This is a genomic window from Kribbella steppae, from assembly GCF_004342025.1.
Classification (GTDB): Bacteria; Actinomycetota; Actinomycetes; order Propionibacteriales; family Kribbellaceae; genus Kribbella; species Kribbella steppae.
In genome coordinates, this window is sequence record NZ_SLWN01000010.1 from 112,950 (window position 1) to 169,426 (window position 56,477).

Consider the following 56,477-nt stretch of genomic DNA (forward strand, 5'->3'; position numbering starts at 1 on the left):
TGAACTTGCCGCCCTCTTCCTTCCAGACGTTCGGGATCGCGAGCATCTGCCGGATCGTCGACAGCGGCACCCGGGTCCAGGCCCACTTGTTCTGCTTGGCCGCGGTCATCTCCTTGGCCAGGTCGAAGAACTCCTGGAAGTTCTTCGGCGCAGGGTCCTTGATGCCCTTCGCGGCGAGCAGGTCCGCGCGGTAGAGCGGCAGGGACGTCCGGGACATCCCGCGTGGCACCGGTACGCCGTAGATCGCGCCGTTGAAGACGCAGCCCTTCCAGTACTCGGTCGGGATGTTCGCCAGGAACGGGTACTTCTTGACCGCGTCGCCGGACAGCTGCTCGGTCAGGTCCATGCACTTGGCCTTCACCAGACCGGGGATCTGCACGGTGTCGACCGGGATGTTCAGGATGTCGGGCAGGTCGCCGCCGGCGATCCGGGTGGCGAACTTGTCCTTGTACTCGTCGTTCGACGCCATGCTGATCTGCAGCTCGGAACCGAGCCGCTCGTTCACGGCCTGCCAGAACTGGTTCTTGTCCACCGCCGGCGGGATCGCACCGGGGATGTTCGTCATGAACGTGATCGGCTTGCCGTCACCCGGCACCTCGGTGATCGCCCGGGTCGGATTCGCCGGGTACTTCAGGAAGCCGTCCAGGACGACGTCCGTGCCGGGCAGGTCGGGCTTGATGTCGCCGTACTTGGTATAGGTCGGTAGTTTCACGGCCAGGTTGGCGGCGGCCGAGTTCTTCTTGTCCGAAGCACACCCCGCCAGCAGCGGCGTACCGGTGACCGCGACAGCGGCGGCGGCCAGACCACCGCCGAGGAATGTTCTTCTGCTGACTGGCATGAGTCCTCACTTCCATCGGAGGGCCACACCATGACATAGTACGTCCTATGTCTTCAAGAGTCGGCGCGGTGGAAATCGCCGGAGCTGTGTTCGATCCGGCCGGCAGCGGCTATCACACGTTCCGGATCCCGTCCGTCCTGGCGCGGGGCGAGCTGGTGCTCGCCTTCTGCGAGGGACGGCTGCACGGATCTGGCGACGCGGGCGAGATCGAGGTCGTGCTGCGCCGCTCACTCGACGGCGGACGGACCTGGCTGCCGCTGCAGGTCGTGTCCGCGGTTCCCGGCAAGACGTGCGGCAATCCGGTGCCGATGATCGACCCAGCGAGTGGCGACATCGTGCTGGTCACGGTGCAGAACGGCGCTCACGCGGTGGAGATGTCGCTGGCCCGCGGGACCGATCCAGAGTCCGGTCGCCGGGTGTTCGTCCAGCGCTCGGCAGATGACGGCGCGACCTGGAGCCCGACCGAGGAGATCACCGCGCAGGTCAAGCCGGCCGACTGGGGTTGGTACGCGACCGGGCCGTGCCACGGCATCGCGCTGACGACCGGTCGTCTCGTCGTACCGGCGAATCACTCCTTCGTGCCGGATGCACCTGTCGACGATCTGATCCGGTTGAACGGCGGCCACTGCATCGTGAGCGACGACGGTGGTGTCACGTGGTCGGTCGGCTTCGTCGATCGCAACGACGGTCCGGAGATCAACGCGAACGAGACGGCTGTCGCCGAGCTGCCGGACGGGCGGTTGTACTTCAATGCCCGCAACCACCAGGGGACCGGGCCGGCGCGTGTGCACGCTTGGTCTTCGGACGGCGGTACGACGCTCGACGCGCCGTACACCGGGATTCCGGAGATCACCGCGCCGGGCATCCAGGGGAGTGTGCTCGCGCTGCCTGACGGCCGGCTGCTGTTGTCGACGCCGGTCAACCCGTCGAGCCGCCGGGAGCTGACCGTCTTCGTCAGTGCGGACTCCGGGCAGTCGTGGCGGCCCGGTCTGGTCGTGCACCCGGGCATGGCCGGCTACTCCGATCTGGTGCTGCTGGCCGACGGCCGGGTTGGGATCTTCTACGAGGCCGGTGAGACCTCGTCGTTCGCAACCCTGCGCTTCGCCTTCTTCGATTCCGCCTTATGACGTTGGGAGACCCCTTGACCGACCCCGCCCACGACCCCGCCCAGGACGCAGCCCGGTTGACCGGCGTCGTACCGCCGCTCGTCACCCCGCTCACGCCCGAGCTCGACGTCGACACCGCATCGCTGGCCCGGTTGATCGATCATCAGTTGACCGGCGGTGTGGACGGGGTGTTCGTGCTCGGCACCTCCGGTGAAGGCACGTTCCTGACCGACGAACAGCGGCAGGTCGTGCTGGAGACCACCGTGGCGGAGGTGGCAGGTCAGGTGCCGGTGCTGGCCGGTGTCATCGACACGTCGACCGCCCGGTCCGGTGCGCATCTGTCGGCCGCGTTGAAGGCCGGCGTGGACGGTCTGGTCGCGACCGCGCCGTTCTACGCCGCCACGCATCCGGCCGAGATCGAGAGGCACTTCGTGCGGCTGGCCTCGCTGGCCGGAGACACGCCGCTGTACGCGTACGACATCCCGCCGCGGGCCGGTGTGAAGCTGCCGGCATCGCTGATGATCGAGCTGGGTCAGCGCCGTGTCATCGCGGGGGTGAAGGACTCCAGCGGGCAGGAGGCGAGTCTGCGTCGGTTGGTGCTGGATCGGCGGGACGCCGGGCTGTCCGGGTTCGCGATCATGACTGGGTCCGAGGTGACGGTCGATTCCTCGCTGGCCTTCGGCGTCGACGGCGTCGTACCAGGGTTGGGGAACGTGGATCCGGCCGGGTACGTGCGGTTGTACGACGCGGTGGCCGCCGGGGACCTGGGTGCGGCGCGGGCCGAGCAGGACCGGCTGATCCGGCTGTTCGAGATCATCGACGTGGCGGATCGGAACCGGATGGGGGCGAGTTCGGCCGCGTTGGGTGCGTTCAAGGCCGGGCTGTACCTGCTCGGTGTGATCGCGTGCCCGGTGACGGCGTACCCGTCGATTCCGCTCGACGAGGCCGAGATCGCCGCCGTCCGCCCCTTGCTGGACCGCGCCGGATTACACTGAGCGGTCTTAGGTCGTGTCTGGTGATCCCACGCCTACTGCGCGGCACTCGGCACGGCACCTCGCCGCACTGGCGCAAAGGCCACGATGCTCCGCTTCGAGACCTTCGCTCCAGCACGCCGATGCACCGCACCGAGCACCTGCTCGCTACGGCGCGGGATCACCAGACACGACCTGGACGAGGAGGCCGGCAGTGACAACGGGTGGGCTCAGCCGGGCACGGGGTGCGGCGGGGAATCAGTCCTTCATCCGCGACCAGATGAAGTCGTACATCCTGGAGCGCGGGCTGAAGGCGGGTGACCCGCTGCCCAACGAGCAGGAGCTGATGGCTCAGCTCGGGGTCGGACGGCACCCGTTGCGCGAGGCGATGAAGGCGCTGCAGGCGGTCGGCATCATCGAGATCCGGCACGGCTACGGCACGTACGTCGGCGAGGTATCACTGCAGTCGCTGGAGGATGGGCTCGCCTTCCGGATGTCGCAGTCGATGGCCGGCGACCTCCGCGACGTCCAGAACGTCCTCGAGGTCCGCCAGGCCATCGAGGTCGGCCTGGCCGACGACGTGGTCGCCCACTTCACCTCCCACGGGTACGACTCGTTGGAGCCGATCGTCGAGCGGATGGAAGCCAAGGCCGAGTCCGGTGAGTACTTCCCGGACGAGGACTGGGCCTTCCACCAGGCGCTGTACGAGCCGCTGGGCAACGCGTTGGTGATCGACCTGCTCAGCGTCTTCTGGCGCACGTTCGCGCAGGTCGACGTACGCCTGCCAGGCGCCCGCTACTCACCCGCGGACGCTGCCACCTGGCACCGCGACCTCCTGAACACCCTGCAAACCGGCGACTCGGACGCCTTCGCCCACTCGATGAAGAAGCACTTCCACGGCATCCACAGCCGCCTCGACGACTGACACCGTGCAGTCCGACAGGACGTATACCTCCACTACTGGGTGATGGCCGAGCGGGTGAGCGTTGACCTCCGGCTCAGACGTGGACACCTCCTGTCGAGCTGCCCGTTGTGGATAGCCGCTCCTGGTCACACCGGAGAAGCCACATGTCACCGTTCCGCCCAAGCGCCGGCCACGTCCGGGACCCCCGGCTGTGCTGCATTGGGCCGACACTTGTCCCGACGAGCGCCGGGATCGGATCACGTCACTACTGCGGACCGTCCTCGACTGTTCCCGGCTCCTCCCGTTCTCGGAGGCACTCGCCGTGGCGGACGCGGCCGTCGCCTCCGGACGGATCAACCAGGACGAGCTGCTTGCCGCCACCGTGGCGATGCGGGGTCCGGGCTGCCCGAACGGTCGCCGAGTGGCCGCAGCCGCGATCGGGGACTCCGGCAGCTTCCTCGAGTCGATGCTCCGGGCTCTCCTGATCACCGAGGGCATCGACGGCTTCGAACCACAGGTCCTGGTTTCCAACGGCCGGTTCCGGGCCCGGGTCGACCTGGGTCATCGCCGGGCACGGCTGGCGTTGGAGGCGGACGGCTTCGAGTTCCACGGCTCCCGCCGGGACTTCGCCGCCGACTGCCGGCGGTACGACGAACTGGTGGCGGCGGGTTGGCTGGTGCTCCGGCTCACCTATGAACAGATCATCGGCGACCCGGCGTGGGTGGTCGCCACCGTCCGTGCCGCCCTGGCTCAGCGTCTCACCGACTGATTGCGTCCAAACTGACAGGAGGTGTACTCGCCATGGTCAGCCAGGTTTCCGCCGCCGAGCGTGTCGACGACGGGTCGACCTCGACACCTCCTGTCGAGCTGCACATCAGGCGAAGAGGTTTTCGGCGTCCACGATCGTGTACGCATAGCCTTGTTCGGCCAGGAAGCGCTGGCGGTGGGCGGCGAATTCGGCGTCGACTGTGTCGCGGGCGACGATGGAGTAGAACCTCGCGGTCCGTCCGTCGCCCTTGGGGCGGAGGACGCGGCCCAGGCGCTGAGCCTCTTCCTGGCGGGAGCCGAAGGTGCCGGAGACCTGGATGGCGACGGACGCCTCGGGCAGGTCGATGGAGAAGTTGGCGACCTTGCTGACCACCAGGCGGTTGACCTCGCCCTTGCGGAACGCCTCGAACAGCCGCTGGCGTTCGCGGACCGTCGTCTCGCCCTTGATCACCGGGCACTCCAGCCGTTCGCCGAGCTCGTCCAGCTGGTCGATGTACTGACCGATCACGAGCAGCGGCTCACCCGCGTGGTGCTCGGCGATCTGCCGTACCAGCCTCGACTTCGCCGGGGTCGATGCGGCCAGCCGGTAGCGGTCCTCCGGTTCCGCGGTCGCATACACGAACCGCTCGGTCTGCTCCAGGTCGACCCGCACCTCGATGCAGTCGGCCGGTGCGATCCAGCCCTGCGCCTCGATGTCCTTCCACGGCGCGTCGTACCGCTTCGGGCCGATCAGCGAGAACACGTCACCCTCGCGTCCGTCCTCCCGGACCAGGGTCGCGGTCAGGCCGATCCGCCGCCGGGTCTGCAGGTCGGCGGTCATCCGGAAGATCGGCGCCGGCAGCAGATGCACCTCGTCGTACACGATCAGGCCCCAGTCGCGCGCGTCGAACAGCTCCAGGTGCGAGTACACGCCCTTCCGGCGCGTGGTCATCACCTGGTACGTCGCGATGGTCACCGGGCGGATCTCCTTGCGGGCACCGGAGTACTCGCCGATCTCGTCCTCGGTCAGGCTCGTGCGCTTCAGCAGCTCGTCTTTCCACTGCCGAGCGGACACCGTGTTCGTGACCAGGATCAGCGTGGTCGCCGACGCCTGGGCCATCGCGGCTGCGCCGACGATCGTCTTCCCGGCACCACACGGCAGTACGACGACACCAGAGCCGCCATGCCAGAACGAGTCCACTGCTTGCTGCTGGTACGGGCGCATGTCCCAGCCGTCCCGGACGAGCTCGATCTGGTGCGTCTCGCCGTCGACGTACCCAGCCAGGTCCTCAGCCGGCCAGCCGAGCTTCAGCAGGGTCTGCTTGAGGTGACCGCGCTCTGACGGGTGCACCAGCACGCTGTCGTCATCGATCCGCGCACCGAGCATCGGCTTGACCTTGGCGCTGCGCAGTACCTCCTCCAGCACCGGCCGGTCGGTGGTGATCAGCACCAGACCGTGCTGCGGGTGCTTCTCGAGCCGCAGCCGTCCGTAGCGGTCCAGGGTCTCCGCGATGTCGACCAGGAGCGAGTGGGGGACGGGGTAGCGGCTGTAGCGCAGCAGAACATCAATCACTTGCTCGGCGTCGTGGCCGGCCGCCCGTGCGTTCCACAGCCCGAGTGGTGTCAGCCGGTAGGTGTGCACGTGCTCCGGGGCTCGCTCCAGCTCGGCGAAGGGGGCAATCGCCTTCCGGCAGTCAGTTGCGTCCGGATGTGCAGTCTCGAGCAGAAGCGTCTTGTCCGACTGCACGATCAGAGGACCGTCTGTCACTGCATCTCCCATTCACCGATGTCCGACCTTCCATTGTGCCTCAGCGGTCAACTGACCGGCCTGGCAGTGGAGATCCGGTGCAGGGCATAGGTCCTGGGTTGGTCGGCTCCCTCGTCGTACGCGGTGAGCCAGCCGTCGGCTACTCGGACGGGCTCGACGATGCGTTCGGAGGCGGTGCCATTGTGGTCGACGTACGAGATCCAGGTGCGGGTGTGCGCCTCGGCTGCGTTGGCCAGTACGCCGATTGTCTCCGCCGGGGCGGTGGACTCGACCAGACCCTGGTCGGCCGGGCGTTCGGCGGCGACGCGGTCGCCGGCCCGGACCTTCTCGATCACGGCCTTCACCTGGTCGTCGGTGAGATCCAGCGCGCTGTCGGCGAAGTCCCGGCTGCTACGACGACGTGGAGCGTCACCACGACGTGTCCCCGTGCTCGTCACGTGCACAACCCCGTCGAACGTCTCCGCGAGCGGTGCAAGACCTGCCTCACGCAGCCGGCTCAGCACCATGTCCGGCGGCGACGGCGACACCACCACGGTCGGAGCCAGCCGACGGAACCGGATGCCCGGCAGGTTCGAGTTGAGCAGGTGGGTGAGCACGTCCTCGTCATCACAGCGCAGGTACGTCGACGCCGTACCTAGCCGTAGTACGCCGTGACGCCGGGCAACGTCGTCGATGAGATACGTGAGCGGCTGGGGGACCGGTGTCCGTGAGTGCTCGGCCAGCCACTTGTGCAGTTGGTCCGCGGTCCGGCCAAGGTCGAAGGCACGACGTACCGAGCTCTCGCTGAACCTGTAGACCGCTGCACCGCCGTGCGACTCCACGTCGGCCATGGCAGACAACTCGTCCTGCACTGTGCGGACCAGTGGGCCAGGGGCGACTGCGGTGAGGTCGGCCTGGAGGAGCACCTCCGACACCGGCTCCGGGACCAGCGGGCGGATCGCCTCGGCCAGGTCGTCAGATGTGGGCTCTGCCTCCAGCAGCGGTCGCCCGTGCTGCGCCAGAACACCCAGGCCAGTCAGGCCGAGTAGTGCAGCCTCTGTGACAGTCCACTCGACCAGGTCGTCGCGGAACTGCCCACCACGTCGCGGCCGGTGCCAGGCGACCCAGGTGACCACTGACTCGGTGGCAGGCGCCGTACTGGTTCCTGCTTCGGCCAAGGCTTGTAGAGCGAGCACACGGACCTCTGGGGCCAGCAGGCGTTCCAGGTCGGGTGCCAGCGCGTTGATGAGTCGCTCGCGAGCTGCGGCCGTCGCACCGCCGCTGTCACGTCTGCCGATCAGTCCGATCGCTCTGAGCCCGGTGAACCAGGCCATGACGAGCTGCGCCCATCGATGTGCGAGGTCCAGCTCCAGCCAGTCGTCGTACGCGCTCGTCGGCAGCCAGAACTCGTTGGTGCCTACCTCCACGGCTGCAACGAGTCCGGCGGCATACGCGATCTCCAGCACGGCGGCAGCTGTGTGCTCCTCCGCGCCGATCTTGCCGGCCAGGTTGCGCAGTTCACGGACGCCGATGCCGCCCGTGCGCAGTACTGGAGGTGGCTCGGTGCCGAGCTGCTCCAGAGCACGGTCAACCTGCCGCACGAGGTCGAGCGCCGCACCCGCTGCTGCACGGTCCGCGATCGCTGCCGACACCTTCTTGCCGTCCAGCGGAGGTGGCGCGGGTCGTGTAGACGCGAGCACTCGTCCACCGCGCAGGTGCAGCCCGATCTGCCGCGGCAGCACGACAGTGTTGGCATCCTTCGGTACGACGAGACCGCGTGCGAGCAACCGCTCGACCGGCGTACGGGCCGACGCGATCGTCACCGGACGCTCGGCCTTCTCCACCGAACCGGTCGGCGGACCCCAGGTCAGCTTGTCCAGCACCTCACGGGCGTCCGGACCGGCCTCGTCGATCAGCTTGTCCAGATCACCGAAGTGCCTGGTGGTGACCGGACCCAGACCGGCCGGTGTCGGACCGAGTAGTTCGTGCACCGCGCGGATGGGCCGGAGGTCGTCCTCGGTACCCCACACCAACGCCAGATCGAGCAACTCGGCGACTCGCGGTCGCACAACCTCAGCAGGTTGAGCCACTCCAGCCGCCAAAGCCGCCAGATCCACCGGCTCCGGCAGGGCCGACAGCGACTCCAACAGATCGACCCCGAACTCGTCGAGCCGGTTGATCGCCCGCGCCGCCGACGCATTCGTCGTCGCCCGAGCCGCCAGCTGACTGGTGTCCGCCGGGATCGGCATCGCCAGATCCGGACGCCGCTGCAGCAACAGACCGAGCGCAGCGTCGTCCCAGGCACGTAACGCCTCAGCGAGGGTACGTGGGCGGTTCCGCTCGGTTGTGCTCATCCCTACAACGGTACGGCCCCAACCCCATCCACCACTAACCGTTCCCGGTTTACTCGGCGGCGCCGGCGAATCCGATGCGGTGGAAGCCCACGCGTTCGTAGACGGCGGCGACCGCGTCGCTCTCCGCCGAGAGGAGGACGAGGTCGACGCCGTTGGCGAAGGCGTGCTCGACCAAGGTGGACGTGACGGCTGCGGCCAGACCCCTGCGACGCATGGCGGGCAGGGTCGCGACTCCGACGATCTCGGTGGTCGAGCCGACCGGCTGGTGTTGCCCGCTGGAGACCAGGCCGTCGTCGGTGAACGCGGCCGCCGATACGGTCACGCCGTCCCGAGCCCGGCCCAGCAATCCCTTGATCATGTCGTCCGGTATCTCGGCCGCCTTCGCGTCGCGTTCCGCGGGTCCGGCCGCTCCGACCGCCGTACCGGCGTCACCGAAGGCGAGTCCTGCGACGGCCCGGCCTTGTCGCAGGAGAGCCTCCTCCGCAGGCAGGATCTCGCAGCGCGCATCCGCGGTCGCCGGGCGGAAATCGTCGCGCTCGAGCACGAGCAGCGGGTGTTCGACCACGGTCAGCCCGGCCGCGGCGGCTGCTGGGCCCAGCGACGGGCAGGTCTCGACGACCCATTCGAAGCTCAGCGGGATGCCGAGCTCCTCGCACCGGGATCGCACTGCCTCGACGTCCGAAGGCTCGATGGTTCGACCGGAACCCGGAACCGGGCGGGCGTAGTACGGCCAGACCGTCGTACTGCGGAAGAGCGTGAACGGCCCGACCTGCTCGGCGACCGAGCCGGACAGCGGGACCGCATGAAGGTAATTGTCGACTCTGGTGATCATCGCGACGCAGTGAATCACCCCCGGCGGGACGGGCGCCAGGGATTATGTCGAAGTTGGCGCACCGGCTCCGACGTTCCCTCGTCAGCGACGACACGAGGAGGACGGACATGCAGAAGGTGACATCCGCGGACGGTACGACGATCGCGTACGAGCGCCAGGGCAGCGGCCCACGGCTGATTCTGGTCGCCGGCGCGCTGTGCGATCGAGGTGCGCTGCGCCCACTGGCCGACGAACTGGCCAAGGACTTCGACGTGGTGACCTACGACCGCCGCGGCCGCGGTGACAGCGGCGACAGTACGCCGTACGCCGTCCAGCGCGAGGTGGATGACATCGGCGCGCTGCTCACCGCTCTCGGCGGTACGGCGGCTATCTACGGCCACTCGTCGGGCGCCGCGCTCGCCGCCGTGGCTGCGGGCGCGGGGCTGCCGTTCACACAGGTGGTGCTGCACGAGCCGCCGTATGGGCCGGAGGATGTCGACACAGAGGACGAGGGCGCACAGGTGATCGAGTTGCTCGCCGCCGACCGGCGTCGCGAGGCCATCGAGCTGTTCCTGATGCTCGCGGGGATGCCGAAGGAGGCCGCGCTGGAGACCGCGGCCGCGCCCGGTCTGACGGACCTCGCGCCGACCCTCGCGTACGACTTCGCCGTGATGGACCACGCCTCACCCGGTGGGCGGGTGCCGTTCGAGTTGCTCGGCCGGATCACGCAGTCGACCCTCGTCGTGGCCGGGACCGCGTCGCCGCCGTTCATGGTCGACGCGGCGCACCGGATCGTGAAGGAACTGCCGGCCGCGTCACTGTCCGAACTGGCCGACCAGGATCACGTCGTACCGCCGGAGATCCTCGCGCCGGTCCTACGTGCCCATCTCCTCGAGTAGCTGGTTTTAGTCGGCGATGATCTCGATCGACATCCTGTCGGGGTAGAAGGCCAGGTACTCGCGGATGTCGGCGACCGCGTCGTACGGCTGCTCGTAGGTCCACACCGCGTTCACCCCGGCCGCGCCGGCGGGCAGGACGCTGTAGTACGACGCGTCGCCCTTGTACGGGCAGTAGGTCTGGTGGTCGGTGCGCTCGAGCAGCGTCAGGTCGACGTCTTCGCGCGGGATGTACTGGACGGCGGGGTAGCTCGCCTCCTGCAGCGACAACGCGTCCCGGGTGTCCGCGATCACCTGATCACCGGCCTTCACCACCACCCGATCCGGGTTCTTCCCCACCGTGATCGGGTGGTCCGGACCAGGACTCTTCTTCTCCGCCATCAACGTCTCCCAAGGGGCGTGGTTCACCGTCAACATTTCAACAACCCGGGAGGGGGCGGTGGCATTCCCGCTAGAGCTGTTCGAGTTCGACCACGAGGCAGGGGCCGCCGTCGAAGGCGCCGCCGTCGATGCCGAGGACCAGGCCGTCGGCGTACAGGAGGGGCTCGGTGAGGTACGCCGGGTCGATGCCGAGCTGGTCGGCGACGATGCTGTGGCCGTGCACGATGCGGTGGCCGCCGAGGTGTTCCATCATGATGGAGGCCACCTGGCCTCCGCTCGGGCCGCGGAAGGCGTACCGCGACGTCATCCGCCGCCAGATCTCCCACCAGACCACGATGTCGTCACTGTGCAGCTCGGCGCTTGCCGCGGCGTTGATCTGGTCGATCGTGTCACCCCACTCGACGTACTCCGCGGTGTCGGAGTGCATCAGCAGGTGACCCGCGTCCAGCCCGAGCATCGGCTGGTCGAGCAGCCAGGCGACCTCGTCGTCGGTGAGCAGCTCCTGGTCGCGGTCCTGGCCGCCGTTCAGTACCCAGGACCGTTCGAAGCTGCGGGTGGTGATCCCGTCGTGCGGGACGAACGTGTCGCCGAACTTGTGCATCCCGAGCGCGAGGATCTCGTGGTTGCCGAGCAGCACCCGGATGTCCCCGGCCGGCGCCTGCCCGATCAGCTTGCGGACGAACCGCAGTACGCCGATCCCGTCCGGACCGCGGTCGAAGAAGTCGCCGAGGAACCACAGCCGGGCGTCCTTCCCGGACCAGTTGCCGTCGGCATCGGTCAGCCCGGCCGCCTGGAGCGAGGCCTCGAGCTTCTCCGGGTGACCGTGGATGTCACTCACCGCATAGACAGCAGTCATACCGGCGTCATCCTCTGAACGTCAGCACGATCAGGACGACGTTGAGCACCGAGATGGCAGTCGCTACCAGGCATGCGGTGAGAGTAGTCGTCCACCGGTTGACAAAGTCACCCATGACGCGCCGGGACGCGGTCAATTTGACCAGCGGCCAGAGCGCACACGGGATGCCGAAGCTCAGCACCACCTGCGAGACCACCAGGGCCCGGCTGGGGTCGATGCCGATCGCAAGGATCAGGAGCGCGGGCAGCAGCGTGACCAGCCGCCGGACCGCGAGCGGGACGTGGCGTCGCCAGAATCCCTCCAGGATCACCGAACCGGCGTACGTGCCGACCGATGACGACGCGAACCCGCTGGCCAGCAGGGCGAGCGCGAACAACAGCGCCGGCACCTCACCGAGCCGGACGCTGATTGCACTGTAGGCGGCGTCGAGTGAATCGGCTCCGGTACCGTCCAGGGCGGCCGCGGCGACGACCACCATCGAGAGGTTCACCGCACCGGCCAGCGCCATCGCGACGGCCACATCCGCCCGGGTGGCTCGCAGTACGCGCGTCTTGCCTGCGGGCGAGCCCAGGGTCTTCCAGTGCCGGTCGGTGACGAGTGCGCCGTGCAACCAGATCGCGTGCGGCATCACGGTCGCGCCGAGCATGCCGGCCGCCAGCACCAGCGACTCGGTCCCATCCAGCCGCGGCACCATTCCGCCGACCACACCGGCCGCGGACGGCTCTGACTGCACCGTGGACACCACGAACCCGACCAGTACGACGGCGAGCAGCCCGATGATCACCGCCTCGAACGGCCGCTGCCCACGCTTCGACTGATAGATCAGCAAGCCGAACGACACCGCGCCGGTGATCACACCGCCGAGCAGCAGCGGGATGTCGAACAGCAGATTCAGCGCGATCGCACCGCCGACCACCTCGGCCAGGTCGGTCGCGATCGCCACCAGCTCGGCCTGCCCCCAGAGGGCGGTCGACGTGGATCGCTTGAAGTGGTCGCGGCACAACTGGGGGAGGGTCTGCCCGGTCGCGATACTCGCCTTGGCGGCCAGATACTGCACCAGGACGGCCATCAGGTTCGCCCCGACCACCACCCAGCAGAGCAGATAGCCGTACGTCGCCCCGGCCGCGATGTTGGTCGCGAAGTTGCCCGGATCCACATACGCGACGGCCGCAACGAAGGCCGGTCCGAGCAGCAAGAGCCCGGACCGGCTGAGTTGCCGCTTCAACGGCCCCGGCGCATACATGAGAGAAGTCTCTACGACGGCGCCAGCAGCGCAACCCCAGGCGGGCGTCAGGTGCCGGTGGAGGTACCGAGCACCTTGCTCGCCTTGGCCACCGCATCAACCACCGGCTCCTCGATGTCCGACCTGTCGAAGTCCATGGTCAGCAGTACGTCGCCGAGCCCGGTAAAGGCGAAGACCACCTCGAGACCCTCCAGCGGGCCGCTCGCCGCGGCGAACCGGACCGCCACCGGAGTGGTGCCGGCCTTGGGTGCGGCCACCTCAGTGACCGTGACTGTCGAGCTACCGGCGCCTTCGATGGTCAGCTTGGCCTTCGGGCAGGCCTTCACCGCGGCCTTGACCGTGGCGAGATAGGCAGTGGTCGCCGCGGCCGACGGCATCGCCTCGAGGGTCTCGCCGACGAACGGACCGTTCTGACCGCCGGAGAATCCTCGGTGCACCCCGAGCTTCGACCCGGGTGTCGCTTCGGCGTTGAACAGCTGGACCAGCTTGGCGCACTTCGAACCCGTGGCCGACAACTCGGTCCCGTCATCGCCTCCGGTCTCCGGATCGACCGCGAACCCGGCCGGCAGATCCCCCAACGCCAGCAGCGCCTTCGTCAGCGTCGCCTTGGTCCGCGGCGCCGGCGCGGGCGGAGTTGTCGGGACGACGGACGGCGTACTGCTGCTCGCGGTCGGCGTCGGCGTAGGCGTCGCCGACGGTGTGCCGCTCGGCGACGAGGCGCTCTCGGGTGTGGAGTCGCCGCCGCAGGCGACCAGGGTCAGTGCGAGGCCCGCCGTGAGTACGGCGGAGACAAAGGGTCGTTGCAACGACATGAGATCCCTCCCCAGGAATGTTGCAGGGAGTCTAGACCGGTATGCGGGCCATCAGGCCCAGGAGAAATGCACTTCGAGTGAGAGTTCGATGGTCTGGGCGCCGGGAGAGATGTTGAGGGGCGCGTCGAAACCCTTTCCCAACATTTGCGACTGCTCCTGGAAGGGGGCGTGGCTGTAGCTCTCGGAGATCGAGGTGACCGAGCCGAGCGAGTAGCCGGCCAGTCCGGCGAGCTCCTGGGCCTTGGTGCGAGCCTGACGGAAGGCGAGCTCACGCGCCTGGGTGAGCAGCGGGGTCTTCTCCTCGATGTCGAACTGGAGGAAGTCCAGGCCGAGACTGTTGCCTGCGGCATCCACAGCGGCGTTCAGCAGCCGGCCGAACCCGGTCAGATCCTTCGTTCTGACCGTCAGCGTGTGTGCGGCGTGGTAGCCGCCCGGCGACCCCATCTCCTTGTATTGCGGGTGCACGTTGACCGAGCTGGTCGCGATGTCGGCGGCCTCGACGCCCTGCTGCCGGAGCGCCGCCAGTACCGCGTCAGTCCGGTCCGCCACCTGAGCAACTGCAGTCGCCACATCGGCAGCGTCGTGGCCGACGCTCAGTGCCATCCGCAGTACGTCCGCCGGCGCGCTGACCTGTCCCGACCCGACAACACTCACCCCAGTGTCCATAGAGGCAGTCTGACACGTGAACGAGCGCAGCGAGTTCGCCATCCAACGCTTCCCTCGGTCAACCGAGTCTGATCACCTGGTGTCGGCCTGGCTGTCATCCGGCCGCCACAGACTGCACCATCACTTCCACGCCCAAGGAGACGCTGATGCGCGCAAGGTTCCTCATCCCGACCGTCCTCGCTGGTGTACTGCTGACCGGCCTCACCACCGCCGACGCGTCCCCGAAGGACTCCGGGGTCGCCCGGGCGTTCGAGGCGACCACGCGGAGTACGGCGTGGACTCAGGTGGCGCGGATTCCCCTGCGCTTCCCGACGTACCACCCGCAGGGTTTTGCGCTGGTGGGTGATCTCATCTTCCTGTCCAGCGTGGAGGTGATCGAGGCGCCGGTGAAGTATCCGCAGCCGGTGGACGGGTACGACCGCAGTCCGGGCAAGGGTGTCGGGCACCTGTTCGTGCTGGACCGGCAGGGCAAGCTGCTGAAGGACATCCGGATCGACGAAGGTACGGCGTACCACCCGGGCGGCATCGACTACGACGGCCGGAACGTGTGGATCCCGGTCGCGGAGTACCGGCCGAACTCGCGCGCGATCGTCTACACCGTCGACCCGAAGACCTACCGCGTCACCGAGCGCTTCCGGGTGACGGACCACGTCGGCGGAGTCGTCCGCGACCGCACCACCGGCCAGGTCCACGGCGTCAGCTGGGGCTCCCGCACCCTCTACAAGTGGACAACCACCGGCCGCCAACTGCAGTCCACGCCCAACGAAAGCCACCTCCTCGACTACCAGGACTGCGACTACGTCTCCCGCGGCAAACAACTCTGCGGCGGAGTCACCGGCCTCCCCACCGCCACCGGAGGCACCTACGACCTGGGCGGCCTAGCCCTCCTGGACCTCAAAACCAACCGCATCCTCCACGAAATCCCCTTCCCCTACTTCAGCCCCACCGGCCACAACGCCACCCGCAACCCGGTAGCCCTGGAAACCACAGAGTCCAAGCTCCGCCTCTACACCGCCCCCGACGACGGCGAAGACCAAACCGGCACCGAACTCCAAATCTACGAATCCCCGCTGGGCTAGGGAGCCGAAGGACAGGAGGTAGTCGACCGCTCGCATCCATCCCCCGCACCCACACGCCTGACTCAGACGCGACCCAAGCCACACCTCCTGTCCTTCGGTCCCTCAGCTGATAGACCCTGAACGGCATTTCCCTCGATTGACGCGGTGACAGCGTGTGTGTGGGAGGGGTTTGCCGGTGGCGAACCGGTAGCTGGAGGGGCCGAAGCCGCTGGTGGTGATGAGGATGCCTTTGGTGGCGGCGGCGTTGTAGAGAGCGAGGTCGTTGGTCAGCTCGTCGGCTTCGAGGAACTCGCGGGCCTTTGCCAGGTGGGCTCGGGCTTCGTCGAGAGCTGCCACTAACCGGCCTTTCGGGTGAGGGTGCGTTGCGGGGAGGTGCCGGCGACGGGGACGGCGTCGCGGCGGAGTTCGGTGACCAGGCGTTCGCCGCGGTCGATCAGGTCGCGGACTTCCTGTGCGCTGTATTCCACGACCTGACAGGAGTTCCCGGACCAGAGCGTGGCGCGTTGGGTGAGGGTTTCGACCTGCTCGAGCCAGCGAGGATCGGACTCGTCGACGCCGTCCGAGCGCACGATCAGGAGGTCCAGATCGCTGTCGCTTCCGCCCTGTCCGCGAGCGGTGGAGCCGAACAGCCAAACGGACTCTGCCGGCACCTCCCAGGACTCTGCTTCGGCCTTGAGTCGTTCGAGCAGCAATTCCCGCAGTCGCGCGAGCGTCGCGATGGCCGAGTAGGCGACGTGTTCACGGTTCAGCGTGTACAGCTTCGCGCGCCCGGCCGGCTCCGCGATGACGACGCCGTTCCGGACCAGGTCGTCGAGCACTTTCTGGACCCCACTGGGACTTGCCGAGGTCCGGACCAAGCTCGTGACCGCGCGGCCGGTCAGCGGCTTGTCGGTGCGGGCGAGCACGCCCAGAACCCGGCCGTGCAGTCCTGGAACCACACTCGACACCGGCTCGGGGAACTGCACGGCAACCACCTCCGATTGCCCACTATATCAGTCATATGCCCACTATTCAGGACGACGTCAACCGGTGCGGCGGGGACGGAGAGTTGGTGAGGACATTGCTTGCCGTCCACCCCCTGTTTCCTGCCGCATGTGCCCTTGCCCGCGTGCACCACCGCGCGTGACGATGACCGACATGAGCCTGCCTTCGTACGCGTCCGGGGTGTCCGAGGTTCCGTTGCTGGGCGAGACGATCGGCGCCAATCTCAGACGGACGGTCGGCAGGTACGGCGACCGGGACGCCCTGGTGGAGGTCCAGACCGGAAGGCGCTGGACGTACGCCGACTTCGGCGCCGAGGTGGACGTGGTCGCGCGCGGCCTGCTGGCGCACGGGATCGCGAAGGGTGACCGGGTCGGCATCTGGGCCCCGAACTGCGCGGAGTGGACGATCACGCAGTACGCGACCGCGACGATCGGCGCGATCCTGGTGAACATCAACCCGGCGTACCGGACCCACGAGCTGGGCTACGCGCTGAACCAGTCCGGCGTCCGGCTGCTGATCTCGGCGACAGAGTTCAAGACCAGCGACTACCGCGCGATGGTCGACGAGGTGCGCACGGATTGTCCGGCGCTCGAGGAGACCGTCTACATCGGCACCGGCGACTGGGACGAGCTCAGAGCGGCCGGCGACCGCGTCACCGAGGACGAACTGCACGCTCGCGAGGCCGAGTTGGCCTTCGACGACCCGATCAACATCCAGTACACCAGCGGCACCACGGGCTTCCCCAAGGGCGCCACCCTGAGCCACCACAACATCCTCAACAACGGCTTCTTCGTCACCGAGACGATCGCTTTCACCCCCGAGGACAGGCTCTGCATCCCGGTGCCCTTCTACCACTGCTTCGGCATGGTGATGGGCAACCTCGGCTGTACGACGCACGGCGCCTGCATGGTGATTCCCGGGCCGGCGTTCGACCCGGCCGCGACGCTGAAGGCGGTCCAGGATGAGCGGTGCACCGGCCTGTACGGCGTACCGACCATGTTCATCGCCGAGCTCGGGCTGCCGGACTTCGCCGAGTACGACCTGACCAGTCTGCGGACCGGGGTGATGGCCGGATCGCCGTGCCCGATCGAGGTGATGAAGCGATGCGTCGCGGATATGCACATGGCCGAGGTGGCGATCTGTTACGGCATGACCGAGACGTCGCCGGTCTCGACGCAGACTCGTCGCGACGACGATCTGGACCGCCGTACGTCGACCGTCGGGCGGGTCATGCCGCACGTCGAGGTGAAGCTGGTCGATCCCGCCACCGGGCTCGTGGTCGACCGTGGTGAGCCGGGTGAGCTGTGCACCCGGGGGTACTCGGTGATGCTCGGGTACTGGGACGAGCCGGAGAAGACCGCGGAGGCGATCGACCAGGCGCGCTGGATGCACACCGGCGACCTGGCGGTGATGCGCGAGGACGGGTATGTGAACATCGTCGGCAGGATCAAGGACATGGTGATCCGCGGCGGCGAGAACGTGTACCCGCGCGAGATCGAGGAGTACCTCTACACCCACCCGGCCATCGCCGACGTGCAGGTGGTCGGCGTACCGGATGCCAGGTACGGCGAGGAGCTCTGCGCGTGGATCAAACTCAAGTCCGGCGCGGATCCCCTCGACGCGGCCGCGATCAAGGAGTTCGCCACCGGCAAACTCGCCCACTTCAAGATCCCCAAGTACGTCCTCCTCGTCGACGACTTCCCCATGACGGTGACCGGCAAGATCCGCAAAGTAGAAATGCGCGAAAAGTCGGTCGAGCTACTCGGTCTCGGGCAGTGATCGGCGCCGTCAGTCTTCTTTGAGGTGGGCGGCGAAGGCCTGGAGGGACGGGGTGTCCTCGCCGCGGCGCCAGACGAGGCCGAGGGCTGATTCGGGGACGCCGGTGAGCGGGATGTTGACGATGTCGGCGCGGCGGTTCTGTTCGGCGCTGCGACGGCACAGCACCATGCCGCCCCGGTCGGCGGCGATCAGCGACAGACCTTCCTGGAGAGTGCGGTACTCGGGGCCTCGGTGGATCAGGGCGCCTGCTGGTGTTTGGGTCGGAGCCTGCGCCTGACGCCAGTAGCCGGGTGCTGGGCCCGAGATCGCGATGAGTACGGAGTCCGCGAGGTCTTCGAGGTCGAGGCTGTCACGGTCGGCCAGTGGATGCCGGGTCGAGACCGTGAGGGTCTGCGGCTGCCGCGAGAAGACCGGACCGAGGACGAGGTCGTCTTCGGCGACCGGCAGCATGACGACGGCCGCGTCGATCTCACCGCGTCGCAGCGCGCCGAACGGATCGTTCAGCGGGAGCTCGCAGGTGTCGATCAGGCAGTTCGGATTCTGCGACTGGAACACCGACACCGCGGCCAGGATGATGTCGTTCGCCGTTCCCTGGAAGCCGATCCGGAGCTTGCCTTTCACACAGCTGGCGAAGTCGCGGGCGTTCTCCACGACGCGTTCCAGCGCCGCGTACGCCGGTCGCAGCGAGGTGAGGAACTCCTTGCCGAGCGGAGTCAGCGCGACCCGGCGGCTGGTTCGCTCGAACAACGGCCCACCGATCCGGCGCTCCAGCGACTGGAGCAACTGGCTGACCCGACTCTGGGAGAGGTACAGGCGTTCCGCCGTACGGCCGAAGTGCAGTTCGTCGGCCAGCACCAGGAAGCACTCCAGTTCGCGGATCTCGACTGCCATGAGCGCACCTCCCATCGATTAGCTCAGCTAATACAAGCATGACCACATCGCCGTTGTTCCGCACCTCCGTTGGCCGAAGTCTTGAAGTATGACAACGATCTGCGCCGACCAGGTAGCTCCCAGGACACAGGGCTGGGCCGCACCCGTGGCGATGGCGGCCACCGTGTTCACCGTTGTGACCGCGGAACTGATGCCGGTCGGCCTGCTCACCCCGATCGGCTCCGCGCTGCACGTCAGCGAAGGAACGGCCGGCCTGACTCTGACCATGACAGGCGTTGTCTCGGCGCTCGCGGCTCCCGTGCTGCCGCTCCTGCTCGGCAAGCTCGACCGCCGGACTGTCCTGGTCGGTCTGATGGCACTGCTGGGTGCGGCCGGGCTGCTCGCAGCGGTCGCTCCCGGTTTCGGCGTACTGGCCGTCGCGAGGGTGCTGATGGGGATTTCGTTGGGCGGCGTTTGGCTGCTCACGGTCGGTCTGGCACCCCGGATCGTCCCGCCGCACGCCGTAGGTCCGGCGACCTCGCTCATCTTCAGCGGCATCGGAATCGCTTCTGTGCTTGGCATTCCAGCCGGTGCCTACGTCGGTGAGCTGATCGGGTGGCGCTGGGCCTTCGCGGCCGTCGGTGTCCTGTCAGGAGTCTTGGCCGTCGCACTCGCTTTCCTGCTGCCTCCGCTTCCCGCCGCGAAAGCAGTCCGGCTGGGTGATGTCCTCGCGGTCCTCAAGATCAAGCAGGTCCGCGTTGGACTCGTCCTGGTCGCACTTGTTGTCACCGGTCACTTCTCGGCGTACACCTACGTCCGTCCGCTGCTGGAGAAGCTCGCCGGCATCAGCCCCACGCTGATCGGCAGCCTGCTCCTCGCGTACGGCGTGGCCGGCGTACTGGGCAACTTCCTCACCGGGTCCATGCGTCCCGCTCGCGCCATGACCTTCATCGCAGCCGGTGTCGCGGCCGCGAGCATCGTGATGCCCTTCCTGGGTACGACGCTCACCGGAGCCCTGATCCTGTTGCTGGTCTGGGGTCTCGCGTACGGCGGTACGAGCGTGAGCACCCAGGCATGGGGTCACGCGGCGGCACCTACTGCCCCCGAAGCATCGTCCGCCGTACTCGTGGGGGTGTACAACGGCTCGATCGCACTCGGTGCCTTCACCGGCGGCCAGGTCGCCGACCACGTCGGTACGACGACCGTCACCTGGCTACCCGCGATCCTCGGGACCGCTGCGCTGGTCGTCGTACTAGCGAACCGCCGCCAGCGCGGCTGAGTCCTCGTCGCCGAAGACGTCCTCGAGTTTCTCAGGGGAGTAGTCGAGGTCGATCCCGGCCACGTCCGCGCCGACCGCCGACTCGATCGCGCCGAGGCGGCGGGTCGCGCGGTCGCCGGCGTACGTCATCAGCGCGGTCGGGTTGATCTCCGGCGGGAGCTCGGGGGAGTTGTCCATCGCCCACTGGATCTGGGTCAGCGCGTGTGGGAGGAGTTCCTCCATCGTGTCGGTGACGACCTTCCAGTTCGACGCGTCCGCCGCGACATGGCGGCGGCAGGTGAAGGTGCCCCAGGCCATGTGCCGGCGTTCGTCGTCGCCGATCCGGCGGATCAGCTCCTGCATACCGGGCAGGACGCCGCGCGACGTACAGAGCAGGTTCCACGCGTGGTACCCGGTCAGCGCCAGGGTCCCTTCCACCACGTGGTTGTAGGTCACCGAAGCGCGGACCTGGTTGGCCGGGGACGGGTCGTCGGCGAGTGACTTGAGGGCGACCGGCAGTGCCTCGTAGAAGATGGCGCGGTAGCCGGGGTTGTTCTCGACGTAGTGGTGCAGGTCCTCGGTGATGCCGACCGCGTCCAGCCAGAGCCGGAAGACCGCGGTGTGCTTGGCCTCCTCGAAACAGAACTGGGTCAGGTACATCTCGTCGCCGAACCGTCCCTCGGCCGCCATCGCCTGCAGGAACGGCTGCAGGTCCTCGGTGACCGCCTCCTCACCGGCGATGAACTGGGCGCACAGCAGCAACGCGTTGTCCTTGTCGTTGTCGCTGAGCTCCTGCCAGTCTTTGGCGTCCTGGCCGAAGTCGATGTCGCGCGGGTTCCAGAACTTGCGGTTGCCCTTGTCGAACAACCGCAGCGGCAGCGCCTCCCAGTTGAGCCCGCCGGACCGCAGCGAGCTGAAACCCTTGCGATGAAGGGGATTCGTGGTCATGGGGCCTCCCGGCCTGGACTGAGGAGTGGAGGGAGCGAAGCGACTGGAGCGACGAGGGAAGGCCGGGAGTCAAGGCCCCGTGACCCTGCCGGCGCCGGAGGCCCGGCCAAAAGCACCGTCATCCGTGCCTCCTGCTCTCGGACAGAAACGGACTGAGGACGCGAGCCAGCTGCGCCGCCACCGCCGGCGGGGGAGGGCCTGGCGTGACGATGTGGCTGAGGACGACGCGCAAGGCGACGTCGACGCAGCTGGTCGCGTCCTCCGGTGGTACCTCCGGCCAGTGCTCTCTGACGTGCTCACCCAGCCGTAGGTGTGCCACCTCCAGCACCTGCTGCCCCCGTGTGGTCAGCAGTTGACTGGCCTGGTCCGATCCCGGCTGGCCGAGCGCCGCCTTCACCAGCGGGTTCTCCCCGGCCAGTGCGAGCGCCCGCTCGACCGCGGCCTGCAGACCGTCGATCGGATCGGAATGCTCGGCTAGCGCTGCGTTCACGTCCAGCAGGAACCGCTCGGTCTCGCGTGTTGCAACCGCCTGCAGCACGCCCCATTTGTCACCGAACTCGTTGTAGACGGTCTGCCGGGACACACCGGTACGACGGGCCACCTCGTTCATCCGCAGCCCGTCGTACCCGCCCGCCACGATCGCGTCGTACGCGGCGTCCAGCAGCTCGTCGCGCAGTCGGCGCTTGGTCCGGTCGGCGAACGAGTCCATGAGACCGAGGGTTTACATTTCTTCCTCGAATGTCAAGACGTCGGACAGAGTGTCCTCAGTTGTCAAGTGAGGAGAAGTGCTCCGCATCACCGGTCCGGGGCGTACTGCGGACGCCGTCGATGCTGACCGGGATGTCGCCGGCCAGGGTGATCCGGTGCAGTCGCCGCGGCTGGTCGTCGTAGTCCGCGACGCCGTAGTGCTGGGTCGCCCGGTTGTCCCAGATCGCCAGGTCGCCGGGCTGCCACTGCCAGCGGACGGTGTTGTCGAGGTTCGTGATGCGGTTCTGCAGCAGCTGGAACAACGCGGTCGTCTCGGCCGAGGTGAAGCCGACGAAGCGCCGGACGAAGTGACCCAGCACCAGCGAGCGCTCGCCGGTCTCGGGGTGGATGCGGACGACCGGGTGCTCGGTCTCGAACAGCTTCGAGACGAACTGCTTGCGGTGCTCCTCGACCTTCACGTCCACCCCGCCGATCCGGGTCTCGTCGACCCGCCCGGCGTAGTCGTAGACGTTGCTGTGCACGGCCCACAGCCGGTCCACCAGGGCCTGCAGGGGGACGGGCAGCTTCGCGTACGCCGTCACGGTATTGGCCCACGTGGTCGCCCCGCCATACGCGGGCAGGGTGACGGCGCGGAGCAGGCTGATCGCGGGGATCCGGTCGACGAACGTGACATCGGTGTGCCAGCTGTTCGCCTTGCCGTAGTCGGAGTCGATCGGCAGCACGTGCTCGGCGCCCTCGAGGCTCTTCGAGGTCGGGTGGGCGAGCGTCGGCGTACCGAGGAGCTTGGCGAAGGCGAGCTGGCCGGCGTCGTCGAGGTGCTGCTGCTCGCGGAAGAAGATCACCTTGTGGTCGAGCAGCGCCTGCCGGATCGCGCTGACGGTCTGCTCGGGCAGGTCGCCGCCGAGGCGGACGTTGCCGATCACGGCGCCGATCGCGCCACCGGCCTTGCTGACGGTGATCTCAGGTGCTTCCAGCTGAGTGGTCATTCGAGCTCCCTCGGAGTGTCGGTTAATACTCAGTTTCCTACTGAATTACTAGACATATGGGATAGTCCGGCATCCGAGATCGCGGACCGCCGGGCCATCACAACTCCGGCGTCGCAGGCGTTGTGAGCGTGGAGGGGCCGCAGTGCGGGCGATTGTGATGGCCTGGCGGTCCGGTTTCGGGATGCGAGACCGGGCGAGGATCGGGAGCACGTAGGGTTGGGGACGTGTCAACCGCCGAGATCCAGCCTGCCGCCGCCACGTTCGATGTGCCGGAACTCGTGGTCGGGTTCGACCTGGACATGACGCTGATCGACTCCCGGCCGGGGATCCAGGCTGTCTGGGACCTACTGGCCGCCGAGACCGGCGTACCGATCGACACCGACCTGGTGGTGAGCCGGCTCGGGCCGCCGCTGACCTGGGAGATGGCGAACTGGTTCCCGCCCGAGCAGGTCGACGCGATGGTCTCCCGCTACCGCGAGCACTACCCGTCGCACGCGATCACGGGGAGTCTGCCACTCCCTGGCGTGCTCGAGTCGTTGGCCGCCGTACGGGCGTTGCGCGGCCGGACGATGGTGGTCTCGGCGAAGTACACGCCCTCGGTCGTGCTGCACCTGGAGCACCTCGGGCTGGACGTCGACGAGCCGGTCGGTGATCTGCACGGTGCCGAGAAGGGCATCGCGCTGCGGGAGCACCAGGCGACGATCTATGTCGGCGACCACACCGCCGACATCGACGGCGCGCGTGCTGCCGGTGCGGTCGCGGTGAGCGTGGCCACTGGCCCGTTCACTGCTGACGAGCTCCGGGCGTACGGCGCTGACGTCGTACTGAATGACTTGACCGAGTTCCCGGCCTGGCTGGACGCGTATGTGCTCGAGCAGCGGCTGGAAGCGTTGATGCGGCGGTTGTCGGGCTACAAGAACATGGTCGTTGCGTTCAGCGGCGGTGCCGACTCGGCGTTCCTGCTGGCGGCCGCGGCGCGGGCGATCGGCCCGGCGAACGTGATCGCCGCGACCGCGGTATCGCCGAGTCTTCCGGTCGCCGAGCTGGAGCCCGCTGCGCGGTTCGCGGACGGCATCGGCGTACGGCATGTCACTCCGCACACGCACGAGATGGACCGTGAGGGGTATCAGGCCAACGCGGGCGACCGGTGCTACTTCTGCAAGGCCGAACTGGTGGAGACGTTGCAGCCGATCGCGGACGAGTTCGGGATCACCGCGATCGCGACCGGCACGAACGCCGACGACGCGATCGCCGGGTTCCGGCCGGGAATCCGGGCCGCGTTCGAGCGGGGTGCGATCACGCCGCTGAAGGATGCGCGGCTGACCAAGGCGCAGATCCGCGAGGCGTCCCGGAGCTGGGGTCTGGAGACCTCGGACAAGCCGGCGGCCGCCTGCCTGTCGAGCCGGATCGCGTACGGCATCCGGATCACGCCGAACCTGCTGGCCCGGGTCGACCGGGCCGAACAGACGGTCCGTTCACTGCTCACGCCGTACGGCGTCGAGAACGTCCGGGTCCGCGATGTCGGGCAGACGGCGAGTATCGAGATCGATGCCCGGCTGCTGGATCAGGTGGACCATCAAAGGCTCGTCGACGCGGTCGTGGCCGAAGGATTCCCAGCCGCTCAGGTCGATCCTCGCGGCTTCCGTTCCGGGTCGATGAACGAACGGTTGAAGGACCCGGAGAAGTACCGGTAGTAGTGCGGAATCCTCGCCGCGTCAGATAATTTTCCTGAGGCGCCGCGGCGCTGGTTCACGTACGCTGGGTAGCCGATCGGGCAGCCCGCCCGTCCTGTTCCGACGATTGACAACAAGAGGTTCTCGTGCCCGTTGGCAAGGTCAAGTGGTATGACTCCGAGAAGGGGTTCGGTTTCCTCAGCAAAGAGGAGGGCGGGGACGTCTACGTTCGCAACGACGCCCTGCCCGCCGGAGTGACGAACCTCAAGCCGGGCCAGAAGGTCGAGTTCGGTGTCGTCGAGGGACGCAGGGGTGAGCAGGCTCTCCAGGTCCGGCTGATCGACCCGCCGCCGTCGGTGGCGAAGGCGATGCGGCCGAAGCCGGAGGAGATGCAACTCGTCATCGAGGACCTGATCAAGCTGCTCGACAACCTGGGCGAGGGTTACCGCCGCGGCCGCCAGCCCGACGGCAAGGCCGCCCGCCAGGTCGCGACCGTACTGCGCGGCGTCGCCGACAAGCTGGACGTCTAGGGCACGTCTCTCAAGACGCACCCTGGTCGCGGCGGTCGATCCGGGACTGGATGCCGTCGAGGACGGTGTCCAGTCCGAAGTCGAACTCGCTCGGGTCGCCGTCGTCCTGGTGGGCGTCCGGGCCGATCAGGCTGGCATTGATCGCCGGGAAACGGTCCGGGTCGGCGAGCAGTTCGAGGCGCCGGGCATAGAGCCGGTCGGCCTCGCGCGCCACCTCCGCCGGCCGCGTCTGCATGTCCGCGGTGATCTGGACCGTGCCGCGGACGTAGATGTTCACCAGCAGCATCGACGACAACCGCTCCGGCGGCGGCAGCGTGGTGTCCTCGAACGCGCGCAGTCCGTGCTCCATCCAGACCAGCTGGTTCGGTGACAGCGGCGGTTCGAACACCGGCACCTGGAGGATCCACGGGTGCCGCACCATCGCGTCCCGGAACGCCTCCGCCCAGACCGTGATCCGCTCCCGCCAGCTCGGTTGATCCAGGCTCGGCGGTACGCCGAAGGCGTGGTCGAGCATCACCACGTACAGGTCGTCCTTGGAGTCGACGTACCGGTAGAGCGACATCGTGGTGAAGCCGAGCTCGGCCGCCACCTTGCTCATCGAGACCGCGGCCAGCCCGCCGGTGTCCGCCAGCTTGATCGCGGCCCGGCCGATATCGGTGATGTGGAAGGCCGGCTTCGGCCCCGGCCGAAGCCGGCGTTCGATGCCCCACAGCTGCTCCAGCACCCGCGGCAGCTCCACTGGCGTCTCGTCGCTCATCTCGTCCTCTCGTCTCGGCCACCTCGAAGTTTATTTGTTTACATCATAGACAGATGCGGCTATGGTCTGTGTACGGCGCACACAGTGTGCGTCGTACACAGATCTCTGAGGGGTTGTCATGGGTACGACTGAACGTGCGGGACGCAAGGAGTGGATCGCGCTCGGCGTGCTCGCCCTGCCGCTGCTGCTGGTCTCGATGGATGTCTCGGTGCTGTACTTCGCGGTCCCGTTCATCAGCGCGGACCTGGGCGTCTCGGCGACCGAGCAGCTGTGGATCTTCGATATCTACGGATTCGTACTGGCCGGGCTGCTGATCACGATGGGCTCGCTCGGTGACCGGATCGGGCGGCGCCGGCTGCTGCTCTTCGGTGCGGTCGCGTTCGGGCTGGCGTCGGTCGCGGCGGCGTACGCGCAGAACCCGGAGCAGCTGATCGCCGCCCGCGCGATCCTCGGCATCGGCGGGGCGACGCTGATGCCGTCGACGCTGGCGCTGATCCGGAACATGTTCCACGACCCGGCCCAGCGGTCGAAGGCGATCGCGTTCTGGAGTGCGGTGATGATGGGTGGGATCTCGCTCGGTCCGGTGCTCGGCGGGTTCCTGCTGGAGCACTTCTGGTGGGGTTCGGTGTTCCTGATCAACACGCCGGCGATGGTGTTGCTGCTGGTGCTCGCGCCGGTGCTGCTGCCGGAGTTCAAGGCGCCCGCCGCGGGCCGGTTCGACCTGATCGGGTCGGTTCTGTCGCTGGCCGCCGTACTGCCGGCGATCTGGGGGATCAAGGAGCTGGCCGCGCACGGGATGGCGATGCTGCCGGTGGTGGCGATCGTGGCCGGGGTGGTGTTCGGGGCGATGTTCGTGCGGCGGCAGCGGACGGCGGCCTACCCGATGATCGACCTCGGGATGTTCCGCAGCCGGGCGTTCAGCGGATCGCTCGCGGCCAACACGATCGGCATGCTGGCGCTGGTCGGGAACGCGGTCTTCATGACGCAGTACCTGCAGCTCGTGCTCGAGATGAGCCCGTTCGAGGCCGCGCTGTGGTCGCTCGCCCCGTCCCTGATCGTCGGCGGTGCCGCGCCGCTCGCGACAGCACTCGCGCGGCGGTTCGATCGGGCCTACGTGATCGGCGGCGCCTTCGTGGTGGCGGCTTCCGGGTATGGCGTACTCACGCAGGTCGGCTCGCTCGCGGTGATCCTGGTCGGGTCCGGACTGCTCGCGGCCGGACTGGTCATGGTGATGACCCTGGTCACGGAGGCTGTGGTCGGATCCGTCGCTCCGGAGCGTGCCGGGTCGGCCTCGGCGGTGATGGAGACCTGCAGCGAATTCGGCGGCGCCCTGGGCATCGCCATCCTCGGCTCGATCGGTACGGCGGCCTATCGCGCAGACCTCCCCGCCGACGTCGCAGCCCCGGTCCGCGAAGGCCTCCCGGCCGCAACCGCCGCAGCCGCCCAACTACCGCCCGAACTGGCCGGGACCGTCCTGGCCACAGCCCGCCACGCCTTCACCCACAGCTTCAGCGTCGTGGCCCTGGTCGGCACCGTCCTACTCCTCACCACCGCCATCGCCGCCACCCTCACCCTCCGCGGCACGGCCTCGGCGGAAGCCCCCACCAACGAACTCCAACCAACACCCTGACCCACCCACCCGCCCCACCACGGTGCATTTGAGGGGTTAACCCCCGCCGTTGGGGGTTGCCCCCTCAAAATCCGAGTGGGCAACCCCCAACCTCGGTGGTTAACCCCTCAAATGTCGCGAGTCAGCAGGCGGGCGGGGTCGGGCGGGGTGGCGGCCTTCGCTGGGGTCAGCGGGGTGGGCGGCCTCCGCCGGGGCGGCGGCGGTTGAAGAGGTTGCGGTCGCGTTCGACGGTGGGCTCCTCGGCCCACGGCGCCTGGTCCTCGGCCGTCTCCTCGTCGTCTTCGTCGGGCTGGCCGCTCCACCATCGGCCGACTGGTCGCTCTGGTCGCTGGGCGCCTGACTGCTCGTCGAGCTTCAGTTCCACGGTCGGTTCGTCGTGCCGCTGCGACGAGCGTTCGCGGTTGGCGCGTTGCTCGGCGACGCTGGTGGTCAGGATCGTCCGGCTGGTGCTCGTCGGCCGCTCGGGTTCCGGAGCTTGGCGACCACCACCAGGGCCTGCCGGCCTCGGTTTGAGCGGGCCCGGGGTTTGTCGGCTGGACGGCTTCATGCGTATGACGAGGAAGATGACGGCCAGGAGTACGGCGGCGAGGAAGCCGAAGCCGAGGCGGGGGATCAGAGGCAGGATGATCCCGCAGCCGCCGCCGATCACCCACGCGAGCTGCAGCACGGTCTCCGAGCGGGCGAAGACCGACGTACGCACGGTCTCCGGCACGTCACGCTGGATCATCGCGTCCAGCGAGAGCTTGCCGAGCGAGCTGCACAACCCGGCCACCAGGCCGAGCGCGATCAGGATCGGGAACCCGTAGAACACCGCCACCAGGATCGCGACCGTCACGTCCGCCAGCAGCACCACCAGCACGACGGTCTCGGGTTTTCGGGCCTTGAGCAACGATCCGACCACAGTCCCGAGGCTGTTGCCGAGACCCGCCGCCGCGATCACCGCACCCGCGGCGAGCGCGCCGTCGATCCCGCTGACCGGTTCGTCCCGCAGGAGGAACGCCAAGTACATGGTCAGGAACCCGGACACGAACCGCAGCCCGAGGTTGCACCGGATCCCGCGAGCGACCGCAGCCGTGATCGCGCGCCGCCGCGCGTCGCGTCCCGCCGTACCGGTCATCTCCTCGCCGGCCGGCGAATCGACCTTGTTGGGCAGCCGGATCGCCAGCACCAGACCGATCGTGTAGACGAGTGCGGCCCACCGCAGCGACCACTCCGGCCCGATCGACGCGAACGCCGCCGCGATGCCGGCGCCGATGGTCGCACCCGCGACACCGGCCAGCGAGATCCGCGAGTTCGCGGTGACGAGGGTGATCTCCTTCGGGAGCAGCCGCGGTACGGCGGATGCCCGCGTCACGCCGTACGCCTTGGATGCGACGAGGCAACCTAGGGCGGCCGGGTACAACCACGGTGACGCGCTGCCGGTCATCGAGGCGGCGAGGCTCCAGACCAGGAACCCGCGAAGACCGAGCGTCGCCCCGATCGCCCACCGGCGACCATGCCGGAAGCGATCCAGGACCGGCCCGATCAGCGGAGCCATCAACGCGAACGGCGCCATCGTCAGCACCAGGAACAAAGCGACCCGGTCGCGCGCCTGCTCACTCGGTACGGCGAAGAACACCGTCCCGGCGAGCGACACGGCGAATGCGGTGTCACCAGCTGCGTTCACCGCACCGAGCTCGATCAGCCGGGACAGCCCGGACTCACCGGCGCCCTGCGCGCTGGTCAGCCCACGGATCCGCCGACCGGTGGCCCGGCCGACCTTCCCGCCGACCACAGCCGTCTTCCGCGACGCGGAGGCGACCCCGGTGGCCCCGACCTTGGAGGCCTGGCCCACCTTCTTGCTCGCGGTCCCGAGCTTCTCCCGGGCGTCGCTGAGTCGCTCACCGGCGCGCTTCCCGGCCGCGTTGTCACCCTGCGTCTCACCGGGCCCCTGACCAGGCCTCTGACCAGGCTTGTCGCCGGGCTTGTCACCAGGCGTCCCGCCAGCAGGTTTCGCGCCGGCTGAACCAGGCGTCGCCTTCCGGTCCGCGGGGTCTGGGCTGTGCATAGAACCATCCTGCCTCCTGTGGGGGACAGACCGTAGTCACGGCGCGTTCGGAACACTGTCGCGGGCGTGCGAGAATGGGCGATTGTGACTCCCGTCAAAACTCCGGAACCGGTTCGCGCCAAGCCCGACGCCATCTGTGTCGCGGCGGTCGAACCTGCCCGCGAGGCCGCGATCGCCGAGGCCGGCGCCGCGCAGATCGGGGAGCACCTCGGTCACCAGGTCGAGGGCGAGCGTCTCGTCACGCACTACTTCGCCTCCACCCACCCCGGGTACCGGGGCTGGCGGTGGGCGGTCACGCTGACCCGCGCCTCCCGCGCGAAGACGGTCACCGTCAACGAGGTCGTCATGCTGCCCGGCGGCGAGGCGATCGTCGCGCCGGAGTGGGTGCCGTGGTCCGAGCGGGTTCAGCCCGGCGACCTGCGCCCCGGCGACCTGTTCCCGACCCACCAGGACGACCCGCGGCTCGAGCCGGGATTCACCGACACCGGTGCGCCCGAGGACGTGCTGACCGTCGTCGAGGAGCTCGGGCTCGGCCGCGAGCGCGTGCTGTCGCAGTACGGGCGGGAAGAGGCAGCCGACCGCTGGTACGCCGGTGACTTCGGCCCGTCATCCGCGATCGCGCAGGCCGTTCCGTACAAGTGCAACGCGTGCGGCTACTGGATCCGCCTGGCCGACAGCCTCGGGCAGGCGTTCGGCGTGTGCTCGAACGAGATGGCTCCGGGCGACGGCCGGGTCGTGGCCTACGACTACGGCTGCGGCGCCCACTCCGATGCGGTCATCGACCTCCCGGACCAGCCCGCCTCCGAACACGCCTTCGACACCACCGGGTACGACGACATGGCTCTGGCAGCAGCCGCGGCCGACGAGGCCGCCGAGGCAGACGCCGTCCAGGCCGAGGTCGAAGCTTCCGCCGAACCCGAATCCGACGACGAAGTCGAAACCGACCAGCCCAGCTGATCACCCCAAGGACACCGCCTCCGCGCGACACCGGCTTGCTTGAGCACCCCTACAGGCGCCCCTAGGCCTCGTCGGGGTGTAGGGCGTCGAGGATCAAGGAGAGACCGAACTCGAATTCGGCGGCGTAGTCGTAGCCCGGCTTGAGGGCGTGCTCGGTGATGATCTCGGTGAGGTGTGGGTAGGTGTCGGCCGGTAGGTCGCGCAGGATGTCGCCGGCGACCTCGTCGAGTTCGGCAGGGCTCGTGAACGGCAGGCTCAGCTCCTGGATGACGAACCCGTAGAGATAGCTGTCGATCACCGACACCGCGTGAGCGGCCATCCCGACGGAGAAGCCTCCCGCTCGCAGCGCCCCCAGTACGGCGTCGTGGTGGCGCCAGGTCGCCCGGGCCGGGGCCGGGCCGGTGCGGGAGTCCATCAGGCCGACAGCCCAGGGGTGGCGCCGGAGCACCGTACGGGCGGACGCGGCACGCTCGCGCATCGCCTTCTTCCAGCCTGTGGTCGAAGCCGGAAGATCGATCTCGCCGAACACCGCGTCGACCATGCCGTCGAGGATGTCCTCCCGGCCGGCCACGTGGTTGTAGAGCGACATCGCCTCGACGCCCAGTTGAGCGGCGATCGCGCGCATGGTGACCCCGGCAGCACCCTTCTCGTCGGCGAGTGCCATCGCGGCGGTGACGACCCGCTCCCGGCTGAGCGGCGCCCGCGTCGATCTCGCCCGACGGTTGGTGCTGCGCTCGGCCATAGCTGCTTCCTCCGCCACCACTTGACTGACTTACGGTGTAAGTCTAGCGTGACTTACATTGTAAGTACGATCGGCAGGGGTGGAGACATGAGTACGGACCAGATTCGGAAGGTGTGCATCGTCGGCGCCTCGGGGAAGCTCGGGCGGTACATGGTCCAGCACGCGCTGGACCGCGGCTACGAGGTCGTCGGCGTCTGCCGCGAACGCAGCGTCCCGAAGCTCGCCGGCTGCGCGGACCGGATCACGATCGTCCCCGGGCCCACGAACGACCGGGAGGTGATCCGGCAGGCGGTCGCCGGCTGCGACGGCGTACTGACTGTGCTGGTTCCCTGGGGCGTCCATCAGTACTCGTCCGGTACGGCGCAGGCGGTGCTCGACTACGCCGTACCGGACGCGCGCCTGGTCTTCTCCTGCGGCTGGCACATCACCCGGGACGGCAAGGACCAGTACTCCTGGAGGTTCCGGGCGGCCGTCCGGATCATGACTCGATTGGCCCGCTTCGTCCGCGTCGTCGAGATCGACGACCAGGTCGAAGCCTGCCGGCGGATCTTCGCCAGTGACCGGCGGTGGACCGTCGTCCGCGGGAGCGACCTGGAGGAGGGCGAGAGCCAGGGTCTGCCCGTGTGGAGCCGCCACGTCGGCGACCCGGTCCTCGCGAGCAACCTGACGCGACGCGTGGACTTCGCACTGTTCATGGTGGAGTCACTCACCGACGACACACTCATCCATGAGGCGCCGGCGATCGTCAGCTGCCTCTCACCCAGCGCACTCGCCCACGCCGCCGACGGTCGGTCCTCCGACCCTGCGGGGAACACGTCCGGACCCTCCGGAGACAAGCCCTGAGCCGTCGATCAGAACTCAAACGAACGCTACGTGGGTGGAGGTGTCAGTCTTCGATGGCGCTGCGGTGGCCTGCCTGGATGGCGGACCAGCGGCGGCGACAGTAGACGAGGCCGATCAGGCCGAGGCCGAAGCCGGCCACGGTGACCCACAACCACCACTCGAGGCCGTCTTTCTTGAGCTCGTCGCGGAAGATCAGGACGACGACGAATGCGACCGCCCAGGCAATGATCCCGGCGATCACGCTGGGGATACCGGACAGATCGAGCGGCTTGACCTCGGCGTGCACCAGTTCGCCCCGGGCCAGCTGGCTGGTCGGGTCGGTCCGCTTGGTCGGCTTCTCGGCTGCCACGACTCCACCTTAGACGGTGAGTTCGACAAGCTTGCCGTTAGTGCTCGCAAGCAGCCCTCAGGAACTGGCACCATTCGGTCATGAGCTCGCCCCAAGCCGCCACCGCCCGCGATCGTGCCAACTTCGTGGACTCGTTCTTCAAGATCAGCCAGCGTGGATCCACCGTCAACCGGGAGATCCGCGGCGGCGTGGTCACGTTCTTCACGATGGCCTACATCGTGGTGCTGAATCCGCTCATCATCGGCACCGTCGAGGACGGCACCGGCCAGCTCATCGGCGGGGGCACCGATCCGGCCGCGTCGATCGCGAAGGTCGCGGTCGCCACCGCGCTGGTGGCCGGGGTGGTCACCATCCTGATGGGCGTGCTGGCGAACTTCCCGCTGGCGCTCGCGACCGGTCTCGGCCTGAACGCGTTCGTCGCGTTCTCGATCGCGACCAAGATGACCTGGGCCGACGCGATGGGTCTGGTGGTGCTGGAAGGCCTCATCATCTTGATCCTGGTGCTGACCGGGTTCCGGAAAGCGGTGTTCGAGGCGGTCCCGGTGCAGCTGAAGGTGGCGATCAGCGTCGGGATCGGCCTGTTCATCGCGTTCATCGGCTTCGTCGACGCGGGCGTCGTCCGGCGTCCGGCCTCACCGACCGCGCCGCCGGTCGAACTCGGTGTCGCCGGCAACCTTCGCGGCTGGCCGGTGCTGGTGTTCGTGTTCGGCCTGCTGCTGATCGTCACGCTGTACGCGCGCAAGGTGAAGGGTGCCATCCTGATCGGCATCCTGAGCGCGACCGTGCTGGCGATCATCGTCGAGTCGATCTTCACCATCGGCGCGCGGACCACCGACAACCCGGACGGCTGGGGCCTGACCGTGCCGAAGCTGCCGGACGACTGGTTCAGCAAACCCAACCTGGACACCCTCGGCGAGTTCAGCCTGTTCGGGTCGTTCGAGAAGGTCGGCGTGGTGGCCGCGCTGCTGCTGATCTTCACGCTGATGCTGGCCGACTTCTTCGACACGATGGGCACGATGACCGCGATCGGTGCCGAGGCCGGACTGCTGGACAAGGACGGCAACCCGCCGAACGCGCAGCGGATCCTGATCGTCGACTCGGTCGCGGCCGCCGCCGGCGGTGCCGCCTCGGTGTCGAGCAACACGTCGTACATCGAATCCGCGTCGGGTGTCGGCGAGGGTGCCCGGACCGGCCTGGCGAGTGTGGTGACCGGGATCTGTTTCCTGATCTCGATGGTGGTCGCGCCGCTGGTCACGCTGGTTCCCTACGAGGCGGCCACGCCGGCGTTGATCCTGGTCGGGTTCCTGATGATGACGCAGGTGAAGGGGATCGACTTCGACGACATCGAGGTCGCGTTCCCCGCGTTCCTGATCATCATCCTGATGCCGTTCACGTACTCGATCACGGCCGGTATCGGCGCCGGCTTCGCCTCCTACGTCGTGCTCAAACTCGTCCGCGGCAAGGCCCGCCAGATCCACCCGCTGATGTGGGTCGTCGCCGCCCTGTTCGTCATCTACTTCGCCATCGGCCCGCTCAGCGACTGGCTCACCTAGGAATCTGGGTGCGGAGCTGGAGGTACTCGGCCCGCGCGGTGAACAGGTCGCCGAGGTCGGCGCTGATGGTGTCGAGGAACTCTTCGCGGTACGACGAGTCCGTCAGCAGCGCGATCGAGTAGTAGAGGCTGGTGAAGTTCGCGATGCCGACGGCGACCTTCACCAGCCCGGCGCTGAAAACCATCGGGTGACCCAGCAGTTGTACGTCGTACGACCAGGCGCCGGGGTCGATGTCCCAGCTCTCGTAGATCTGCTGGCTGATCGCGAGCATGCCGAAGGCAACGAAGAACAGGCCGACACCGCTGCTCACCACCAGGGTCTGCACCCATTGCCGGATCACCAGGCTGACGCTGAGGTTCAGGCGCTGGAGCCGGCGCAGGGGCGGGCCTGAGTCGACGTCCCGCTCGATCGCGTCGAGCTCCTTCGGCAGCCGCACCATCAGGAACAGCGTGCTGAGCAGGGTGAAGGCGGCCACCGAGAGCAGGATGAACGCGACGGGCATCCCGGTGAAGACCTGCCACATCTCGGTGTTGATGAACAGGACCAGCGAGAACACCAGCAGGAGCGGGAGTGCTCTGACCATGCTGGTGATCGACGCGGCCAGGTCGCCGGCCAGCCGGCGCAGGCTCCAGTACGTCGTCGCGATCAGGCCGTAGCCGACCACGACGTACACCACACCGATCAGCACCAGGTTGCCGAAGGCAACGCCGAAGAACTGCGTGAACTGCCCCTGGGTGACCACCGGCAGCAGCGCCGGGAGCAGGACGAAGACGGCCAGTTCCGGGATGCCGAAGCGGGTCGGCAGGGACCAGAACCGGCGGCCGCGGAATCCGTTCAGTAGCCCGAACCCGCCGACCAGGGCCGCCAGCGCGATGAGCGCGGCCATGATGTTCTTCCAGGCCGGCCAGTCGAGGTCGGTCGCGCCGATCACCTCGGCCAGGAAGACCAGCACGAGCAGCGGGGTTGCCCGGGTGTAGATGTCGTGCGTCGGCGAGAAGTCCTCGATGAACAGCGGCAGCCCGGCCCGCCGGAACCGTTGCTCGTACCGCTCCAGCTCAGCAGGTGTCCCCATGCCCCGGAACCCTAGTACGCGCAAACCCCCAACCACGGTGGTCAACCCCTGAGTCGGAGGGTTGCCCACCGGTATTCCCAGTGGGCAACCCCCGGTCCCGGTGGGCAACCTTCACGGAATATCGGCGGCCGGACAAGCGTTTTCGTTAGCAAAGGTAATGAGTTAAGGTAACGATATGCCCGAAGTCGTAGCCCAGCAGGTGAAGAGTGACGTCGGGCTGGCGAGTGCCCTGAGGTCGTCCACGCTCCGGTTGTCCCGGCAACTCCGGCGGCAGCGTGAGCCCGGTCACGACCTCACCGCCAACCAGCTCAGCGTGCTCGGTGCGCTGTCCAAACACGACGCGATGACGATCGGCGAGCTGGCCGCGCACGAGCAGGTCAAGCCGCCGTCGATGACGCGGATCGTGTCGAACATGGAGGAGGCGGGCCTGGTCGCCCGCCGGCCCCACCCGACCGACAAGCGCCAGATCCTGGTCGAGCTGACCGGTCGCGCGGACGAGCTGATCCTGGCCAACCGCCGGCGCCGCGACGAGTGGCTGCAGACCAAACTGAAGCAACTGACCCCCGAGGAGCGCGACATCCTGCGCAAGGCAGCCCCTGTTCTCGAACGCCTGGCGGCTACATGAGTCCGACCTTCCGCGCGTTCAAGGTCCGAAATTTCCGTCTCTACGCCTCCGGTGCCATCGTCTCGAACGTCGGCACCTGGATGCAGCGCGTCGCCCAGGACTGGCTGGTCCTGGAGCTGACCCATTCCGGTACGGCGCTCGGCATCGTCACCGGACTGCAGTTCTTACCCGCTCTACTGCTGGGCCCGTACGCCGGACTCGTCGCCGACCGCTTCCCGAAGCGTCGGGTGCTGACCTGCACCCAGATCGCGATGAGCCTCGTCGCGCTGGTGCTCGGCACTCTCACGATCACCGGCCTCGTCGAGCCCTGGCATGTGTACCTGCTGGCCCTGCTGTTCGGCGTCGGCACCGCCTTCGACGCTCCGGCCCGGCAGTCGTTCGTGGTCGAGATGGTCGGCCGCGACGAGCTGGCCAACGCGGTCGGGCTGAACTCGGCGTCCTTCAACACGGCCCGGCTGATCGGCCCCGCGCTGGCCGGTCTGCTGATCCACTGGGTCGGCACCGGCCCGGTCATCCTGATCAACGCGGTGACGTACTTCGCCGTGATCCTGTCGCTGCGGCTGATGCGGGTCAGTGAGCTGCACACCCCGAAGCCGGCAGCCCGGGACAAGGGGATGATCCGCGACGGCATGCGCTACCTGTGGCGCCGGCCGGATCTGATGATGGTGATGGTGACGGTGTTCTTCGCCGGCACCTTTGGCCTGAACTTCCAGCTGACGTCCGCGCTGATGGCGACGCAGACCTTCCACAAGGGCGCGGGGGAGTACGGCATCCTCGGTTCGATCCTGGCGATCGGCTCTCTGTCCGGTGCGCTGCTGGCGGCCCGGCGGGCCCGGATCCGCGGGCGGATGGTGATCGGCGCGGCCCTGGTCTTCGGTGTGATGGCGATCGTCAGCGGCCTGATGCCGACGTACCTGAGCTACGCGCTCGTGCTCCCGCTGGTCGGGTTGGCCTCGCTGACCATGCTGACCACGGCGAACGCGACCATGCAGCTGGGCGTCGATCCGACCATGCGCGGCCGGGTGATGGCGCTCTACATGACGGTCCTTATGGGCGGTACGCCGATCGGCTCGCCGCTGATCGGGTGGGTCGGACAGCAGTTCGGCCCGCGCTGGTCGCTGATCGTCGGTGGCGCCCTCACCATTCTCGGGACGACCGCCTCGGTGCTCTACTTCTCCCGCCGCCGCGGCCTGTCGATCCGCCCCCGGCTACTGCCCCGCCCGCGCCTGGACATCGTGCCGCAGACGGAACTCCTCGGCGAAAAGGCAGTCGGCACCGAGCTCATCCCGGTCGAGCCGGACGCCAAGCCGGTGCTCATCCCGGTCGAGTCTGGAACCAAGCCGTCCAAGGATCTCGGACCCCGGGTGGCGTAGCGCGCTTGCGGGTCACCCCCACAATGGGGTGTGACTCATTACGACTTGGTGATCATCGGGACGGGCTCGGGGAACACGATCGTGAACCGGCGGTTCGCGGACCGGAAGGTGGCGATCGTCGAGCGCGGCGTGTTCGGCGGGACCTGTCTGAACGTGGGCTGCATCCCGACCAAGATGTTCGTGCACACCGCCGACCTGGCCGCCACGCCGTCGATCAGTTCCCGGTACGGCGTCGACGAGGAACTGGTCGGCGTCCGCTGGCCCGCCGTCCGGGACCGGATCTTCGGCCGGATCGACCCGATCGCCGCGGGTGGCTCGGAGTACCGGCACCACCACGCGGACAACGCCAACGTGACCGTGTACGACGGTACTGGCCGGTTCACCGGCACCAAGGAGCTGACCGTCGACGGCAAGGACGGCACCACGAGTGTGCTCACCGGCGATCAGTTCGTCCTCGCCACCGGCAGCCGGCCGATCGTGCCGTCCATCCCCGGTCTCGAGGACGTCGGCTACCACACCTCGAACACGATCATGCGGCTGGACGAGCTGCCGCGCCGACTCGGCATCATCGGTAGCGGGTTCGTCGCGGCCGAGTTCGCGCACGTGTTCTCGTCGTACGGCGTCGACGTCACGCTGATCGCGCGGTCGGAGCTGCTGATGCGGCACGAGGACACCGAGATCGCCGAGCGCTTCACCGAGATCGCCCAGGGCAAGTACGACGTACGCCTCGAACACGACACCGTCCGGGCGACCCGGCGCGACGACGGCTCGATCGCGCTCGAGATGCTCAGCCCGACGGGCGTGGACGAACTCGTGGTCGACGAGGTCCTGGTCGCCGTCGGCCGTACGCCGAACTCGGACACGATGAACCTGGACGCCACCGGTGTCGCGGTCGACGACGAGGGGCGCGTGGTCGTCGACGAGTACCAGCAGACCACCGTCGACGGCATCTACGCGCTCGGCGACGTCACGTCACCACACCAGCTGAAGCACGTCGCGAATCACGAGGCCCGGGTGGTGAAGCACAACGTGCTGAACCCCACCGATCGGATCAAGTCAGACCACCGCTTCGTCCCGCACGCCGTGTTCAGCGCACCGCAGATCGCGGCCGTCGGCGTCACCGAGGAGGAGGCCCAGGAGCGTGGAATCCCTTATGTCGTGGGACGTCAGCAGTACGCCGACATCGCCTACGGCTGGGCGATGGAGGACACCACCGGCTTCGCCAAGATCCTGGCCGACCCGGAGTCCGGCCAGATCATCGGCTGCCACATCATCGGCCCGCAGGCGTCGTCGGTGATCCAGCCGGTCATCCAGGCGATGAGCTTCGGCCTGGACGCCTACTCGATGGCCCGCGACCAGTACTGGATTCACCCGGCGATGTCCGAGCTGATCGAGAACGCCCTGCTCAAGCTGGACCTAAAGGCGAAAAGCTGAGATCACCTCGGTCACACTGTCGAGCGTGTCGAGGTCGGGCAGGCTGATCATCACCTCGGCGACACCGGCCTCGGACAGTTCGCGGAAGCGGCCGATCTGGTCGGCGATAGTGCCGGCGTTGACGGACGCGGCATAGCGGGCCGGGTTCTGGTTGCGTGGGCGCAAGCGGGACACCAGTTCGTCCACGTCCCGATGATCCTTGCCCACCAGGGTTGTGGACAGATGCGTGAGCTCGACCGGGCGGTCGGTGAGTTCGCGAAGGTAGTCCGCGTGTTTGCGCACTGCCGCGACGTCTCCGAACACGTTCACGGCATCGGCGTACCTCGCGGCGACTCGCATCGTCCGACGTCCGCTTCCGCCGACCAGCAAGGGCAAACGCTCTTGTAGCGGTCGCGGGTAACACGTCGTGTCCGGTACGTCGAGCACCGCGCCGCGGAACGGTTTGTTGCCTGGTCCCCATAAAACCGGCAGAAGTTGCAACGCGTCCTCGAGCAACGCATACCGCTCCGCGACCGACGGGAACGTCCACCCGTACGCCTTGTGCTCCGCCTCGAACCACGCGAGCCCGACACCGCAGACAGTACGCCCACCACTGAGTACGTCGAGAGTCGCGGCGATCTTCCCCAGGTGCGCGACGTTCCGATACGTGATCCCGGAGACCAGAGTCCCCAGCCGCACCCGCGTCGTACACGCGGCCAGGTACCCCAGCGTCGTCCAGCTCTCCAGGAAGTCGTCCCAGGCCCGGCCGACCTGCGGGATCTGCCGGAAGTGGTCCATCACGTAGATCGCGTCGAACCCGGCGGACTCCGCTTTCGAGGCGACCTCACGGATCCACGCAGCCGTCCCCGCCCGCCCGGCCTTGTGGGTGTAGCTGCTCAACTGCAGCCCGAACCGCAATCTAGTCGGCATCTCCTCCTGCCGCAGCGCTGCCGCTCCGGCATCCACGAACGCCGAAGGTACGACGCGAACCACGGCCGGCTCGAGCACGTCGTCGTACCCCTCGACCGGCAACTCCTTCTTCACCGCGGCCCACGACCGCAGCTGCGACGTCAGCACATCGGCCGGGATCCGCTTCACCCGCGCGCGATTTCGCTGCCTGCACTCGGCGGCCGGCGTGTCGAAACCAACCGCAACACAAGGCATCCCGGCCGCCCGGGCCAACTCGAGCCAGCGCAACCGCCGCTCCCGATCGAGCCCGAGCGTGTCGATCACCGTCGTCAGCTGCCGCCCGATCCGTTGCCGCACCACCTCTTCCAGCAACGCGAACGCATCCGCACTGGCCGCCAGATCGTCCTCGCCGGCCCCGACCAGCGCCCGCAGCCGATCACTCGACACGATCAGGTCCGCAGCGAACCGCTCTGCCGCCCAGGTCGACTTCCCCGAGGCACCCGGCCCCACCAGGATCACCACACACGGCGACGGCAGCTTCAGCTCATCCACAAAAGCAGTTTCCCGCACCGATAAGATTTTGGGATGCGATTGTTCGTGGCGGTAGTGCCACCGATTGACGTAGTGGAGGATCTGAGCGAGTTCGTGGAGCCGCGGCGGGACCATCCGGATGACGACATCCGATGGGCCGCGGACGTGCACTGGCACATCACACTGGCCTTCCTGGGCGACGTGCCGGACTGGAAGACGGACGAGTTGGCAGAGCGGCTGGAGCTGGCCGCCAAGCGGCAGAAGCCGTTCGAACTGCAACTCACCGGAGCGGGTGCGTTCCCGGGTGTGCCCGATGCGCGGGTGCTGTACGCCGGGGTGCGCGACGACACCGAGTCGCTCAAGCACCTGGCGATGACGACGAAGGCGGCAGCGAATCGCGCCGGCGTCACCGTGGAAGGTAGGAAATTCACCCCGCACCTGACCCTGGCCCGGCTGCGCCGCCCGATCGACGCCACCAAGTGGGTCAGGGTTTTCGACACCTACGCCGGTCCGTCGTGGACCGCGGGAAGCCTGCAACTGATCGAGTCCCGGCTCGGTGAAGGTCCGGGCCACAGTGCGGCGTACGCCACAGTGGGCGAATGGGAGTTCTTAGGCTAACCTCAGCAAGGTTAGCCGTACCTAATGCCGCTGGAGTCCCGCCATGCTCGCGAACTACCTGATCGGACTCCGGGAAGGCCTCGAGGCATCGCTGGTCGTCAGCATCCTCGCTACCTTCCTGGTCAAATCAGGGCACCGGGATCGGCTCAAACTGGTCTGGATCGGAGTCGGCGTCGCGGTCGCCGTCGCGGTGGCCGGCTGGTCACTGCTGCAGTTCATCACCGTGCTGACCGCCCGGTCGTTCACCACCCAGGAGACCATCGGCGGAATCATGTCGATCCTCGCGGTCGGCTTCGTCACCTGGATGATCTTCTGGATGCGCAAGGCGTCGCGCAGTATCGCCAAGGAGTTGCGCGAGCGGATGGGCCAGGCGCTCGAGGTCGGTCCGCGGGCGGTCGTCATCCTGGCTTTCCTGGCGGTCTTCCGGGAGGGCATCGAGACCGCGTTCATCGTCTACGCGTCGGCCGCCACCGCGACCACGGCGACCCCGCTCATCGGCGTACTGCTCGGCCTGGCCACATCCGTGCTGCTCGGGCTCCTGATCTACCGCGGTGCGGTCCGGATCAACCTCGCGGTCTTCTTCAAGTGGACCGGTGCGCTGCTGATCCTGGTCGCGGCGGGCATCTTCGCCTACGGCTTCCACGACCTGCAGGAGGCGAACATCCTGCCCGGCCTGCAGACTCTCGCCTTCGACATCTCCCACATCATCCCGCCGGACAGCTGGTACGGCGTGCTGCTCAAGGGAATCTTCAACTTCAACCCGTCCCCGACCGTCGTCGAGGCGGTCGCCTGGCTGGCGTACCTCGTCCCCGTGCTGGTGCTGTACTTCCGCCCGCTGAAGAGCAAGACGCCGCCCGCCGTACCGGCAACGAACGCCGAAACGGCTTGATCCACCACTCACAGTCCAGGAGAACCATGTTCACGTCAGCGGCCCGCCGGGCTACCGTCATCGGCGCAGTACTGGGGCTCGCCACGCTCACTGGCTGTGCCGACGAGACACCGGCGGCCACCGACGACGGCACCGGTCCGGTGGCCGTCAAGGCGTCCGACTCGGAGTGCGACCTGAGCCGCCGCGACGTGAAGTCCGGCACCAGTACGTTCACCGTCACCAACGGTGGCAGCAAGGTCACCGAGTTCTACGTGTACGCCGAGGGCGACCGGGTGATGGGCGAGGTCGAGAACATCGGCCCCGGCCTCAAGCGTGACCTGATCGTCGAGCTGCCGACCGGCAAGTACCAGGCGGTCTGCAAGCCCGGCATGGTCGGCAACGGGATCCGCGGCGACCTGACTGTCACCGGTGACGCACCCGCGCAGGTCGACGAGGACACCCTGCTCAAGCAGGCCACCCAGAGCTACCAGCGGTACGTGAACTCGCAGGCGATCGCACTGGAGCAGAAGACCACCGAGTTCGTGGCCGCGGTCAAGGCCGGCGACGTGGCCAAGGCCAAGGAGCTGTTCCCGGTGTCGCGCACGTACTGGGAGCGGATCGAGCCGGTCGCGGAGTCGTTCGGCGACCTGGACCCGAAGATCGATGCCCGGATCAACGATGTCGAGCCGGGCACCGAGTGGACCGGGTACCACCGGATCGAGCAGGCGCTCTGGGTCTCGAACACCACCAAGGGCATGGAGAAGTACGCCGACCTGCTGCTGACCGACGTGAAGACGGTGGTGGCCAAGGCCAAGGTGGTGCAGCTCAACCCGCTGCAGCTCGCCAACGGCGCCAAGGAACTGCTCGACGAGGTCTCCACCGGCAAGATCACCGGCGAGGAGGACCGCTACTCGCACACCGACCTGTGGGACTTCGAGGCCAACGTGGAAGGCTCGCAGGCCGCCATCCAGGCGCTCCGCCCGGCCCTGCAGAAGCGTGACGCCGCCCTCGTCGTCACGCTGGACACGAACTTCAAGGCAGTCTTCGCCGCGCTTGACAAGTACCGCGTCGGCGACGGCTTCAAGCCCTATGTGGTGAGCGAGGCCGAGAAGAAGCAGCTCGGCCAGGTCGTGGACGGGCTGGCCGAGCCGGTCAGCAAGGTCGCCGGAGTGATTGCAACGAAATGACCGAAGAATCGGCACAGCGCAAGGGAATCTCTCGCCGCGGCCTGTTCGGGGCCGCCGGCGCGGCCGTGGCCACGGGCGTCGCCGGGTACGCCGCCCATTCCGTGCTCGCCGGGGAGGAGTCCCAGGCAGCTGACACGACCGGTCCGGTCGAGTTCCACGGTGAGCACCAGGCCGGGATCATCACCCCGGTCCAGGACCGGCTGCATTTCGCCGCGTTCGACGTCACCACCACGAAGCGCGCCGAGCTCGTCTCGCTGCTGAAGGAGTGGTCCGCGGCCGCGGCCCTCCTCACGGCAGGTCGCGACATCGGTCAGTACGGCGCGGTGAACGGACCGGGCGAGGCGCCGCCGGAGGACACCGGTGAAGCGGTCGGTCTGCCGCCGGCCCGGCTGACGCTGACCATCGGATTCGGGCCGAGCCTGTTCGACAAGCGGTTCGGCCTGGCGTCGAAACGGCCGCAGGCGTTGGTGGATCTGCCGCACTTCATCGCCGACGACCTGGACCCGAACCGGTCCGGCGGCGATATCGCCGTACAGGCTTGCTCGGACGACCCGCAGGTCGCCGTCCACGCGATCCGGAACCTGGCCCGGATCGGCTTCGGCCGGGTCGCGGTCCGCTACTCTCAGCTGGGGTTCGGGCGGACGGCGTCCACGTCGAGGGCGCAGACGACACCGCGGAACCTGTTCGGCTTCAAGGACGGCACGAACAACCTGAAGCTCGAGGACACGGCCAAGCTCGAGCAGCAGCTGTGGGTGCAGCCCGACGACGGCCCGGACTGGATGGTCGGCGGCTCCTACCTGGTGTCGCGGCGGATCCGGATGAACATCGAGATCTGGGACCGTACGTCGCTCGGCGAACAGGAATCCATCATCGGCCGGGGCAAGGGCACCGGAGCGCCGCTGGGCAAGGCGGACGAGTTCGACGCGATCGACTTCGAGGCGAAGAACTCCGATGGTGACCTGAAGGTCGCGAAAGAAGCGCACATCCGGCTGGCGCATCCGTCGTTCAACAACGGCGCCGAGTTGCTCCGCCGCGGCTACAACTTCGTCGACGGCTCGGACGGTCTCGGCCGGCTGGACGCGGGACTGTTCTTCCTGGCCTACCAGCGGGATCCGCGCAAGCAGTTCATCCCGGTCCAGAACCAGCTGGCCCGGTCCGACGTACTGAACGAATACATCGTCCACGTCGGCTCCGGCATCTTCGCCTGCCCCGGCGGCGTCACGGCAGGTTCCTACTGGGGCGAGAAGTTGTTCGCCTGAGCTTCCCACTCCTTGGCTATGCCCTTGAGTAGCGGGGGATAGACGAGGAGATGGCGGAACGGCAGGATCGCGGCCATGTAGAGCCGGCCGAGGCGGCCGTTGGGTTTGACGAGCACGGTCATCTGGCCGCGGTAGCGGCCGGTGCCGTCCGGGACCCAGGTCAGATGCATGGCGGCGTGACAGGTCTTGTTCGACATCTCGGCGACGAACTCGTTGCTGGTCAGGAAGACCGAGGTGAACGGGAGGCGCTCGAACGTCGGCCCGGCGGGGCCCTCGCGGAGGTCGGCGGGCAGGCGGTCGCGCAAGGTGGCGACCCGGGACCCGACCTTCGAGTCGGGGTCGTCCCATCCGAACAGTTCACCGAGCTTCCAGCGGATCGCGAACAGCGTCCGGGCGATCCAGGACGGGTTGTCGCTGGTGTCACCGCCCGACATCAACTTGAGGAGCCGGGGAAAGTCATTCGGGCCGCCCGGTGTCGGCAGGGCCCAGACGTCTTCGACGTGAACTCGGGGGCGATCTCGTGCATCCGCCACGGTGGGTCGGTGTAGGCGGACTTCGGCAGCTTCATGTGCTTTCCTTTCAGATCAGTCGGGTTCGAGCTTCAGATCAGTCGGGTTCGAGGCCGAGGACTCCGGCCACGGCGCGAGCGGCGTACCGCTCGTCATGTGGGGCCTGGCCGGCCAGGGCGATCACGGTGCCTTCGACAGCACCGACGCACGCGCTCGCGACGACTCTGGCCGGCGGTCCTGGCGGGAGTGATCCGGCGCGGCGGGCAGCCTTGACCAGGTTGGCGCACAGGGCGATCAACTGTTCGTAGTTCGCTTCGATCTGGTTGCCGACCGGGTGGTCCTGGCCGGAGAACTCCAAGCGCAGCGCGACGGCCACGCGGGCGATGTCACGGCGGCAGAAGACGGCGTGACGACGGGCCAGTGTCAACAGGGCCTGCACAGGGTCGGACTCCTGGCGGACCGCTACGCCGACCTCTTGGTCCCAGGTCTCGATGACCCACTCGCGGACCGCCAGTGTCAGGTCTTCCTTGTTCTTGAACAGGTGGTAGAGCGCGCCGCGGGTGTAGCCGGCGTCCGTTGCCACCTGCTCGAGCACGAGGTTGCCGTAGCCGTACCGGGACAGGCCCCGGGCGGCCGACTCCAGGATCGCGGCCCGGGTCCGCGCTCGCCGCTCGGCTTGCGTCGTACGCATTCTGCCTCCTGATGAAACCTACGTACATGAATGTATGTAAGTGCTCTGCCGGGCGCAACGTGAGGACGGCAACACAAAGGGGCCTCCGTTTGCGGAGGCCCCCTTTTGTGCTGTGTCGAGTTACTTGACGGCGCCTGCCGTGACGCCGGCGACGAAGTGGCGCTGGGCCAGCAGGAAGCCGATGACGACCGGGATGCTGACGACCAGGGCGGCGGCCATGATCTGGTTCCAGTAGACGTTGGTCTGGGTCGAGTACTGACGCAGGCCGACCGACAACGTCCGGTTCGCTTCTGTCGTCATCACGGATGCGAACAGCACCTCACCCCACGCGGTCATGAACGAGTAGATCGCGACCGCGATGACACCGGGCCGGGCCGCGGGCAGCACCACCCGGGCGAGCGCGCCCATCGGTCCGCATCCGTCCACCAGTGCGGCCTCGTCCAGCTCGCGCGGGATGCTGTCGAAGTACCCGGCCAGCATCCAGATCGAGAACGGCAGACTGAAGGTCAGATAGGTGATGATCAACCCCAGCCGTGTCCCGACCAACTGCACACCGACCGAGTTGTTGATGTTCACGAAGATCAGGAACAACGGCAGCAGGAACAGCACACCCGGGAACATCTGCGTCGACAGCACCGTGGTGGTGAACACCGTCCGGCCGCGGAACCGGAACCGCGACACCGCGAACGCGGCCACGATCGCGATCGCCACCGAGAACACCGTCGCGACCACCGAGACGATCGTGCTGTTCACGAAGTACCGGGCCAGCGGCACCGTCTTCCACATGTCGAAGAACGGCGCCAGCGTCAGGTTCGACGGCCACCAGGTGAACGCGCCCTGGACGTCGCTCAGCGGTTTCAGCGACGAAGTGACCATCACGTACAGCGGGATCAGGACGAACAGGCCGAGCACGGCCAGTACGACGCCCCGGTAGATCTTGAAGCCCCTGGTCTCACGCACGACGCGACCTCCTTCCGGTGACGAACAGGTAGATGCCGGTCACGATCATCAGGAAGATCAGCAACAGCACGGACATCGCCGCACCGGAGCCGAAGTTCCAGGTCAGGAACGACGCGTTGTAGATGTGGAAGGTGATCAGGTCACCCGCCGGCGGCTGCGCCGTACCGAACAGCACGTACGGCGTGTTGAAGTCGCTGAACGTCCACAGGAACAGCACCAGCACGAGCACCAGGTTGACCGGCCGCAGCGACGGCAACGTGATGTTGCGCCACTGCCGCAGGTTGCCGGCGCCGTCCACCGACGCGGCCTCGTAGACGTCGCGCGGGATGCTCTGCAGCCCGGCCATCAGGGTGAGGAACGCGAACGTCCACAGCTTCCACACCGCGACCACGATCAGCGACACCAGCGCGTTCCCACCGATCAGCCAGAACGGCCGGTTCGAGGCGAGCCCGAGGTTGTCGACCAGGATGTGGTTCACGATGCCGGTGTCGCGCTGCAGCATGAAGTTCCAGGTCAGGATCCCGGCGTACGCCGGTAACGCGTAGGGCACCAGGAACAGGGTCCGGACCCAGCTCCGGCCGCGGAACGGCGGCTGCAACGCGACGGCCGCGGCCATCCCGAGCGCCCAGGAGAGCCCGACGGTGATGAGCGAGAAGGCGATGGTGACGCCGAAGGATTTCAGCAGTCCCTCGCCGACCGCGTTGTCGAAGTCGAGGGCCACCTTGTAGTTGTCGAGCCCGGCCCAGGGCGCGGCCGACCAGTTCGCGATGTAGAACTTGGTCAGTTTGACGAAGCTCATCCAGATCCCGACCAGCATCGGGAGGATGTGGATGAGCAGTTCCAGCACTACTGCCGGAGCCAGTAGCAGGTACGGGAGCCACCGGCTCAGACCGGGCCGGCGCTCCGGCCCGCGCTTGGGCTTGGTGGCTTTCACCGGGGCTTCCGTCGTGGCGACGGCCATGCTGTGTCGCCCTCCTGTCCTTTGGGATCGCAGTGGTCGGCTGACGCGGTCGATGGCCCGGGACGCGCTTTCGCGCCCGGGCCACCGCACCGTGCGTCAGCTACTCGCGGCCACCTGATCCTCGGCGGTCTTGAGGGCCGCCTTCACATCGTCAGCGGTCACGGTCCCGCCGGTGGCGATCTTGGCGAACATCGCGTTCATCGCCTTGCCGACGGTGCTCTCGTACTGGTCCTCGGCCGGCACCAGCGGCAGCGGCTTGGACTTGGTGTTGTAGATGTCGGCGAACGTCGCGGCCTCTTCGGCGTTGTCGGTGAAGACCGGCTTCGCGTCCTTCAGCACCGGCAGCGAGGCGAACGGCTTGCCCAGCGTGGTCTGGGTGTTCGCGTCCGTCATGTACTTGACGAACTTCAGCGCCGCGTCCTTGTTCTTGGTGTTCTTGAAGATCGACAGGTTGATGCCGGCCACGTGGCTCGCGGTCTGGTTGGCCGCACCCTGCGGTGCCGGGAAGGCCACCACGCCGTACTCGCTGCTCTTCATGCCGTTGGCGGCGATCGAGGAGTCGGCGTTGTTCTGGTTGATGATCATCGCGACCTTCTTGGTGGCGAAGTCGTTCACCGACTTGGTGCCGTTGTCGTACTGCGCGTTCGACGGGTTGGCGACCTTGTCCTTCTGCATCAGGTCGAGGTACCGCAGGACGCCCTGCACCTGACCGTCACCGGTGAAGGTCGGCTTGCCGTCCTTGTCGAACCAGTCGGCGCCGTTCTGCGCGGCGTTGATGAACGCGAAGTGCACGTTCTCGGTGTAACTGCCGGCCGCGATCGCCATCCCGTACTGGTTCTTCGCCGGGTTGGTCAGCTTCTTGGCCGCGGCGACCATCTCTTCCCAGGTCTTCGGCGGCTGCACACCGGCCGCGGCGAACATCGCCTTGTTGTAGTACATCCCGTACGCCAGGCCGTACAGCGGGACCGAGGTCGGGTCGGTGCCCTCCTTGCCGCCGGTCGCCAGGGCCGTCGGCACGAACTTGTCCTTCCCGCCGATGGCGTTCATCGCGTCACCGTCGAACGGCAGGAACGCGTCGGTCGCCTGCAGCGACGCGGCCCAGGTGTTACCGATGTTGACCACGTCCGGCGCCTGGCCGGAGGTGATCGCGGTCTGGATCCTGGTCTGCAGGTCGTTCCAGCCGATCACCTCGAGGTTGACCTTGATCCCGGTCTCCTCGGTGAACTTCTGCAGAACCGGGGTCAGCACCTCCTTGTCGTTGTCCAGGCTGGTGCCCTGGTTGCTGGCCCAGTAGGTCAGCGTCTGGTCTCCACCCGAGCTACCGCCGGAGGAATCGCCCGAGTCGCTGCCACCGCAGGCGGCCAGGCTGATTCCCAGGGCGGTCACCGCTACTGCGGCTACAAGCGAACGCAGTCTCACGTCGGACTCCCTCGTCCCGTCGAGCCCCCGCGGACCTGCGGAGGCGGATCGGCCCCATAGTGGCCTAACCGGTTAAGTTTCGAAACCCTAACCGGTTCAGTAGACCCTGCTTCGTTACTACCTCGTGATGTCAACCAACCTTCACCCCGCCATGTCAGGACACAATCCGACACGCTCCGAATCCACCCGACTTCAAAGAGTCTTAACGTACGTGCCCGACCCGCTCCGACCACCCCGCCCCGGCCGATCCCGGCCGAACCGGCGCTCCACCCAGTCACGAGCGACCCCCATTCCGCCGGCGAATCCCTCACTTCGCGGGCGAACCCCCCATTTCGCGGGCGAACGCCCCATTTCGCGGGCGAACCCCCCATTTCGCGGGCGAACGCCCCATTTCGGGGGTTAACCGCTCAGGTGTGGGGTTGCCCACTCAGAATCCGAGGGGGCAACCCACCAGGTCGGGGGTTAACCCCTCAGATGTGGGGGCGTACGGCGGGGCCGGAGGACTCGCGGGCGTGGAGCTCGCCGCCGGGGGCCTCCTCGTGGAGCTCGGGTTCGCCTCCGGCGACGCGGAGCAGCAGATCCGCGGCGGCGCGGCCGCGTTCCATCGTCTTCTGGTCGATCGCGGTGATCCCCGGCCGGGCCAGCTCGCACAACGGCGAGTCGTCCCACGCGAGGATCGACACCTCACCGGGTACGTCGGTGCCGAGGTCCATCGCCACCCGGAGCGCGGCCACCGCCATCAGGTCGTTGCCGAGCACGATCGCGGTCGGCGGGTTCGGGTCGGTCAGGAGTCTGCGGGTCAGCTCGGCGCCGTCGTCGTACCGGTAGCTGCCCTCGAAGTGCCGGACCGTCATCCCGCGTTGCTCGGCCCCCTCGGCCAGCATCCGCACCCGCAGTTGCTCGTGGACGAAGGTGAACGGCCCGCTGATGTGCGCGATATCGCGGTGCCCGAGCTCGGCCAGGTGGTCGAGCAGCAGTGTGACGGTCTCGACCGGCGAGCTGATGAGCCGCCCGACCTGGTCGCCGGGGTCGTTGGAGCTCACCACCACGCACGGCATCCCGAGTTCCTTGAGCAGCGTGATCCGCGGGTCGTCGTCGTGCTCGTCGAACAGGATGAACCCGTCGACCCGCCCCTGCCGGGACCATCGCCGCAGTACGTCGAGATCCTCGCCGTGCTCGCCGGTGAGTCGCAGCAGCAGCGACGAGTCGACCTCGTTCAGGTACTGCTCGATGCCGACCAGCGTGCGCATGTAGAACGCTTCGGTCGAGATCAGCGCGGGGTCACGAGCGATCACGATGCCGATCGTGCGGGTCCGGCTGGCCGAGAGTGCGACGGCGGCCGAGTTCGGGTGGAAGCCGAGCTCCTCGGCCAGGTCGAGGACCCGCTGCCGGGTCTCCTCGCTGACTCCGGCCCGGCCGTTCAGTGCGTACGAGACCGACGCCTTCGAGATGTGCAGACGGCGCGCGAGATCGCTGATCGTGACTCGCCGGCGCCCGCCACCGCCCGCCGGACCGTCGTCGGCGCTGTCCCCGCCGGCCAAGGATCCGGGTGTCGTCATGTCTGTCTGGTACCCCGCACAGCCGAGAGGGTAGCAGCGAGGTTTCGGGGGTAGCGCGTTCAGCGAGGTTTGGATAGCGTTTTCCCATGACGCCTGGTGAACCGTTGCGACTGGATTTCCTGCCCTGGGAGTACAAGCGAGTTGCGTCCGACGAGGAGCGTGAGCGTCAGCTCGAACGGCAGCAGCGGCTCGGTGGGACGCTGTCGCTGGCCGACGATGTGTACGTCGCGGAGTCGGCGGCGGTGTACTGCGAGGAGCTCCGAATGGGGGAGCGGTCGTACATCGCGGCGCACGCGTACGTGACCGGGCACATCACGCTCGGCTCGGACACGACGATCAACCCGTTCTCGGCGGTCCGCGGCCGGGTCACCGTCGGCGACGGCGTCCGGATCGGGGCGCACACGTCGTTGCTCGCGTTCAACCACGGGACCGCGCCGGGGGAGCCGATCTTCCGCCAGCGGCACACCTCACTCGGCATCACCGTCGGCGACGACGTCTGGATCGGCTCGAACGTCACCGTGCTGGACGGCGTCACCATCGGCCCACACTCGATCATCGGAGCTGGTGCAGTGGTCACCAAGGATGTCCCCGCCAACAGAATCGCCGCCGGCAACCCGGCCCGCGTCCTTCGGTCCCGCACCGAGTCCGCGAAGCCGTCCGGCGACCTCGCGGGCAGACTGACCGCGTTCGCCGCCAAAGCACGAGAACAATCTGATGACGTACTGCGCCGATGCTGGGACGGCGAACGTTTCGTCGACCGCCCCGGACTCGATCACGAACCGGCGATCCGCCCGTGGTGCGACGCCGTCGAGATCGCCGACGTACTGCTTCGTCGTACCCCTGAAGGTCACACCCGGGACGACCTGGTCCGCCGCTTCCGCGCCCGCCAGGACCCCGAGACCGGACTGGTCTCACCAGGAGACCTCGCCGACGTCGGCCTCGACGTGCCGGCCCCTGACAAGCTGTCTGTCCTGGAAGGCCCGGCCAGCTATCACATCCTGTGCGTCGGCTACGCCCTTCAGGTTCTCGACAGTTGCTTCGAGCACCCGATTCGGACGGACTTCGCGCCCGGCGAGCTCGAGCGGCAGCTCGACAACTTGCCCTGGGCAAGACATGCCTGGTCGTCCGGCTCCGGAATCGATGCCCTCGGCACCGCTCTGGCCCGAAACCTCAAGGATCACGGGGAATCCGGGCCGCTGGAGACGCTGATGGGTTGGCTGCTCGTTCGCGCCGATGCAGATTCCGGCATGTGGGGTCAGCCGCATCCGGACGACGGATGGCTGCAGGTGGTCAACGGTTTCTACCGGCTGACTCGCGGCACCTACGCACAGTTCGGGCTGCCGTTGCCGTATCCGGAACAGGCCGTGAAGACGCTTCTTGCCCACAGCAACGACAAGCGGATGTTCGGCGGTGACGGCTACAACGCGTGCAACGTGCTGGACGTGATCCATCCGCTCTGGCTGGCCGGCAAGCAGACCGACGTGGGCCGGGCGGACGGCACTCGCTGGGCCGAGGACCAGCTCAGCCGGATCCTGGACCGCTGGGTCGACGGAGAGGGCTTCGCCTTCGCGCCGGACGGTACGGACGACCGCTCCATCCCCGGCCTGCAGGGCACCGAGATGTGGCTGGCCATCATCTGGCTGCTCTCCGACTACCTGGGGTTGTCGGACGCCGTCGGCTACCGTCCCCGCGGCGTCCACCGGCCCGAGCCGCTGGTCAGCCCACGCTGAACCAGTCGGTCGCGTCGAGGCCCTGCCCTGACGTGTCCTCGAAGGGGGTCCATTAGCCTGATGGCGTGGACCCCCGCACCCGCCGACTGGTGACCTCGCTCGTACTGGCCGCACTGGTCGCCATGGTTGTCATCGCCGCCCTCGTCCGCTGACACTCCGGCGACTAACGTTCTACCGCATGACAGTGCTCTTGGCCGGGCCTCCGGCACCGGCTCGGTCATGGGGCTTTGCCTCCCGCCCTTCCCTCGTCCTTCCAGTCGCTGCGCTCCCTCCACTCCTCAGTCCAGGCCGGGAGGCCCCATGACCATCACCACGGGAGCACGGTCGCCGTACCTGATGCGAGCGGGGCTGGTCCGCAACGTACGGTCGGCGGAACACCTGACCACCTTCGTGGTGTCCGGGGTGGCGACCGTCCTGATCACCCGCCTGTTCCTCGGGCTGAGCGGCTATCCGCAGATCGGCGGCAAGGGCCTGCACATCGCCCACGTCCTGCCCGGCGGCCTGCTGATGCTGGTCGCGATCTCGCTGCTGCTCGCGTACGTCGGCCCGGTCGTCCGGCCCGCGGCAGCACTGATCGGCGGGGTCGGGTTCGGGCTGTTCATCGACGAGGTCGGGAAGTTCGTCACCTCGGACAACAACTACTTCTACCAACCGGCCGCGGCGATCGTGTACGTCGTCTTCGTGCTGATCGTGCTCGCTTCCAGGTTCCTCACCACCCGACGGCCGATCGATCCGCGCGAGCAGTTGGCGAACGTGGTCGACCATGCCGTCGAAGGAGTCGCGGGCGGGCTGTCGCGCCGCCGGCTTGCGCAGGCCTCGGAGCAGCTTCGTCAGGTCGGCGCTGAGGTGACCGCCCGGCACGAGACCAGACAGCTGCTGGCCGCCTGCCCGGCCGACGAGGTGGAGCTCGCCGCTCCGGTGGATGCCGCGTGGCGGGCCACGCGGCGTGGGTTCGACCGGCTGGCCACCCATCCACTCGCGCCCCGGATCGCGGTCGGCGTACTGGTCGTCCAGGCGATCGGAGCGCCGGTCATCGCGGCCGGGATCCGATTCGACGACGGGCTGGCCGCGGACATCCCGGTGCTCGGGGTGGCGGCCGGGAGCTTGCTGTCGGCCTCTTTCACGCTGCGCGGTGCGGTGCAGCTGCGGAAGAAGAACAGGGCTCGCGCGGTCCGGTTGTTCGAGCTGGCGGTGCTGGTGTCGCTGCTGGTCACGCAGGTGTTCCAGTTCGCCGGTACGCAGTTCGCGGCGGCGTTCGGGATGCTGCTCGACCTGGTGCTGCTGGGACTACTGGGTGCAGAGCGGGACCGGTTGGCCCGCAAGGAGGTCGAGGCGACGAAGGCTAAGACGTGGGGACTGCCACCGGATCCGGACCAGCCGCCGTTCCCTGAGGATCCGTCCGATCCTGTGTAGCCTTCCAGCTCTCGTGGCGCCCGATCAGCAGCGGTGACATGGTCGCAACGAGGTAGACCACGCCGGCCGCGAGCAGTGCGGGCGCCAGGCCGATGCCGGCGATGGCTGCGCCGGCCACGACTCCACCGAGTGGCACACCGGTCCAGCAGGCCGCGTCGGCCAGTGAGCTGACCCGGCCGAGCATGTCCCGGGGGATCCGCTCGATGAACAGTGCGCCCAGCACGGGGTTGATGAACCCGGCTCCGATACCGCCGACGGCGTACACCGCCATCACTGCCCACACCGGTGCGTCGAACGCCATCACCACGAAGCGCGGTGCACCACAGATCAGGAACGCGAGCGTGAAGACAAGCTTCCGCGGTATGCGGTCGCCGACTGCTGACGCGACCAGCGCGAACAGGGTGGCGGTCACTCCGAACGACGTGAGGATCAGACTGGTGTGTCCTGGGCCGAGGCCGTGGTCCTTGATCCAGACGGGCAGCAGTACGGCGCCGACGGCCGCGTCGAGCAGGTTGGTCACCGCGATCATCATGACGAGCGGCATCATCAGCTTGTCCTTGCGGAGGAACCGCCAGCCCTCGAGCAACCGATGTTTGTAGGTTCCTTCGTCCGGCTCCGCAGCCTTCTGGTGCTGGCTGGGGATCCAACGGGCGATGAGGACAGCGCAGACGCCGAACGATGCTGCGTCGATCCACAGCGCGTTGACCTCGCCGACGAAAGTGATGAGCGCCCCGGCGATGGCGAATGCGATGAACCCGGCCAGCCGCTCGGTGGTGCTTTCCAAGCCGGTCACGCGTTCCAGCGGGACGTTGGCGGCCTTCGCGATGTCCGGGATGAGCGTGCTCTTGGCTGCATCGCCAGGTCCGCGGAGTGCTCCTGCAATTGCGACCAGCGCCAGCAATGGTGGGAAGGACAAGGCGTTCAACGTGTGCAGCAAGGGGATCAGCGCGACTACTCCGGTGCTGGCGGTGTCTGCGAGCACACTGATCCGACGGGGTCCCACGCGGTCGATCAGCGGGCCGCCGCCGCTTTGGAGATCACCAGCGGAGCCATCTCCGCCAACGCGACCACACCGGTCTTGAACGGCGACCCGGTCGTCATCAGGACGAACCAAGGGATCGCGATGGCGCTGACCCGGGTCCCGCAGATCGACACCACATTGGCGACCAGGAACGCCACCAACGGCGCCCGGTCGGGCCTCAACGCCGTACTCGAGTCACCCATCTGCCTCACCTTTCGCACGTCCACCTACTGCCTCACGCGGTTTGCTGCACGCACGCCGTACGGCGGCTTAGCGGGTCTCTCGCGGATAGGCCTGGATCTGGACCGTCACCTGCTCGGCACCCTCGGGCAGGGGAGCGGTGAGGTCCGGTGTCTTGTACCTCTCGAACACCGCCACGACCTCCGCCAACATCGCCGCCAGCTCCTCCGGCCGTAGATGGAAGAGGTAGTCCGACAGCATGCTGGCGTCCCGCCAGGCTGGCGGCAGCGTCTGCATCGCGTCGATGAAGCCGAACATGTTCTCCGCATACGACTGCCCGATCCCGTGCAGGAAGCCCATCGTCAGCTCCGGCTCCTGATCGAGCAGTTCGGCCGCATCGAAGGCGGTCCCTTGGTGCGCCGACTTCCACCAGCGGTCCCGCGCGTTCCCCCGCGTGTCGTCCTCCTCGACCAGACCTGCCTCGGCGAGCTGCCGCAGGTGGTAGCTCGTAGCGCCTGTGTTCACGCCCAGCCGGCCGGCCAGGGTGGTGGCGGTCTGCGGCCCGTACACCCGCAGCAGCCCGAGCATCCGGTTCCGCATCGGGTGCGCGAGCGCCCGCACCAGGTGCCGATCCAGCCGGACAGTCTTCCCACCGACAAGCGCGGCCTCTACAGATCCGTCAGGCGCGTTCGTTGCGTCAGGTGTGTCCGGCGTGTCAGGTGCGTCCTCGCTCATGGGGTTGAGCATAGGACTGCAAAGACTCTTTGCAAAGTGTTTTTGCAAAGAGATTGTGCGGTCGGTTGTCCACAGCTTGCGGATCGGTGGTCGGGGAGGGGTGGGATCGCGGCATCTTCTCTGTCGAGACAGGGACCGGATGCGGCCGCCGTGGCCGCCGGACCGTACGACGAAACGGAGAGAACGACCCATGCTGCGAGTGATGCTCGAGGACGCCGACTACTGCGACGTCCCGGCCGACCTGATGACGTTCGAGGCGGAGGCGGTGGTGTTCTGGCGCGACGGCGAGGAGGTCGGCCGGCACCGCCAGGTGCGGATCCGGTCGCTGGAACTGCTGGACAACCGCTCGATGACCCGCAAGATCAAGGCCGCCCGCAAGAACCACCCCAACGCCTTTCGCGTCTGGTCCCCGGAGGAGGAGCAGAACCTCGCCGACCTCTACCGCAACGGCGCCACCAAAGACGAACTCGTCGAGACCCTCGGCCGCCAACCAGGCGGTATCGCCACCCGTCTCCGCTCCTTGGGCCTCCTCAAAGAAGACGAAAAGCTCGAGTGATTCGCCCCCAGCCCGACCACGGCCAGCTCCCGTCCCGGCACCTCCCGCCCCGCTGGGCACTGGCGGCCGGCGGCCCGGGTGACGGCAGGTCTGGACAGGTGTACGGGTTGGCGGTGGGTGCCGGTTGGGTGCGTGCTCTGCGGGGTTGGGCGAGACCGTTTTGTGATCGGGTTGAGGGGTCGGAGACAATGGCGCGATGCAGGCAGACGTGGATCCGGAGCAGACTCCCGGCGGGCCGGACGCCGGCTCCGGCGTGGAGTCCAGCGCGGACACCGGCGCGGAGACCGGCGCGGAGACCGGCTTGGAGTCCGGAGCTGAGTCCGGGGCGCGCGAGGTGATCCGCGCAGCGCTGCTGGATCCTGCCGGCCTGGTTCGGGCGGTCAGTTCGGGCCGCCGCCGCGGCCTGGAACCACCGCACTACCAGCGCGTCGAGCTCCGCTACGTCGACCTCAAGGACGTCCGTCACCTGCAGATCACCGAGTACGACGAACGCCAGGCCCACACCCGCAACGTCGCCGACCCGGAGGTGGAGAAGGCAGTCGACGAACTGCTCGACCTGCCGTACGGGACGTGGCACGTCGAGACGACGACCGAGACGCTGCGGCTGCGGTACACCAAGAAGGGCAAGGAACTGCTGCACCGGCAGGCGGACAGCCGGGAGCAGGAAACCAGCCACGACCGGGTGAAGCAACGCGTGCTCGAGCCGGCCGCGCCGTTCCTGATCGAGCTCGGGATCAGCGACCACCACGGCCGGGTGAAGCCGTCCCGGCAGGCGAAGTACAAGCAGATCGAGGAGTTCTGCAAGCTGCTCGCCCCGGCCCTGGACGAGGCGATCGCGGCGGGCCGGATCGCGACCGGCAGAC

General features: G+C 67.8%; 55 protein-coding genes (2 of these 55 cut by a window edge). 25 read left to right on the forward strand and 30 right to left on the reverse strand.

Going from position 1 to position 56,477, the window contains the following annotated elements:
• Positions 1-838, reverse strand: partial view of a type 2 periplasmic-binding domain-containing protein gene (locus tag EV652_RS27995; protein ID WP_132212245.1) — the 5' portion only. 785 nt of this gene lie to the left of the window's left edge; the window shows 838 of its 1,623 coding nt (coding positions 1-838); it begins with the start codon at positions 836-838; its stop codon lies off the left edge, out of view.
• A 47-nt stretch (positions 839-885) separates the two neighbouring features.
• Between EV652_RS27995 and EV652_RS28000 the strand changes: the two genes are divergently transcribed.
• The 4 genes from EV652_RS28000 (at position 886) to EV652_RS28015 (ending at position 4,588) form a co-directional block, all read left to right on the forward strand.
• Positions 886-1,965: a sialidase family protein gene (locus EV652_RS28000; protein WP_132212246.1), complete on the forward strand. Its 1,080-nt coding sequence runs from the start codon at positions 886-888 to the stop codon at positions 1,963-1,965.
• A 14-nt stretch (positions 1,966-1,979) separates the two neighbouring features.
• Entirely contained in the window at positions 1,980-2,939 is a 960-nt protein-coding gene (locus EV652_RS28005; RefSeq protein WP_242002056.1) for a dihydrodipicolinate synthase family protein, read from the forward strand.
• Positions 2,940-3,129: 190 nt separating this feature from the next.
• Positions 3,130-3,840 carry a FadR/GntR family transcriptional regulator gene (locus EV652_RS28010; RefSeq protein ID WP_132212248.1) on the forward strand — a complete coding sequence of 237 codons (711 nt, stop codon included), beginning with the start codon at positions 3,130-3,132 and terminating at the stop codon, positions 3,838-3,840.
• A 190-nt stretch (positions 3,841-4,030) separates the two neighbouring features.
• Positions 4,031-4,588: an endonuclease domain-containing protein gene (locus tag EV652_RS28015; RefSeq protein ID WP_242002057.1), complete on the forward strand. Its 558-nt coding sequence runs from the start codon at positions 4,031-4,033 to the stop codon at positions 4,586-4,588.
• A 105-nt stretch (positions 4,589-4,693) separates the two neighbouring features.
• Here the strand turns inward: EV652_RS28015 and EV652_RS28020 are convergent, their stop codons facing one another.
• Genes EV652_RS28020 through EV652_RS28030 form a run of 3 tightly spaced genes read right to left on the reverse strand, consistent with a single transcriptional unit; the run spans position 4,694 to position 9,499 of the window.
• Entirely contained in the window at positions 4,694-6,346 is a 1,653-nt protein-coding gene (locus EV652_RS28020; protein WP_369410047.1) for a DNA repair helicase XPB, read from the reverse strand.
• Positions 6,347-6,381: 35 nt separating this feature from the next.
• Positions 6,382-8,667, reverse strand: a complete 2,286-nt coding sequence (locus EV652_RS28025) for a helicase C-terminal domain-containing protein (protein ID WP_132212251.1) — start codon at positions 8,665-8,667, stop codon at positions 6,382-6,384.
• A gap of 49 nt (positions 8,668-8,716) precedes the next feature.
• The gene (locus tag EV652_RS28030; protein ID WP_132212252.1) at positions 8,717-9,499 is read right to left on the reverse strand and encodes a GNAT family N-acetyltransferase; all 783 of its coding nucleotides are present in this window, start codon (positions 9,497-9,499) and stop codon (positions 8,717-8,719) included.
• A 107-nt stretch (positions 9,500-9,606) separates the two neighbouring features.
• Between EV652_RS28030 and EV652_RS28035 the strand changes: the two genes are divergently transcribed.
• Positions 9,607-10,377: an alpha/beta fold hydrolase gene (locus tag EV652_RS28035; RefSeq protein ID WP_132212253.1), complete on the forward strand. Its 771-nt coding sequence runs from the start codon at positions 9,607-9,609 to the stop codon at positions 10,375-10,377.
• A 6-nt stretch (positions 10,378-10,383) separates the two neighbouring features.
• Here the strand turns inward: EV652_RS28035 and EV652_RS28040 are convergent, their stop codons facing one another.
• The 5 genes from EV652_RS28040 to EV652_RS28065 all read right to left on the reverse strand — a co-directional run bounded on the left by EV652_RS28040 (position 10,384) and on the right by EV652_RS28065 (position 14,332).
• The gene (locus EV652_RS28040) at positions 10,384-10,755 is read right to left on the reverse strand and encodes a DUF427 domain-containing protein (RefSeq protein ID WP_132212254.1); all 372 of its coding nucleotides are present in this window, start codon (positions 10,753-10,755) and stop codon (positions 10,384-10,386) included.
• A 70-nt stretch (positions 10,756-10,825) separates the two neighbouring features.
• Positions 10,826-11,611 (reverse strand): metallophosphoesterase, encoded by a 786-nt coding sequence (locus EV652_RS28045; protein WP_132212255.1) that lies wholly within the window; start codon positions 11,609-11,611, stop codon positions 10,826-10,828.
• A 7-nt stretch (positions 11,612-11,618) separates the two neighbouring features.
• Entirely contained in the window at positions 11,619-12,854 is a 1,236-nt protein-coding gene (locus tag EV652_RS28050) for an Nramp family divalent metal transporter (RefSeq protein ID WP_132212256.1), read from the reverse strand.
• A 47-nt stretch (positions 12,855-12,901) separates the two neighbouring features.
• On the reverse strand, positions 12,902-13,666 hold the full coding sequence (locus EV652_RS44165; RefSeq protein WP_158441258.1) for a hypothetical protein: 765 nt from the start codon (positions 13,664-13,666) through the stop codon (positions 12,902-12,904).
• A gap of 51 nt (positions 13,667-13,717) precedes the next feature.
• Entirely contained in the window at positions 13,718-14,332 is a 615-nt protein-coding gene (locus EV652_RS28065; RefSeq protein WP_132212259.1) for an SIMPL domain-containing protein, read from the reverse strand.
• A gap of 146 nt (positions 14,333-14,478) precedes the next feature.
• Between EV652_RS28065 and EV652_RS28070 the strand changes: the two genes are divergently transcribed.
• Positions 14,479-15,411: a DUF6454 family protein gene (locus tag EV652_RS28070; protein WP_132212260.1), complete on the forward strand. Its 933-nt coding sequence runs from the start codon at positions 14,479-14,481 to the stop codon at positions 15,409-15,411.
• A gap of 102 nt (positions 15,412-15,513) precedes the next feature.
• Here EV652_RS28070 and EV652_RS28075 read toward each other — a convergent pair whose 3' ends face one another.
• On the reverse strand, positions 15,514-15,747 hold the full coding sequence (locus tag EV652_RS28075; RefSeq protein ID WP_132212261.1) for a PDDEXK family nuclease: 234 nt from the start codon (positions 15,745-15,747) through the stop codon (positions 15,514-15,516).
• Positions 15,747-16,376, reverse strand: coding sequence for a nucleotidyltransferase family protein (locus EV652_RS28080; RefSeq protein ID WP_158441259.1), 630 nt, complete (start codon positions 16,374-16,376; stop codon positions 15,747-15,749). The genes EV652_RS28075 and EV652_RS28080 overlap by 1 nt, the downstream gene beginning before the upstream one ends.
• A gap of 172 nt (positions 16,377-16,548) precedes the next feature.
• Here EV652_RS28080 and EV652_RS28085 point away from each other — a divergent pair, with 172 nt between their 5' ends.
• Positions 16,549-18,174, forward strand: coding sequence for an AMP-binding protein (locus tag EV652_RS28085; protein ID WP_242002058.1), 1,626 nt, complete (start codon positions 16,549-16,551; stop codon positions 18,172-18,174).
• Between the two features lie 9 nt (positions 18,175-18,183).
• Here EV652_RS28085 and EV652_RS28090 read toward each other — a convergent pair whose 3' ends face one another.
• The gene (locus EV652_RS28090; RefSeq protein ID WP_199238442.1) at positions 18,184-19,065 is read right to left on the reverse strand and encodes a LysR family transcriptional regulator; all 882 of its coding nucleotides are present in this window, start codon (positions 19,063-19,065) and stop codon (positions 18,184-18,186) included.
• An 88-nt stretch (positions 19,066-19,153) separates the two neighbouring features.
• Here EV652_RS28090 and EV652_RS28095 point away from each other — a divergent pair, with 88 nt between their 5' ends.
• Positions 19,154-20,323, forward strand: coding sequence for an MFS transporter (locus EV652_RS28095; protein WP_132212265.1), 1,170 nt, complete (start codon positions 19,154-19,156; stop codon positions 20,321-20,323).
• Here EV652_RS28095 and EV652_RS28100 read toward each other — a convergent pair.
• From EV652_RS28100 to EV652_RS28110, 3 genes are all read right to left on the reverse strand, one after another.
• On the reverse strand, positions 20,297-21,250 hold the full coding sequence (locus tag EV652_RS28100) for a R2-like ligand-binding oxidase (protein ID WP_132212266.1): 954 nt from the start codon (positions 21,248-21,250) through the stop codon (positions 20,297-20,299). The genes EV652_RS28095 and EV652_RS28100 overlap by 27 nt on opposite strands.
• A gap of 118 nt (positions 21,251-21,368) precedes the next feature.
• Positions 21,369-21,959 (reverse strand): TetR/AcrR family transcriptional regulator, encoded by a 591-nt coding sequence (locus EV652_RS28105; protein WP_132212267.1) that lies wholly within the window; start codon positions 21,957-21,959, stop codon positions 21,369-21,371.
• Between the two features lie 55 nt (positions 21,960-22,014).
• Positions 22,015-22,944, reverse strand: coding sequence for a TauD/TfdA dioxygenase family protein (locus EV652_RS28110; protein ID WP_132212268.1), 930 nt, complete (start codon positions 22,942-22,944; stop codon positions 22,015-22,017).
• Positions 22,945-23,168: 224 nt separating this feature from the next.
• Here EV652_RS28110 and larE point away from each other — a divergent pair, with 224 nt between their 5' ends.
• Positions 23,169-24,638: an ATP-dependent sacrificial sulfur transferase LarE gene (gene larE, locus EV652_RS28115; RefSeq protein WP_132212269.1), complete on the forward strand. Its 1,470-nt coding sequence runs from the start codon at positions 23,169-23,171 to the stop codon at positions 24,636-24,638.
• Between the two features lie 125 nt (positions 24,639-24,763).
• Positions 24,764-25,147 carry a cold-shock protein gene (locus tag EV652_RS28120; RefSeq protein WP_132212270.1) on the forward strand — a complete coding sequence of 128 codons (384 nt, stop codon included), beginning with the start codon at positions 24,764-24,766 and terminating at the stop codon, positions 25,145-25,147.
• Between the two features lie 10 nt (positions 25,148-25,157).
• On the opposite strand, the gene EV652_RS28125 is transcribed toward EV652_RS28120, so the two are convergent.
• A complete protein-coding gene (locus EV652_RS28125; RefSeq protein WP_132212271.1) occupies positions 25,158-25,904 on the reverse strand; it encodes a TetR/AcrR family transcriptional regulator in 747 nt (248 codons plus the stop codon).
• A gap of 118 nt (positions 25,905-26,022) precedes the next feature.
• On the opposite strand from EV652_RS28125, the gene EV652_RS28130 reads away from it, so the two are divergent.
• On the forward strand, positions 26,023-27,534 hold the full coding sequence (locus EV652_RS28130; RefSeq protein WP_132212272.1) for an MFS transporter: 1,512 nt from the start codon (positions 26,023-26,025) through the stop codon (positions 27,532-27,534).
• Between the two features lie 166 nt (positions 27,535-27,700).
• Here EV652_RS28130 and EV652_RS28135 read toward each other — a convergent pair whose 3' ends face one another.
• Complete coding sequence (locus EV652_RS28135; RefSeq protein WP_242002059.1) at positions 27,701-29,581, reverse strand: MFS transporter; 1,881 nt, start codon at positions 29,579-29,581, stop codon at positions 27,701-27,703.
• A gap of 84 nt (positions 29,582-29,665) precedes the next feature.
• Here EV652_RS28135 and EV652_RS28140 point away from each other — a divergent pair, with 84 nt between their 5' ends.
• Positions 29,666-30,538: a DUF3027 domain-containing protein gene (locus EV652_RS28140; RefSeq protein WP_132212273.1), complete on the forward strand. Its 873-nt coding sequence runs from the start codon at positions 29,666-29,668 to the stop codon at positions 30,536-30,538.
• Between the two features lie 61 nt (positions 30,539-30,599).
• On the opposite strand, the gene EV652_RS28145 is transcribed toward EV652_RS28140, so the two are convergent.
• A complete protein-coding gene (locus EV652_RS28145; protein ID WP_199238443.1) occupies positions 30,600-31,280 on the reverse strand; it encodes a TetR/AcrR family transcriptional regulator in 681 nt (226 codons plus the stop codon).
• Positions 31,281-31,367: 87 nt separating this feature from the next.
• On the opposite strand from EV652_RS28145, the gene EV652_RS28150 reads away from it, so the two are divergent.
• Positions 31,368-32,123: an NAD(P)-dependent oxidoreductase gene (locus EV652_RS28150; RefSeq protein WP_132212274.1), complete on the forward strand. Its 756-nt coding sequence runs from the start codon at positions 31,368-31,370 to the stop codon at positions 32,121-32,123.
• Between the two features lie 43 nt (positions 32,124-32,166).
• On the opposite strand, the gene EV652_RS28155 is transcribed toward EV652_RS28150, so the two are convergent.
• Positions 32,167-32,472 (reverse strand): DUF2530 domain-containing protein, encoded by a 306-nt coding sequence (locus tag EV652_RS28155; protein ID WP_132212275.1) that lies wholly within the window; start codon positions 32,470-32,472, stop codon positions 32,167-32,169.
• Between the two features lie 80 nt (positions 32,473-32,552).
• Between EV652_RS28155 and EV652_RS28160 the strand changes: the two genes are divergently transcribed.
• The gene (locus tag EV652_RS28160; protein ID WP_132212276.1) at positions 32,553-34,025 is read left to right on the forward strand and encodes an NCS2 family permease; all 1,473 of its coding nucleotides are present in this window, start codon (positions 32,553-32,555) and stop codon (positions 34,023-34,025) included.
• On the opposite strand, the gene EV652_RS28165 is transcribed toward EV652_RS28160, so the two are convergent.
• Positions 34,018-35,097 carry a hypothetical protein gene (locus tag EV652_RS28165; protein WP_132212277.1) on the reverse strand — a complete coding sequence of 360 codons (1,080 nt, stop codon included), beginning with the start codon at positions 35,095-35,097 and terminating at the stop codon, positions 34,018-34,020. The two genes, EV652_RS28160 and EV652_RS28165, sit on opposite strands and share 8 nt — an antisense overlap.
• A gap of 175 nt (positions 35,098-35,272) precedes the next feature.
• On the opposite strand from EV652_RS28165, the gene EV652_RS28170 reads away from it, so the two are divergent.
• Genes EV652_RS28170 through EV652_RS28180 form a run of 3 tightly spaced genes read left to right on the forward strand, consistent with a single transcriptional unit; the run spans position 35,273 to position 38,529 of the window.
• On the forward strand, positions 35,273-35,722 hold the full coding sequence (locus EV652_RS28170; RefSeq protein ID WP_132212278.1) for a MarR family winged helix-turn-helix transcriptional regulator: 450 nt from the start codon (positions 35,273-35,275) through the stop codon (positions 35,720-35,722).
• A complete protein-coding gene (locus EV652_RS28175; protein WP_132212279.1) occupies positions 35,719-37,095 on the forward strand; it encodes an MFS transporter in 1,377 nt (458 codons plus the stop codon). Before EV652_RS28170 ends, EV652_RS28175 begins: the two co-directional genes overlap by 4 nt.
• A 30-nt stretch (positions 37,096-37,125) precedes the next feature.
• A complete protein-coding gene (locus EV652_RS28180) occupies positions 37,126-38,529 on the forward strand; it encodes a mycothione reductase (RefSeq protein ID WP_132212280.1) in 1,404 nt (467 codons plus the stop codon).
• Here EV652_RS28180 and EV652_RS28185 read toward each other — a convergent pair.
• Positions 38,512-39,969 carry an LLM class flavin-dependent oxidoreductase gene (locus EV652_RS28185; protein ID WP_242002060.1) on the reverse strand — a complete coding sequence of 486 codons (1,458 nt, stop codon included), beginning with the start codon at positions 39,967-39,969 and terminating at the stop codon, positions 38,512-38,514. The genes EV652_RS28180 and EV652_RS28185 overlap by 18 nt on opposite strands.
• Positions 39,970-40,002: 33 nt before the next feature.
• Here EV652_RS28185 and thpR point away from each other — a divergent pair, with 33 nt between their 5' ends.
• The 4 genes from thpR to efeB are packed head-to-tail and all read left to right on the forward strand — an operon-like array spanning position 40,003 to position 43,880.
• The gene (thpR, locus tag EV652_RS28190) at positions 40,003-40,566 is read left to right on the forward strand and encodes an RNA 2',3'-cyclic phosphodiesterase (RefSeq protein WP_132212282.1); all 564 of its coding nucleotides are present in this window, start codon (positions 40,003-40,005) and stop codon (positions 40,564-40,566) included.
• Between the two features lie 43 nt (positions 40,567-40,609).
• Entirely contained in the window at positions 40,610-41,455 is an 846-nt protein-coding gene (efeU, locus tag EV652_RS28195) for an iron uptake transporter permease EfeU (protein WP_132212283.1), read from the forward strand.
• A gap of 26 nt (positions 41,456-41,481) precedes the next feature.
• Positions 41,482-42,621, forward strand: coding sequence for an iron uptake system protein EfeO (gene efeO / locus EV652_RS28200; RefSeq protein ID WP_132212284.1), 1,140 nt, complete (start codon positions 41,482-41,484; stop codon positions 42,619-42,621).
• Positions 42,618-43,880, forward strand: a complete 1,263-nt coding sequence (efeB, locus tag EV652_RS28205; protein WP_132212285.1) for an iron uptake transporter deferrochelatase/peroxidase subunit — start codon at positions 42,618-42,620, stop codon at positions 43,878-43,880. The genes efeO and efeB overlap by 4 nt, the downstream gene beginning before the upstream one ends.
• Here the strand turns inward: efeB and EV652_RS28210 are convergent.
• The 6 genes from EV652_RS28210 to EV652_RS28235 form a co-directional block, all read right to left on the reverse strand.
• Entirely contained in the window at positions 43,853-44,413 is a 561-nt protein-coding gene (locus EV652_RS28210; protein ID WP_242002061.1) for a DUF2867 domain-containing protein, read from the reverse strand. The genes efeB and EV652_RS28210 overlap by 28 nt on opposite strands.
• Before the next feature lie 73 nt (positions 44,414-44,486).
• Entirely contained in the window at positions 44,487-45,080 is a 594-nt protein-coding gene (locus tag EV652_RS28215; RefSeq protein WP_132212286.1) for a TetR/AcrR family transcriptional regulator, read from the reverse strand.
• Positions 45,081-45,200: 120 nt separating this feature from the next.
• Positions 45,201-46,040, reverse strand: a complete 840-nt coding sequence (locus tag EV652_RS28220; protein WP_132212287.1) for a carbohydrate ABC transporter permease — start codon at positions 46,038-46,040, stop codon at positions 45,201-45,203.
• On the reverse strand, positions 46,033-47,001 hold the full coding sequence (locus EV652_RS28225; protein WP_132212288.1) for a carbohydrate ABC transporter permease: 969 nt from the start codon (positions 46,999-47,001) through the stop codon (positions 46,033-46,035). Before EV652_RS28225 ends, EV652_RS28220 begins: the two co-directional genes overlap by 8 nt.
• 96 nt (positions 47,002-47,097) lie before the next feature.
• Complete coding sequence (locus EV652_RS28230; protein ID WP_199238444.1) at positions 47,098-48,420, reverse strand: ABC transporter substrate-binding protein; 1,323 nt, start codon at positions 48,418-48,420, stop codon at positions 47,098-47,100.
• A gap of 470 nt (positions 48,421-48,890) precedes the next feature.
• A complete protein-coding gene (locus tag EV652_RS28235; protein WP_132212289.1) occupies positions 48,891-49,979 on the reverse strand; it encodes a LacI family DNA-binding transcriptional regulator in 1,089 nt (362 codons plus the stop codon).
• An 86-nt stretch (positions 49,980-50,065) separates the two neighbouring features.
• On the opposite strand from EV652_RS28235, the gene EV652_RS28240 reads away from it, so the two are divergent.
• Positions 50,066-51,709 carry an acyltransferase gene (locus tag EV652_RS28240; RefSeq protein ID WP_132212290.1) on the forward strand — a complete coding sequence of 548 codons (1,644 nt, stop codon included), beginning with the start codon at positions 50,066-50,068 and terminating at the stop codon, positions 51,707-51,709.
• Positions 51,710-52,009: 300 nt separating this feature from the next.
• On the forward strand, positions 52,010-53,122 hold the full coding sequence (locus tag EV652_RS28245; protein WP_242002062.1) for a hypothetical protein: 1,113 nt from the start codon (positions 52,010-52,012) through the stop codon (positions 53,120-53,122).
• Here EV652_RS28245 and EV652_RS28250 read toward each other — a convergent pair.
• The 3 genes from EV652_RS28250 to EV652_RS28255 form a co-directional block, all read right to left on the reverse strand.
• A complete protein-coding gene (locus EV652_RS28250; protein WP_158441260.1) occupies positions 53,052-54,104 on the reverse strand; it encodes an MFS transporter in 1,053 nt (350 codons plus the stop codon). The genes EV652_RS28245 and EV652_RS28250 overlap by 71 nt on opposite strands.
• Positions 54,105-54,133: 29 nt before the next feature.
• Positions 54,134-54,346, reverse strand: a complete 213-nt coding sequence (locus EV652_RS44170; RefSeq protein WP_158441261.1) for a hypothetical protein — start codon at positions 54,344-54,346, stop codon at positions 54,134-54,136.
• Positions 54,347-54,413: 67 nt separating this feature from the next.
• Positions 54,414-55,058 (reverse strand): winged helix-turn-helix domain-containing protein, encoded by a 645-nt coding sequence (locus tag EV652_RS28255; RefSeq protein WP_158441262.1) that lies wholly within the window; start codon positions 55,056-55,058, stop codon positions 54,414-54,416.
• 190 nt (positions 55,059-55,248) lie between these two features.
• On the opposite strand from EV652_RS28255, the gene EV652_RS28260 reads away from it, so the two are divergent.
• The gene (locus EV652_RS28260; protein WP_132212293.1) at positions 55,249-55,614 is read left to right on the forward strand and encodes a hypothetical protein; all 366 of its coding nucleotides are present in this window, start codon (positions 55,249-55,251) and stop codon (positions 55,612-55,614) included.
• A 196-nt stretch (positions 55,615-55,810) separates the two neighbouring features.
• Positions 55,811-56,477: the 5' portion of a class I SAM-dependent methyltransferase gene (locus tag EV652_RS28265; protein WP_132212294.1), read on the forward strand. 653 nt of this gene lie beyond the right edge of the window; the window shows 667 of its 1,320 coding nt (coding positions 1-667); the start codon lies at positions 55,811-55,813; its stop codon lies beyond the right edge, outside the window.

Excerpts from the sequence above, each read along its gene's own strand:
- EV652_RS28000 (WP_132212246.1), top strand. The coding sequence starts at position 886 with ATGTCTTCAAGAGTCGGCGCGGTGGAAATCGCCGGAGCTGTGTTCGAT.
- EV652_RS28020 (WP_369410047.1), bottom strand. The coding sequence starts at position 6,346 with ATGGGAGATGCAGTGACAGACGGTCCTCTGATCGTGCAGTCGGACAAG.
- EV652_RS28025 (WP_132212251.1), bottom strand. The coding sequence starts at position 8,667 with ATGAGCACAACCGAGCGGAACCGCCCACGTACCCTCGCTGAGGCGTTA.
- EV652_RS28030 (WP_132212252.1), bottom strand. The coding sequence starts at position 9,499 with ATGATCACCAGAGTCGACAATTACCTTCATGCGGTCCCGCTGTCCGGC.
- EV652_RS28035 (WP_132212253.1), top strand. The coding sequence starts at position 9,607 with ATGCAGAAGGTGACATCCGCGGACGGTACGACGATCGCGTACGAGCGC.
- EV652_RS28040 (WP_132212254.1), bottom strand. The coding sequence starts at position 10,755 with ATGGCGGAGAAGAAGAGTCCTGGTCCGGACCACCCGATCACGGTGGGG.
- EV652_RS28045 (WP_132212255.1), bottom strand. The coding sequence starts at position 11,611 with ATGACTGCTGTCTATGCGGTGAGTGACATCCACGGTCACCCGGAGAAG.
- EV652_RS28050 (WP_132212256.1), bottom strand. The coding sequence starts at position 12,854 with ATGTATGCGCCGGGGCCGTTGAAGCGGCAACTCAGCCGGTCCGGGCTC.
- EV652_RS44165 (WP_158441258.1), bottom strand. The coding sequence starts at position 13,666 with ATGTCGTTGCAACGACCCTTTGTCTCCGCCGTACTCACGGCGGGCCTC.
- EV652_RS28065 (WP_132212259.1), bottom strand. The coding sequence starts at position 14,332 with ATGGACACTGGGGTGAGTGTTGTCGGGTCGGGACAGGTCAGCGCGCCG.
- EV652_RS28070 (WP_132212260.1), top strand. The coding sequence starts at position 14,479 with ATGCGCGCAAGGTTCCTCATCCCGACCGTCCTCGCTGGTGTACTGCTG.
- EV652_RS28085 (WP_242002058.1), top strand. The coding sequence starts at position 16,549 with ATGAGCCTGCCTTCGTACGCGTCCGGGGTGTCCGAGGTTCCGTTGCTG.
- EV652_RS28090 (WP_199238442.1), bottom strand. The coding sequence starts at position 19,065 with ATGGCAGTCGAGATCCGCGAACTGGAGTGCTTCCTGGTGCTGGCCGAC.
- EV652_RS28095 (WP_132212265.1), top strand. The coding sequence starts at position 19,154 with ATGACAACGATCTGCGCCGACCAGGTAGCTCCCAGGACACAGGGCTGG.
- EV652_RS28100 (WP_132212266.1), bottom strand. The coding sequence starts at position 21,250 with ATGACCACGAATCCCCTTCATCGCAAGGGTTTCAGCTCGCTGCGGTCC.
- EV652_RS28105 (WP_132212267.1), bottom strand. The coding sequence starts at position 21,959 with ATGGACTCGTTCGCCGACCGGACCAAGCGCCGACTGCGCGACGAGCTG.
- EV652_RS28110 (WP_132212268.1), bottom strand. The coding sequence starts at position 22,944 with ATGACCACTCAGCTGGAAGCACCTGAGATCACCGTCAGCAAGGCCGGT.
- EV652_RS28125 (WP_132212271.1), bottom strand. The coding sequence starts at position 25,904 with ATGAGCGACGAGACGCCAGTGGAGCTGCCGCGGGTGCTGGAGCAGCTG.
- EV652_RS28130 (WP_132212272.1), top strand. The coding sequence starts at position 26,023 with ATGGGTACGACTGAACGTGCGGGACGCAAGGAGTGGATCGCGCTCGGC.
- EV652_RS28135 (WP_242002059.1), bottom strand. The coding sequence starts at position 29,581 with ATGCACAGCCCAGACCCCGCGGACCGGAAGGCGACGCCTGGTTCAGCC.
- EV652_RS28145 (WP_199238443.1), bottom strand. The coding sequence starts at position 31,280 with ATGGCCGAGCGCAGCACCAACCGTCGGGCGAGATCGACGCGGGCGCCG.
- EV652_RS28150 (WP_132212274.1), top strand. The coding sequence starts at position 31,368 with ATGAGTACGGACCAGATTCGGAAGGTGTGCATCGTCGGCGCCTCGGGG.
- EV652_RS28160 (WP_132212276.1), top strand. The coding sequence starts at position 32,553 with ATGAGCTCGCCCCAAGCCGCCACCGCCCGCGATCGTGCCAACTTCGTG.
- EV652_RS28165 (WP_132212277.1), bottom strand. The coding sequence starts at position 35,097 with ATGGGGACACCTGCTGAGCTGGAGCGGTACGAGCAACGGTTCCGGCGG.
- EV652_RS28170 (WP_132212278.1), top strand. The coding sequence starts at position 35,273 with ATGCCCGAAGTCGTAGCCCAGCAGGTGAAGAGTGACGTCGGGCTGGCG.
- EV652_RS28175 (WP_132212279.1), top strand. The coding sequence starts at position 35,719 with ATGAGTCCGACCTTCCGCGCGTTCAAGGTCCGAAATTTCCGTCTCTAC.
- thpR (WP_132212282.1), top strand. The coding sequence starts at position 40,003 with ATGCGATTGTTCGTGGCGGTAGTGCCACCGATTGACGTAGTGGAGGAT.
- efeU (WP_132212283.1), top strand. The coding sequence starts at position 40,610 with ATGCTCGCGAACTACCTGATCGGACTCCGGGAAGGCCTCGAGGCATCG.
- efeO (WP_132212284.1), top strand. The coding sequence starts at position 41,482 with ATGTTCACGTCAGCGGCCCGCCGGGCTACCGTCATCGGCGCAGTACTG.
- efeB (WP_132212285.1), top strand. The coding sequence starts at position 42,618 with ATGACCGAAGAATCGGCACAGCGCAAGGGAATCTCTCGCCGCGGCCTG.
- EV652_RS28215 (WP_132212286.1), bottom strand. The coding sequence starts at position 45,080 with ATGCGTACGACGCAAGCCGAGCGGCGAGCGCGGACCCGGGCCGCGATC.
- EV652_RS28225 (WP_132212288.1), bottom strand. The coding sequence starts at position 47,001 with ATGGCCGTCGCCACGACGGAAGCCCCGGTGAAAGCCACCAAGCCCAAG.
- EV652_RS28235 (WP_132212289.1), bottom strand. The coding sequence starts at position 49,979 with ATGACGACACCCGGATCCTTGGCCGGCGGGGACAGCGCCGACGACGGT.
- EV652_RS28240 (WP_132212290.1), top strand. The coding sequence starts at position 50,066 with ATGACGCCTGGTGAACCGTTGCGACTGGATTTCCTGCCCTGGGAGTAC.
- EV652_RS28245 (WP_242002062.1), top strand. The coding sequence starts at position 52,010 with ATGACCATCACCACGGGAGCACGGTCGCCGTACCTGATGCGAGCGGGG.
- EV652_RS44170 (WP_158441261.1), bottom strand. The coding sequence starts at position 54,346 with ATGGGTGACTCGAGTACGGCGTTGAGGCCCGACCGGGCGCCGTTGGTG.
- EV652_RS28255 (WP_158441262.1), bottom strand. The coding sequence starts at position 55,058 with ATGAGCGAGGACGCACCTGACACGCCGGACACACCTGACGCAACGAAC.
- EV652_RS28260 (WP_132212293.1), top strand. The coding sequence starts at position 55,249 with ATGCTGCGAGTGATGCTCGAGGACGCCGACTACTGCGACGTCCCGGCC.